At 70.0% G+C, this 57671-nt stretch carries 43 protein-coding genes and 2 tRNA genes (1 of these 45 running past the window's edge); 23 read left to right on the forward strand and 22 right to left on the reverse strand.

From position 1 onward, the window contains the following. Positions 1 to 133: 133 nt before the first annotated feature. Positions 134 to 1453, reverse strand: a complete 1320-nt coding sequence (locus tag KGA66_RS09270) for a ferredoxin reductase family protein (protein WP_211466741.1) — start codon at positions 1451 to 1453, stop codon at positions 134 to 136. A gap of 469 nt (positions 1454 to 1922) precedes the next feature. Between KGA66_RS09270 and KGA66_RS09275 the strand changes: the two genes are divergently transcribed. Beyond that, positions 1923 to 2576, forward strand: a complete 654-nt coding sequence (locus KGA66_RS09275) for a Rieske (2Fe-2S) protein (RefSeq protein WP_211466743.1) — start codon at positions 1923 to 1925, stop codon at positions 2574 to 2576. A gap of 154 nt (positions 2577 to 2730) precedes the next feature. After that, a complete protein-coding gene (locus KGA66_RS09280; protein ID WP_211466745.1) occupies positions 2731 to 4503 on the forward strand; it encodes a RyR domain-containing protein in 1773 nt (590 codons plus the stop codon). Here the strand turns inward: KGA66_RS09280 and KGA66_RS09285 are convergent. Next, a complete protein-coding gene (locus tag KGA66_RS09285; protein ID WP_211466747.1) occupies positions 4488 to 5063 on the reverse strand; it encodes a hypothetical protein in 576 nt (191 codons plus the stop codon). The two genes, KGA66_RS09280 and KGA66_RS09285, sit on opposite strands and share 16 nt — an antisense overlap. Before the next feature lie 681 nt (positions 5064 to 5744). Between KGA66_RS09285 and KGA66_RS09290 the strand changes: the two genes are divergently transcribed. The 4 genes from KGA66_RS09290 (at position 5745) to fxsT (ending at position 13920) form a co-directional block, all read left to right on the forward strand. Further along, positions 5745 to 5924, forward strand: a complete 180-nt coding sequence (locus KGA66_RS09290) for a hypothetical protein (protein ID WP_211466749.1) — start codon at positions 5745 to 5747, stop codon at positions 5922 to 5924. A gap of 19 nt (positions 5925 to 5943) precedes the next feature. Beyond that, positions 5944 to 8394 (forward strand): FxsB family cyclophane-forming radical SAM/SPASM peptide maturase, encoded by a 2451-nt coding sequence (locus KGA66_RS09295; RefSeq protein WP_211466751.1) that lies wholly within the window; start codon positions 5944 to 5946, stop codon positions 8392 to 8394. A 256-nt stretch (positions 8395 to 8650) separates the two neighbouring features. Further along, positions 8651 to 9976 carry a TIR-like protein FxsC gene (locus KGA66_RS09300; RefSeq protein ID WP_211466753.1) on the forward strand — a complete coding sequence of 442 codons (1326 nt, stop codon included), beginning with the start codon at positions 8651 to 8653 and terminating at the stop codon, positions 9974 to 9976. Further along, positions 9973 to 13920: an FxSxx-COOH system tetratricopeptide repeat protein gene (fxsT, locus tag KGA66_RS09305; protein WP_211466755.1), complete on the forward strand. Its 3948-nt coding sequence runs from the start codon at positions 9973 to 9975 to the stop codon at positions 13918 to 13920. Before KGA66_RS09300 ends, fxsT begins: the two co-directional genes overlap by 4 nt. Positions 13921 to 13968: 48 nt before the next feature. On the opposite strand, the gene KGA66_RS09310 is transcribed toward fxsT, so the two are convergent. After that, a complete protein-coding gene (locus KGA66_RS09310; RefSeq protein WP_211466757.1) occupies positions 13969 to 14880 on the reverse strand; it encodes an alpha/beta fold hydrolase in 912 nt (303 codons plus the stop codon). A 539-nt stretch (positions 14881 to 15419) separates the two neighbouring features. On the opposite strand from KGA66_RS09310, the gene KGA66_RS09315 reads away from it, so the two are divergent. The 5 genes from KGA66_RS09315 (at position 15420) to KGA66_RS09335 (ending at position 18666) form a co-directional block, all read left to right on the forward strand. Beyond that, on the forward strand, positions 15420 to 15722 hold the full coding sequence (locus KGA66_RS09315) for an SHOCT domain-containing protein (RefSeq protein WP_211466759.1): 303 nt from the start codon (positions 15420 to 15422) through the stop codon (positions 15720 to 15722). After that, the gene (locus KGA66_RS09320) at positions 15719 to 16309 is read left to right on the forward strand and encodes a hypothetical protein (RefSeq protein ID WP_211466761.1); all 591 of its coding nucleotides are present in this window, start codon (positions 15719 to 15721) and stop codon (positions 16307 to 16309) included. The genes KGA66_RS09315 and KGA66_RS09320 overlap by 4 nt, the downstream gene beginning before the upstream one ends. A gap of 194 nt (positions 16310 to 16503) precedes the next feature. Beyond that, on the forward strand, positions 16504 to 17730 hold the full coding sequence (gene argJ, locus KGA66_RS09325; RefSeq protein WP_211466763.1) for a bifunctional glutamate N-acetyltransferase/amino-acid acetyltransferase ArgJ: 1227 nt from the start codon (positions 16504 to 16506) through the stop codon (positions 17728 to 17730). A gap of 84 nt (positions 17731 to 17814) precedes the next feature. Continuing rightward, the gene (locus tag KGA66_RS09330; RefSeq protein WP_211466765.1) at positions 17815 to 18012 is read left to right on the forward strand and encodes a hypothetical protein; all 198 of its coding nucleotides are present in this window, start codon (positions 17815 to 17817) and stop codon (positions 18010 to 18012) included. A 66-nt stretch (positions 18013 to 18078) separates the two neighbouring features. After that, a complete protein-coding gene (locus KGA66_RS09335; protein WP_211466767.1) occupies positions 18079 to 18666 on the forward strand; it encodes a hypothetical protein in 588 nt (195 codons plus the stop codon). Between the two features lie 621 nt (positions 18667 to 19287). Here the strand turns inward: KGA66_RS09335 and KGA66_RS09340 are convergent. Both KGA66_RS09340 and KGA66_RS09345 read right to left on the reverse strand, forming a co-directional pair. Then, positions 19288 to 19641 carry a hypothetical protein gene (locus tag KGA66_RS09340; RefSeq protein WP_211466769.1) on the reverse strand — a complete coding sequence of 118 codons (354 nt, stop codon included), beginning with the start codon at positions 19639 to 19641 and terminating at the stop codon, positions 19288 to 19290. A 171-nt stretch (positions 19642 to 19812) separates the two neighbouring features. After that, positions 19813 to 19885: transfer RNA gene (locus KGA66_RS09345), tRNA-Arg, on the reverse strand. Between the two features lie 558 nt (positions 19886 to 20443). Between KGA66_RS09345 and KGA66_RS09350 the strand changes: the two genes are divergently transcribed. Further along, entirely contained in the window at positions 20444 to 21508 is a 1065-nt protein-coding gene (locus KGA66_RS09350) for a serine protein kinase RIO (RefSeq protein ID WP_438822027.1), read from the forward strand. A 91-nt stretch (positions 21509 to 21599) separates the two neighbouring features. On the opposite strand, the gene KGA66_RS09355 is transcribed toward KGA66_RS09350, so the two are convergent. Beyond that, entirely contained in the window at positions 21600 to 22808 is a 1209-nt protein-coding gene (locus KGA66_RS09355; RefSeq protein ID WP_211466771.1) for an ATP-binding protein, read from the reverse strand. Positions 22809 to 23063: 255 nt separating this feature from the next. Between KGA66_RS09355 and KGA66_RS09360 the strand changes: the two genes are divergently transcribed. After that, complete coding sequence (locus KGA66_RS09360) at positions 23064 to 23609, forward strand: NUDIX hydrolase (protein ID WP_211466773.1); 546 nt, start codon at positions 23064 to 23066, stop codon at positions 23607 to 23609. 97 nt (positions 23610 to 23706) lie between these two features. On the opposite strand, the gene KGA66_RS09365 is transcribed toward KGA66_RS09360, so the two are convergent. After that, positions 23707 to 23796: transfer RNA gene (locus tag KGA66_RS09365), tRNA-Ser, on the reverse strand. A 376-nt stretch (positions 23797 to 24172) separates the two neighbouring features. Between KGA66_RS09365 and KGA66_RS09370 the strand changes: the two genes are divergently transcribed. Continuing rightward, positions 24173 to 27439: a PAS domain-containing protein gene (locus KGA66_RS09370; RefSeq protein ID WP_211466775.1), complete on the forward strand. Its 3267-nt coding sequence runs from the start codon at positions 24173 to 24175 to the stop codon at positions 27437 to 27439. A gap of 44 nt (positions 27440 to 27483) precedes the next feature. Here KGA66_RS09370 and KGA66_RS09375 read toward each other — a convergent pair whose 3' ends face one another. After that, positions 27484 to 29118 (reverse strand): long-chain fatty acid--CoA ligase, encoded by a 1635-nt coding sequence (locus KGA66_RS09375; protein WP_211466777.1) that lies wholly within the window; start codon positions 29116 to 29118, stop codon positions 27484 to 27486. A 365-nt stretch (positions 29119 to 29483) separates the two neighbouring features. Here KGA66_RS09375 and KGA66_RS09380 point away from each other — a divergent pair, with 365 nt between their 5' ends. Next, positions 29484 to 30542 (forward strand): hypothetical protein, encoded by a 1059-nt coding sequence (locus tag KGA66_RS09380; protein WP_211466779.1) that lies wholly within the window; start codon positions 29484 to 29486, stop codon positions 30540 to 30542. 65 nt (positions 30543 to 30607) lie between these two features. On the opposite strand, the gene KGA66_RS09385 is transcribed toward KGA66_RS09380, so the two are convergent. Both KGA66_RS09385 and KGA66_RS09390 read right to left on the reverse strand, forming a co-directional pair. Continuing rightward, complete coding sequence (locus tag KGA66_RS09385) at positions 30608 to 31342, reverse strand: AMP-binding protein (protein ID WP_211466781.1); 735 nt, start codon at positions 31340 to 31342, stop codon at positions 30608 to 30610. A 164-nt stretch (positions 31343 to 31506) separates the two neighbouring features. Further along, positions 31507 to 31986, reverse strand: coding sequence for an SseB family protein (locus tag KGA66_RS09390; RefSeq protein ID WP_246507293.1), 480 nt, complete (start codon positions 31984 to 31986; stop codon positions 31507 to 31509). 68 nt (positions 31987 to 32054) lie between these two features. Here KGA66_RS09390 and KGA66_RS09395 point away from each other — a divergent pair, with 68 nt between their 5' ends. The 3 genes from KGA66_RS09395 (at position 32055) to KGA66_RS09405 (ending at position 37455) form a co-directional block, all read left to right on the forward strand. Next, a complete protein-coding gene (locus KGA66_RS09395; RefSeq protein ID WP_211466783.1) occupies positions 32055 to 33881 on the forward strand; it encodes an acyl-CoA dehydrogenase in 1827 nt (608 codons plus the stop codon). A gap of 297 nt (positions 33882 to 34178) precedes the next feature. Continuing rightward, complete coding sequence (locus KGA66_RS09400) at positions 34179 to 35996, forward strand: TIGR03767 family metallophosphoesterase (RefSeq protein ID WP_211466785.1); 1818 nt, start codon at positions 34179 to 34181, stop codon at positions 35994 to 35996. Positions 35997 to 36168: 172 nt separating this feature from the next. Next, positions 36169 to 37455 (forward strand): M18 family aminopeptidase, encoded by a 1287-nt coding sequence (locus KGA66_RS09405; RefSeq protein WP_211466786.1) that lies wholly within the window; start codon positions 36169 to 36171, stop codon positions 37453 to 37455. Positions 37456 to 37558: 103 nt separating this feature from the next. Here the strand turns inward: KGA66_RS09405 and KGA66_RS09410 are convergent, their stop codons facing one another. The 6 genes from KGA66_RS09410 to hisC all read right to left on the reverse strand — a co-directional run bounded on the left by KGA66_RS09410 (position 37559) and on the right by hisC (position 45430). Next, positions 37559 to 39412, reverse strand: coding sequence for an NHL domain-containing thioredoxin family protein (locus KGA66_RS09410; RefSeq protein WP_211466788.1), 1854 nt, complete (start codon positions 39410 to 39412; stop codon positions 37559 to 37561). Between the two features lie 65 nt (positions 39413 to 39477). Further along, positions 39478 to 40275 carry a carbon-nitrogen family hydrolase gene (locus KGA66_RS09415; protein ID WP_211466790.1) on the reverse strand — a complete coding sequence of 266 codons (798 nt, stop codon included), beginning with the start codon at positions 40273 to 40275 and terminating at the stop codon, positions 39478 to 39480. Then, positions 40272 to 41765, reverse strand: a complete 1494-nt coding sequence (locus KGA66_RS09420; RefSeq protein ID WP_246507294.1) for a dihydrolipoamide acetyltransferase family protein — start codon at positions 41763 to 41765, stop codon at positions 40272 to 40274. Before KGA66_RS09420 ends, KGA66_RS09415 begins: the two co-directional genes overlap by 4 nt. 18 nt (positions 41766 to 41783) lie before the next feature. Beyond that, positions 41784 to 42791, reverse strand: a complete 1008-nt coding sequence (locus KGA66_RS09425; protein WP_211466792.1) for an alpha-ketoacid dehydrogenase subunit beta — start codon at positions 42789 to 42791, stop codon at positions 41784 to 41786. Continuing rightward, positions 42788 to 43981, reverse strand: a complete 1194-nt coding sequence (gene pdhA, locus KGA66_RS09430; protein WP_438822026.1) for a pyruvate dehydrogenase (acetyl-transferring) E1 component subunit alpha — start codon at positions 43979 to 43981, stop codon at positions 42788 to 42790. Before pdhA ends, KGA66_RS09425 begins: the two co-directional genes overlap by 4 nt. Before the next feature lie 345 nt (positions 43982 to 44326). Further along, the gene (gene hisC, locus KGA66_RS09435; RefSeq protein ID WP_211466794.1) at positions 44327 to 45430 is read right to left on the reverse strand and encodes a histidinol-phosphate transaminase; all 1104 of its coding nucleotides are present in this window, start codon (positions 45428 to 45430) and stop codon (positions 44327 to 44329) included. A gap of 145 nt (positions 45431 to 45575) precedes the next feature. Here hisC and nicT point away from each other — a divergent pair, with 145 nt between their 5' ends. Then, on the forward strand, positions 45576 to 46703 hold the full coding sequence (nicT, locus tag KGA66_RS09440) for a Nickel transporter NicT (protein ID WP_211466796.1): 1128 nt from the start codon (positions 45576 to 45578) through the stop codon (positions 46701 to 46703). Between the two features lie 20 nt (positions 46704 to 46723). On the opposite strand, the gene KGA66_RS09445 is transcribed toward nicT, so the two are convergent. Next, positions 46724 to 47527, reverse strand: coding sequence for a nuclease-related domain-containing protein (locus tag KGA66_RS09445; RefSeq protein WP_211466798.1), 804 nt, complete (start codon positions 47525 to 47527; stop codon positions 46724 to 46726). A gap of 148 nt (positions 47528 to 47675) precedes the next feature. Between KGA66_RS09445 and KGA66_RS09450 the strand changes: the two genes are divergently transcribed. Next, positions 47676 to 48506, forward strand: a complete 831-nt coding sequence (locus KGA66_RS09450; RefSeq protein WP_211466800.1) for a metallophosphoesterase — start codon at positions 47676 to 47678, stop codon at positions 48504 to 48506. An 81-nt stretch (positions 48507 to 48587) separates the two neighbouring features. Here KGA66_RS09450 and KGA66_RS09455 read toward each other — a convergent pair whose 3' ends face one another. The 5 genes from KGA66_RS09455 to KGA66_RS09475 all read right to left on the reverse strand — a co-directional run bounded on the left by KGA66_RS09455 (position 48588) and on the right by KGA66_RS09475 (position 56344). Beyond that, the gene (locus KGA66_RS09455) at positions 48588 to 50558 is read right to left on the reverse strand and encodes a DUF262 domain-containing protein (protein ID WP_211466802.1); all 1971 of its coding nucleotides are present in this window, start codon (positions 50556 to 50558) and stop codon (positions 48588 to 48590) included. Between the two features lie 45 nt (positions 50559 to 50603). Then, the gene (locus tag KGA66_RS09460) at positions 50604 to 53261 is read right to left on the reverse strand and encodes an MGH1-like glycoside hydrolase domain-containing protein (RefSeq protein ID WP_211466804.1); all 2658 of its coding nucleotides are present in this window, start codon (positions 53259 to 53261) and stop codon (positions 50604 to 50606) included. A gap of 25 nt (positions 53262 to 53286) precedes the next feature. Continuing rightward, positions 53287 to 54816 carry a phosphomethylpyrimidine synthase ThiC gene (gene thiC, locus KGA66_RS09465; RefSeq protein WP_312886837.1) on the reverse strand — a complete coding sequence of 510 codons (1530 nt, stop codon included), beginning with the start codon at positions 54814 to 54816 and terminating at the stop codon, positions 53287 to 53289. Between the two features lie 229 nt (positions 54817 to 55045). Continuing rightward, positions 55046 to 55258 carry a hypothetical protein gene (locus KGA66_RS09470; RefSeq protein ID WP_211466806.1) on the reverse strand — a complete coding sequence of 71 codons (213 nt, stop codon included), beginning with the start codon at positions 55256 to 55258 and terminating at the stop codon, positions 55046 to 55048. A gap of 516 nt (positions 55259 to 55774) precedes the next feature. Next, complete coding sequence (locus tag KGA66_RS09475; RefSeq protein ID WP_211466808.1) at positions 55775 to 56344, reverse strand: MarR family winged helix-turn-helix transcriptional regulator; 570 nt, start codon at positions 56342 to 56344, stop codon at positions 55775 to 55777. A 161-nt stretch (positions 56345 to 56505) separates the two neighbouring features. On the opposite strand from KGA66_RS09475, the gene KGA66_RS09480 reads away from it, so the two are divergent. From KGA66_RS09480 to KGA66_RS09490, 3 genes are all read left to right on the forward strand, one after another. Beyond that, positions 56506 to 56889, forward strand: coding sequence for a phage holin family protein (locus KGA66_RS09480; RefSeq protein ID WP_211466810.1), 384 nt, complete (start codon positions 56506 to 56508; stop codon positions 56887 to 56889). A 150-nt stretch (positions 56890 to 57039) separates the two neighbouring features. After that, positions 57040 to 57543 carry a low molecular weight protein-tyrosine-phosphatase gene (locus KGA66_RS09485; protein ID WP_211466840.1) on the forward strand — a complete coding sequence of 168 codons (504 nt, stop codon included), beginning with the start codon at positions 57040 to 57042 and terminating at the stop codon, positions 57541 to 57543. Beyond that, positions 57540 to 57671 carry the beginning of a fructosamine kinase family protein gene (locus tag KGA66_RS09490; RefSeq protein WP_211466812.1) on the forward strand. 717 nt of this gene lie beyond the right edge of the window, so only the first 132 of its 849 coding nucleotides appear in the window; the start codon lies at positions 57540 to 57542; the stop codon falls past the right edge of the window. Before KGA66_RS09485 ends, KGA66_RS09490 begins: the two co-directional genes overlap by 4 nt.

Genomic DNA, 57671 nt, shown 5'->3' on the forward strand with positions numbered 1-57671 from the left:
ACCAGGACCCGAAGCCCTTCGTGTGGAAGAAATCCGCCGAGGAGATCCTCGAATCCCTGGCCCGGTACCTACGGCGCGTCACGGGCGAAGACGCACGAGACCAACTTAGTAAACGAAATTTAGAAGCGGGACACTAGAGGGTGAAGCGCTCCTGATGGATGTGGCGGCGCGGTACCCGGGCCTCCCGCAGCGCCTGCGCGGCGGCCTGGATCATGCCGGGTGACCCGCACACGAAGACGTCGCGGGACTGGATATCGGGCACGAGTGCGGTCAGCCGCGCGGCGCCGAGCGGAGCCGGCCGGGCGTCGCGGGGACCGAGCAGGTAATGCACCGTCAGCCGGCCGCCGGCGGCGAGCCATTCGAGTTCCCGGTGGAAGACGATGTCGCCGCGCCGCGAGGCCCGATACAGCAGCACCAGGTCCTCACCGGCCGCGGCCAGCGGATCGATCAGGGCGCGCAGCGGGGTGATGCCGATGCCGCCCGCGATGAGCACCACCTTGCGGCGGGTACGCAGCGCCGCGGTCATCGCCCCGTACGGCCCCTCGGCGAAGACCCGCACGCCCGGTTGCAGTTTCTGCAGCGCACGGGTGTGATCTCCCAGCGCGCCGACGGTGATCCGCAGCCATTCCCGGTTCGGAGCGGCGGACAGCGAGAAGGGATGGGCCTGCCACCAGCAGCCGGGGGTCAGGAAGCGCCAGCGGAAGTACTGCCCCGGCTCGGCCTGGAGGCGGCGCAGATTGCGGCCGGTCAGGTAGATCGACACCACGTCGTTCGACTCGCGCTGGACATCGGCCACCCGCAGGCGGTGCCGCAACGAGAACACCACCGGCTTGACCACGCGGAACGCCAGCACCGTCAACGCGACCGCCGCGTACAGACCGACCGCGAAAAGTCGCGCGCTGTAGTTGGTTTCGAAGGTGCTGCCGGCCGTGAACTCGTGCGTGAAGAACAGCACGATCGCGAGATACACCAGCAAATGCGTGTAATGCCACGTCTCGTAACGCACACGACGGCGTATCGCCCGCGCCGAGATGAAACCGATGCCGAGCAGCAGCCCGAGGCCGAGGGCGGCGTCGAACACGTAGGGCATGTCGAGGATCCTGAAGAACTCCGTCGGAGTCTTCCGCAACGAACCCGCATACCCGAGCGTGATGAGCGCCGCGTGTGCGAACAGAAGCAGCACCAGCGACTCGCCCGACGCCCGATGGGCGCCGGTCAGCCAGTCCGACCCGATCGCGCGCTCCAGCCACGGGATCCGCGCCATCAGCAGCACCTGGATCAGCACGAGATACGCGCCGAGCATGCCCGCCGCCTGCCCGGCCGCGGTGGCCTGCCCGCCGAGGTCTGCCAGCGACGTGCCCGGCGTGTCCATCCACCAGAACGCCAGCACCGCTACCGCGCCGACGCCCACCGCGCCCGCCAGCGCGGCCGCGATGTATTCGCGCGGCGGCAAGGTGCGGGTTGAGACGCGCGATCGGTGCAGCGGACGGGCGCGATACGCCATGGGCGCCGCGGACGCCATGCTGCGCAACGACTCGGCCGGCCGCCCCGGCCCGCGCGCGGACAGATGCGGCGCCGGTGGTACGGAAACGGCACGATCCACCCACTGCGCCATAGTCAGCTCCACTGCCTGAATCGGATGCGACGAGCGAGGCCCCGGCGGCGACCTCCTTGGCAGGCCTGCACGGCGCATGGACGCAAACGGTTCAGCGCGGCCGGCGTATACCCCGCGACCAGGGCGGCTGCGGCGCACGGCGCGATAGTCACGGAAAGTACAGAACCGAACACGGCCGTGATCCGTGCGGATCCTGCGACGGACGGCCGGTCCGGCCAGGGCCCGGTCGCGAAGGCACGACACGGCACATGCCGCGCATCACTCAGTACGACACCGAATATGGAACACCTGATCCGTGGAGCGCATCATGACCAGCACGCCTGACCCCACCGACCTGCCGACCACCGCCGCGCGGCGACCGGCCGCGGACTGCCGCACGAGCGCTCACGCGTGCCCGCGCTCCGGGTTCGATCGCCGCGGCCTCCTGCGCGGCGCCGCGGCCGCCGGCACCGCCGCCGTCGCCGGAGCCGGCCTGAGCGCCTGCGGCCACATCCTGTCCCCGAACGAGAACGTCGCGGACGGCGGCCACTCCGGCGCGAACACCACCGAGACCATGCCCGGAAGCCCGGCCGCGTCCGGCGCGGCCGCCAAGCCGATGAGCGGCAGCGGCGACACGATGGCCGCGAGCAAGCCCGCGCAGGCACACAGCGCCGCACCGGCCCGGCCCGCCGGTACGTACCTCGCCAAGGCCGGTCAGATCCCCGTCGGCGGCGGCATGGTCTTCGCCGACCACAACGTCGTGGTCACGCAGCCGAAAGCCGGCACGTACAAGGCGTTCAGCTCCGTGTGCACCCACGCCGGCTGCCAGTGCGACGCGGTGACCTCCGGCATGATCACCTGCCCTTGTCACGACGCCGCGTTCAGCATCAGCGACGGTTCAGTCCTGCAGGGCCCGGCCCCCACCGCGCTGCCCGCTCGCAGGATCACCGTGCAGGACGGCGAGGTCCGCCTGCAGGCGTGATCGGCCGCACGGCAGCCGCCCGCCCACCGAGTTCCGATCGCCCGCCGTCGCCGGGCGCCGCGCCGTTCCAAGCCCGCCCGCCCAGGGTAAGAAGCCTGAGATGTGGCCGGTCGGCGCTGCCGTCCGGCGGGGGCCAGACGCGGGGGGAGGCGCGGTGGCACAGACACGCCGCGAGCCGCTTTCGGCGCGCGCGATCACCACCGTCAGGCTGTTCTTCGTCGGTCTGGGGCTCAGTAGCCTGATACTCGGTTACCTCGGCCTTGGTCCCTACGTGCGCTCCCTTGAGGCGGCGAAACAGCTGCCCTCCGGCGACGACGGAACCAGCAACCTGGTCTACTTCGACGCCGAACTGTTCCTGCTCCAGTCCTATCCGCTGTCGGTGGGCGGTCCACCGCCGGGACCGCTGAACTTCGCCCGCTTCAGCGCTCCCTGCGTGGCCGCCTACACCCTCACCGAGATCGGCATCTCCGTGTCCGCGGCCCGGCTGCGGCGCTCACGCATCCGGCGGGCCAAGGGCCACGCCGTGGTCTGCGGCGCGACGAGGGCCGCCGAGGTCCTGGCCGCACGCCTGCGGGCGGAGGGAACCCGCGTGGTCACCATCGTTCCCGAGACCCTGGAACGCCCGGGCCGCGAGACACTGTGCGCGGACCCGCGCACGACGCACGCCCTGCTCGCGGCAGGTGCCCATCGCGCGGAGATGCTCTACGCCTGCCTCGACCGCGGCGAGGACAACGCGCAGGTCGCCGGGGCCGCCGAGGCCCTGCGCGCGGGCCGGGGGCGGCCGAAGCGCATCCATGTGCTGATTCCCGACCTGGAACTGTGCTCGGCGCTGCGGGCGCGGCGCTGGAGCCTGGCCGAGTCCCGCACCCGGCACCTCGGCTTCTTCAACCCGGACGAACTGGCGGCGCAGGCGACGGTTCGCGCCGACCGCGCGGCCTTCGACGGCATCACCCCGCAGATCGCGATCGTCGGCACCGGGGCCTTCGCGCGCAGCGTGCTGGTCGAGTTCGCGTGGCAGTGGGTCGCCAGAGGCGGAGCACAACGCGAACCCGCGCGGGTGATCCTCATCGGCGACGAGGCCGTCGAGACAGCCGCCGCGCTGTGCGGCCGCTACGCCTTCCTGCCCCGGGCATGCCGCATCGAGCCACGCACGGAACCGTTCGAACACGTACTCGCCGCGCGCTGGGGCGACCCGTCGCTGCGTCCGCTGCGCAGGCTCTACCTGTGCCAGGACGACGAGGGCGAAGCGCTGAAGGCCGCCCTGGACACCGCCGCCCAGCTACATGCGGCCTTCGCCGAGGTCGTCGTCCGGCTCGATCGGATGACCGCGATGGCCGCCGGCTTCCGCGGCGACCGCGGCGGCGGCGTGCTCTTCGACGCGCTCGGCGGCCAACTGCGCCTGGTGGACGTCACCGGCGAGGGCTGCGACCCCGCGCTCGTCGATGACGATCTCGCCGAGGGCTTGGCCCGCGCCTGCCATCAGCGCTATCTCACCGAACTGCTCGACGGCGGCGCGATCCCCGGCAGCACCCCGGCCCTCGTGCCCTGGGAACGTCTCGCGGAGGAGTACCGGACCGCGAACCGGGACCAGGCCGCGGACATCGGCCGCAAGCTGGCCGCGATCGGCTGCCTGCTCACCCCGCGGCGCAGCGGAAGACCCTGCTTCCGCTGGCGCGACGGCGAACTGGAACGGCTCGCCGAACTGGAACACGAGCGGTGGGCCGCCGAGCGGCTCAGCCACGGCTGGGTGTGGGGCGCTCAGCGCGACGACGCGGCGAAGCGGCATCCCGACCTGGTGCCCTGGGACCTGCTGGCGGACCGGCAGCGCGAGCGGGACCGGCGAGCCGTGCGGGACCTGCCCCGCATGCTCGCAGACGCCGGCCTGGCGATCGTGCGGATCGGCCCGGGCGACTACCCGGATCCGTGACCGCGGTGCTCCCGCCGCGCTCCGGGCGGCCAGATCACCGCGACGTGCATCCGGCGCGACCGCGCGATCTCGACGACGTGCGCCGTCCCTCCCGGCTTGGCTGAGCGGTGCCCGTCCCACACCGCGACGAGCGAGTCGACCGAGGCGAGCATCGCGTCGTTCGCCGCCACGTAGGTGTGCGGGGTCGCGGTCGGACCCTCGATCGCGCGCACCGAGTCCGCCTGCCGCAACAGCGCCGCGAACGAACTCGGCGCGCAGTCCTCGTCGGTCTGGTCGCGGTATCCGGCGGACGGCAGGATCACTTCGAGCCGGCCGCCGAGGTCGAGCAGCACCCGCGCGAAGATCCGGTCCGCGCCGGGCGCCAGGCAGCTGACTCCGACCAGGCCGGCGGCATCGGCCCCGAGCCCCCTGAGGTGGCCGCGCAGCGCCTCGGCCACCAGCCGCACCGTTTCCGGACCGAGATCCATGTGCCCGGTGACGCCGACGCGCACGGTGCGGCCCGTCGCGCGGGCCGGGCCCGCGGCCGCGGCCGGCGCCGACTTCGCCAAGGTGATACCCACAACCCCGCAGTCTGCCCGCTGAAACCACCCTCTTAACGCACTCAACACCCTGAAAAAGCCTTGAGAGGCACGGCGGCGCGACCACTCGGCCCGGTTCCCATAGTGTCCCGCGCCGGAAATCCGCCGTGAAAATCGGCCCCCGCATCCCGCCTGGCCGCGTTGCCGAAACGCCCACAGACGACCCACTGCGTTGATTGAGCACCGCGAGGGTGTTCCGGCGCCTTGCCAGCCGGGCGCGGATGACCGGACGCGCGCAGCCAGGTCGAGCAGAGTCATGCGACGGATTTCCGGCGCGGGACACCAGCGCCCGTGGCGCGAGCGGCGAGTTCCGGACCGCGCCGATTCGCCCGCTGCGCGGTCCCGCAAGTGCGGCGGATTCGTGATGTTCCGTTGGCCGCAACCGGTACTACAGGGCACTGCGTTGTGATTGAATTCACGTGTGCAAAAGCACAGGGGTGGGAAGCGCTCGGCGGTGATGCCCGCGACCGGCTTCGGCCGTGTCCGCGCAGCGAGGCCCGATTCAATCCCGTCCGGCGTCGCGACGCGCGGTCGCCCCGGTGCGCTCGAAGCCCGCCCTTCCGTCTGGCGCCAGGTAGCGCTTACTCACCCGCGTAGCCTAACCCGCGTGTCTTCGTGTTCATCCGGGCGTTGGACGGCCGTCAACCATTGACAAGCTGAAGGATGACCGTGCCCTCCACCCTGACTCAGTCCGGTCCGCAGACCCAGGTTCCGGACGTCCACAACCTCCCGCTCGGCGAACGGTCCGAGGAGAGGCTGTCGGCCACCGCCGCCATCCGCGAGCGGGTTCTGCGGAAAACCGGCTCGGGAGTCACGGCCGCCGCCTTCCAGTCCTCGATCTGATCCCGGCGGGCGGCTCGGCATGGTCGCCGGTCCCGCGGTGCTGCCGTTCCGGCACTACGTCCTGAAGCTGCACAGCAGGTGCGACCTGGCCTGCGACCACTGCTACGTCTACGAGCACGCCGACCAGTCCTGGCGCGGCCGCCCTCTCGCCCTGAGCGAGGAGGCGGCCGCGCGCATCGCCGACCGCATCGTCGAACACACCGTGCGGCACACTCTCGGGCGGATCACGGTCGTTCTGCACGGGGGCGAGCCGCTGCTCTACGGTGCCGAGCGCACTCGCGCGCTACTGTCCCTCTTCCGGGAGCGGATCACTCCTTACACGAAGCTTGATTTCAGGATCCATACCAACGCGGTGCGACTCGACCGCGATTTTCTCGACCTGTTCGCCGAGTTCGCCGTCAGCGTCGGGGTCTCGCTCGACGGTGACCGCTCCGCCAACGACCTGCACCGGCGCTACGCGAGCGGCCGCAGCAGCCATTCGCGGGTCCTGAGCGCGCTCTCGCTGTTGCGGGAACCGCGCTACCGGCATCTCTATGCCGGCATCCTGTGCACGATCGACATCAGGAACGATCCCGGCAGGGTGTACGAGGCGCTCGCCGCCGAACAGCCGCCGCGCGCTGATCTGCTCCTGCCGCATGCGACTTGGGACCATCCGCCGCTGCGCGGCGTGCGCCGGGACGAGCACGGGCCACCCGAGTACGCGGCGTGGCTGACCGCGGTCTACGACCGCTGGGCGAAGGACGGCCGGCCCTTCGCGATCCGCACCTTCGACTCCATATCCGGCATCCTGCGCGGCCGGCCGAGCCAGACCGAATCGCTGGGCCTGGCCCCCGCCGCCCTGGTCGTGATCGAGACGGACGGCAGCCTGGAACAGGCGGACTCGCTCAAGACCGCCTACGACGGCGCCGGCGCGACCGGCTTCAACGTCTTCGAGCACAGCTTCGACCAGGCCGCGGCGCACGCGGGCATCACCGCCCGGCAGGGCGGCGCCGAGTCCCTGTGCGCCACCTGCCGCGCCTGCCCCGTCGTCGAGATCTGCGGCGGCGGGCTGTACGCGCACCGGCACCGAGCCGGCAGCGGCTTCGCCAACCCCTCAGTCTACTGCGAAGATATCAAGGCAATGATCGAACATATTGAACGGGATGAAACCCGGCGCCACGCCGAAGCGGCGATCGCGCCCCACGTCGGTTCGCTGCGCGATTTCGACCTGCTGGCCTCCGGTCTCGGGGGCGAGGACGAGGTGGGCCGGCTCGGCGCACCGCAGCGCTCGATCACCAGAGAACTGGTGAAGTCCGTCGGCGAGCAGGTGCCGCCGCGATCGCCGTTCGCGGCGGCCTGGCAGGAACTGGTCCGGCTCGACCAGTCCAATCCCGCGCAACTCGGCGCGGTGCTCGCCGATCCGTATACGCGCGTGTGGGCGGTACGAGTCCTGCAACGCGAACACGAGGCGCCCGCCGACGACGAGCTCACCCGGCTCTCGGAGCTGGCCGCCGCTACCGCGCTGCTGTCCGGCGAGGCGGTCCGCCTCCCGCTGCACGTCGTCGACGGCATCGTGCACCTGCCCACGATCGGCGCGCTCGCGCTCGGCGGTCCGGCCCGTCCCGCGGCGATCGAGACCCGCAAGGACGGCACCGCGACGATCACGGCCGACCTGACCGACTACGAGATCTGCCTCGCCGAGGCCGCGGTGCGCGCCGACGCCCGCTGGCTGCCCACCCGCAGCCTGCGGGCAGGCTCCTGGTCTCTCGCCGTGCAGGACACCGACCCTTATCGCGACTGCCACCAGTGGCCCGCCGCCGGGCGCCTTTCCGACGACGAGGCCCGGCACTGGGAACAGTGCCTAGGCGAGGCGGCCGCGTTCCTGGAGGAGTCGATGCCGGCCTACCCGCCGGGGCTCCGCGCCGGTTTGAGTACCCTGATGCCATTGGCCCCCCCGCCCGCCGGTCGCGACCTGAGCGCCACGGCCCGCCACGCGTACGGGGCCGTGGGGCTGGCGATGCCCGGCGACGGTCCGACGCTCGCCCTGCTGCTGATCCACGAATTCCAGCACATCAAACTCAATGCGCTGCTGGATATGTATGACCTTTACGACACCAACGATGAGCGCAGGTACTACGCGCCGTGGCGGGACGATCCGCGGCCGCTCGAAGGGCTGCTTCAGGGTACTTATGCACATCTCGCGGTGACAGACTATTGGCGGGTACGCAGCCGCGAGAGCGCCGCCGCGCAGCGGGAAGCCGCCGAAATCCAGTTCGCCCGATGGCGGCTGCACACGGCCGAGGCGGTCGAGGAACTGCTGCGCTCCGGTTCGCTCACCGCGCTCGGCGAGCGTTTCGCCCGCGTCATGGGCGACGCGCTCGCGCCTTGGCTCGACGAACCGGTCGGGCACGGCGCGGCGGCCGCCGCGCAGCAGGCTGTGCAGGCCGACCGCGGTGCCTGGCAGGCCCGTCGGCAGGCGAACGCCGGCTGACAGTTCGCGCGGACAGCCGTGCCGCACAGGCGTCCGGTGAGGTACCCCTGTCCGCGCGCACCGTGAATTTCCCGTCCGGGCGCGAGTTACCGGGCGGCCTTCCCCAGCCTCTTCGAACCCCGGCCTCCTCGAAGGCGGCCGTGGCGTGCGCAGATCGATTCGCCACGGCCAAATTCGGAGAAACCCTTTCGCTGCCATCACAGACTTCTTACAGTGTTTGCCGGGGAGGCTAAGCGGTACGTGGGAGGGAGACCGCATGTCGGTCGGCTCGGCCGGGCCTGCCGACAGGCCTGCCCGTTTCTTCCTCAGCTACGCGCATCCACGCCGTCCCGGCCGCCGCGACGACCCGCCGGACAAGCCGGTGCGGGACTTCTACCGCGACCTTTCCGAGGAGGTCGCCGCGCTCGCCGGGCTGCCGCGCTCGGCGCCGGTCGGCTTCGCGGACTGGCAGATCCGCACCGGCCAGTACTGGCAGCGCGAACTGGGCCACGTGCTGGCGACCTGCTCGGTCTTCGTCGCGCTGTACTCCCCGGACTATTTCGGGCGCCCGATCTGCGGCCAGGAGTGGGCCGCGTTCCACCGCCGCGAGCAGACCCACCGCGCCAGCACCAGGGCGGACAAGGCCGCGATAGTCCCCGTGATGTGGCGGCCCGTGGACAGCGGCAGCATGCCGCCCGTCGCAAAACGCATCCATTACGCGCTGCCCGACGCCGGCGAACTCTACCGGCGCCGCGGCATGCGGGAACTGGTGATGCGAAGCAACCGCGAAGAGATCCGGTTCGCGTACCGCACCGCGCTGGAAGCGTTCGCCCAGCACATCGCCTGGGTCGCGGACACCGACCCGCTGCCGCCGATGGACGGCGGAATGGTGCACCTCGACCCGCACGAGAACGCCTTCGAGGGCGGTTGGAACCCGGACGATCCGCGCCCGCTGCGCTTCGTCGTCGTCGCGCCGGTGCGCGGGAAACTGCCCTCCGGGGCGAACCCGGAAATGTACGGCAACAGCCCGGAACAGTGGCGTCCCTACTGGCCCGCGAACCACACGCCGATCGCCGAGACCGCCACCCTGCTCGGCGAGGCGGACGGATTCCACCCCATCGTCGAATTCCTCGGCTCCTGCCACGATCTGCGCGACGGCGCCGAACCGAGCGCGCCCACGGTGCTGATCGTGGACCCGTGGGCCGCGCAGGACCCGGAACTGCGGCGGCAGCTCAGTGAGTTCGACCGGATCAGCCACGACAAGCCGTGGGTGCGTCTGGTGGTCCCCTGGGACAAGGAGCGATCGGGCGACGGCGACCTGGTCGACTTCCTCGAACGCGGCCTGCAGCGGGCACTGGACCGCACCCGCGCGCAATGCCGGCTGCACACTCCCGAGGCGGTCGCCGGCCTGCCCACGGTCGCGGCCTTCGGCGCCCGGCTGCCCGGGGTGATCGCCGCGGCCGAGCGCGGCTACTTCCGCAGCACCGCGACATACCCGCCCGGCAACGAAGCGCCGCCGCTGCCCCGGCTCAGCGGCGCGCCGCCCGCGGCCGGGCCGGCGGACGCGGACGCGCACGAAGCGACGGAAGGGGATGGCGAATGACCGACGAGACGCGCGGCAGGATCGTCACGTTCTACTCGTTCAAGGGCGGGACGGGGCGGACGATGGCGCTGGCGAACACCGCCTGGATCCTGGCCTCCGCCGGACTGAGGGTCCTGATGGTCGACTGGGACCTCGAGTCCCCGGGCCTGCACCGCTTCTTCGAGCCCTTCCTCGACGCCGAGACCGTCTCCGGCAACTCGGGCGTGATCGACCTGATCAAGGACTACCAGTGGGCGGTGACCCGGGCCAGCGACCGGCCGATGGACGAGCAGCGGCTGCGCGAACTGGCGCGGGTCGGCCCGCACGTGGTGCCGATGGACTGGGCCTTCCCGTCCGGGGGCTCGCTGGACCTGCTGTGCGCGGGGCGCCAGGACCGCAACTACTCCGCCGCGGTCGCCTCGCTGGACTGGGACAACTTCTACGACCGGCTCGGCGGCGGACAGTTCTTCGACGCGCTGCGCGAGGACATTCGCGCCGAGTACGACTACGCCCTCATCGACAGCCGCACCGGGCTGAGCGACGCGGCGGCGATCTGCACGGTGCACCTGCCGGACGTGCTGGTCACCTGCTTCACGCTGAGCAACCAGGGCATCGACGGCGCGGCGAGCGTGGTCAAGGAGATCACCACCGACTACGCGAACCACAACATCAGAATCCTGCCCGTACCCAGCCGCATCGACGAGGGCGAGAAGGAGAAGGCCGACACCGGGCGCCGGCTGGCCCGCTCCCGGTTCGCCTCGCTGCCCTCCGGGCTCTCACCGCAGCGGTCGGCGGAGTACTGGGGCTCGGTGGAGATCCCGTACCGGCCCTTCTACGCGTACGAGGAGATCCTGGCCACCTTCGGCGACGCGCCCGGCGTGGCCAACTCGATGCTTTCCGCCTTCGAACGGCTCACCGGGTATCTCACCGACGGCGCGGTCACCGCGTACAACCCGGTGCCCGAGGCCGAACGGCTGCGCGTCCTGGGCGCCTTCACGCGCAAACACGTCCCGGAGTCGGCCCGCCTGCTGCTCAGTTTCGTGCCGGAGAACCGGTTCTGGGCCGAGTGGATCGAGGCCGTGCTGACGAACGCCGGCGCCCAGGTGGAGCGCTTCGATCCAAACGGGGGCCCGCAGGAGCGCGCCACGGCGCTCACCTGTGACAGGATTCTGATCGTCGCGTCGGCCGCTTATATGCGTTCTGAGACTTACCGCGCGCTGAACGCCGACCTGATCGATCTCAACCGCGTCGGCGGCGCCGAGCGGGCCGTGATGCTGAACGTCGACAACGCGCGCATCGGCGAAGCCTTCGCGGCGGGCCGGATCTTCGACCTCGGTGGCCTGGGGCAGTCGCAGGCCGTGGACGCGTTGCTTCGCTCGGCGGGCCTCACCGCCGGCGCGGGCCCCGCGCCGCCGGACCGGACGAGCCCGCGCTTCCCCGGCAACACCCCGGGTGTGTTCAACGTGCCGCAACGCAACGCCAATTTCACCGGTCGCAACGCCGCCCTCGACAAGCTGCGCGAGCAACTGGTCTCGGGCAGTTCCTCGGTCCTGCTCCCGGTCGCGCTGCACGGCCTCGGCGGTGTCGGGAAGACACAGCTGGCGCTCGAGTACGCGTACCGCTTCCGAGCCGACTACGACCTGGTGTGGTGGGTCAACGCGGAGCAGGACGAGACAGTCGTCGAATCGCTCTCGCAGCTGGCCCGCCGCCTGGGTATCCCGGTCGGCGACAGCAGCGCCGCGGCCGCCGAGGACGCGGTGCAGGAACTGCGCCGGCGTGGGGCCGAGTTCCGGTGGCTGCTCGTGTTCGACAACGCGGACGAGCCCGAGCAGCTGATCCAGTTCCTGCCACGCGGCGCGAGCGGCCACACGCTGGTCACCTCGCGCAATCAGGGTTGGGCGGCGATCGCCAAGCCGCTTGAGGTCAACGTGTTCGACCGCGCCGAGAGCGTGGAATTGCTCACCCGCCGCGTCACCGGGCTCAGCGAGAGCGACGCGGACCGGGTCGCGCAGGCGCTCGGGGACCTGCCGCTGGCCGTCGAGGTCGCGGCCGCGTGGCTGAAGGTGACCGGGACACCGGTCGACGACTATCTCGACCTGCTCGACGCCCAGGCGTCCGTGGCCCTCTCGGTGACCAGGCCCGCGGATTACGCGCTGCCCGTGGAGGCCACCTGGAACATCTCCCTGGACCGGTTGCAGCAGCGTTCGCCCGCGGCGGTGCGCATGCTGCAACTGTGCGCGTTCATGGCGCCGTCGATCTCGCTCACGCTGATCCGCAGCCGGGAGATGGTGGACGCGCTGCGCGCGCACGATCCCTCGCTGCGCGAGCAGCTGGTCGTCGGCCAGGTGATCCAGGAGATCGGCCGGCTCGCGCTGGCGAAGGTCGACCGGCGCAGCAACACCATCCAGATCCACCGGCTGGTCCAGGCGGTGATCCGGGAGCAGATGCCGCCGCAGGTGCGGGAGGACACGCAGCACACGGTACACCGGATCCTCGCGGCGACCTGGCCGGACGAGCCGGACACCGACAACCCGGAGAACTGGTCCAGGTACGCGGTGATCTGGCCGCACCTGGAACCGTCCCGCGCCCTCGAATGCGTCGAGGAGCCGGTGCGCCAACTGCTCGTCGAACGAGTCAGGTACCTGTATCGCATCGGCAGCCTGGAGTCGGCGCTGGCGACCGCGAAGCCGCTGGAGGCGACCTGGCAGGCCGCCGTGGACACGCACGCTCTACCCGCCTCGGATCCCGAGCTGGAGACCGCGTTGCGACGCCAGTTGCTGAGCCTGCGCTACGAGATCGCGAACATCCAGCGCTCCCGGGGCGAGTACGTCGAGGCGCGCGAGATCGACCAGGCCGCGCTGGCGGAGCTGACCGCGGTCCTCGGCCCGGACAGTCCGCGTACCCTGATGACGGCGCGCAGCCTCGCCGCCGACCTTCGGGGCCTGAGCCGGTACGGCGATGCGCTCGCCATGGACCGGGAGACGTACAACAGCTTCCGCGAGGTGCTCGGCGAGGACGACCCGGGCACGCTGATGGCCGCGAACAATCTCGCGATCTCCTACCGCCTGGTCGGGGACTGCTTCACCGCGCTGCGGATCGACGAGGAGACCCACGCCAAGCGCAGCGAGATCCTCGGTCCCACGCACCCTCACACGCTGATCTCCGCCGGGCACCTGGCCCGTGACCTGCGCGAGGCCGGGCAGTTCGAGCGCTCGGTGACGCAACTGGAGGCGGCCCTGAGCTCCTTCCAGCGGCTCGGCCGGACCCTGCCGGAGACGCTGCGCACCGCCAAGTCGCTCGCCGTCTCGCTGCGGCGCGCCGGGCAGGTCACGCGGGCACGGGCACTGACCGAGGAGACGTACGCGCTGTACGTCAGCGAATCCGAGGCCGAGACGCCGGACGCTTTCGCGTGCCTTCTCAACCACGCCGCGGACCTGTCAGTGCACGAAGAAAAGCGCGACGCCGTGGACGAGACCCGCAGGGTGCACGAGGCGTACCGGTCCACGTACGGCGAGGAGCACCCGTACACGCTGATGTGTCTGACGAACCTTTCGATGTACGAGCGCGGCACCAGGCGGTTTGACAGCGCGGTGGTGCACGCGCGCCAGGCCCACGACGGACTGCTGCGCACGGTCGGCGAGCAGCATCCGTATACGCTGTGCGCCGCGCTGAACCTGGCGAACGCCCTGGCCGAACTGGCGCGGTTCACCGACGCGCTCGCGCTGGAGACCGGCGCGAGCGAGGGGCTGTCGGCGCGCCTCGGCGAAACCCACCCGGACGTGCTGATCGCGCAGGCGAACCTCGCGGTGACGCTGCGCCAGCTCGGCCGCTCCAGGGAGGCGGACGCGCTGCGGGAGCGCGCGGTGGCGGCCCTGGCCGAGAAACTGGGCGCCGAGCACCCGAACACCAAGGCCGTCCGCGGCGGCAAACGGGTCAGCCGGGACCTGGAACCGCAGCCGATCTGACCGGCGGCACCGCAGGTGCCACGGAACCCGGACCCGGTGCCCGCGCGATCACAGGCCGGTCCACCGGCCGCGCTCCGACTCGCCCGGCTGGAGCGCGCCCACCGCCAGCCAACTGAGCACACGCGGCAGTACGGCCACCGCGCCGAAGTGCGCCGCGCCGTGCGAGGCGATGAACGCGACGTGCCGGATCCGTTCGGCCAGCCAGCGGCTGTGGCCGATCGGCGCGAAGACGTCCTGGGTGCCGTGCCACAGCAGCACCGGGGCCTCGATCTGGCTCAGGTCGAAGCCCCACGGCGCGATGAAGGCGAGCGTGTCGTCGGTCCACCCGGCCGCCGACTCGCGGAACGCCTCCGCGAAATTCGACGCCAGCATGCTCTTGATGCCGAAGTCGGAGACCACCCGCCGGTCGGCCTCGGGCAGTTGCGGGTCGAGGAAGTCGAGCATCGAGGCCGGGTTCGCCCGGGCCGCGGCGGCCTTGACCTCGTACCATTCGGCCAGCCGGTCGGCTCCCGTGTCCGCGATGGCGTAGGCGTGCCGGTTCGCCGGGGTCATGCCCGCGTGCCACTCCAGGCCGGCCGCGTTGCGCGGCGCGATCCCGACGAGCACGGCGGCGCGGGTGACCCGGTGCGGCAGCAGGGCGGCGCACGCCAGCGCGTGCGGCCCGCCGCCGGAGCGCCCGACCACCGCGAAGCGCTCCACGCCCAGGGCGTCCGCGACCGCCTCGACGTCCGCCGCGGCGTCGGCGACTGCCCGGCCGGCATGCCGGTCGGAGCCGCCGTATCCGGGCCGGTCGTACGCCAGCAGCCTGATTCCGCGGCGGTAGAGCACCGCGCCGCGCGGGCGCGGGCCGACCCTGCTGCCGGGCGTTCCGTGCAGCAGGAACACCGGATGGCCGCGCGGATCCCCCCACTGTTCGACGGTCAGCCGCCGCCCGTCCTTCGTGATCAGAGCCTGCGTCATCGCTTCCTTATACGTCGTGACCACCCCCAGCGCCACGGCCCGCCCGCCTGGAGCGGGTTATCACACCCGCGGTTATTCCCAAAGGTCGCGGCGCATATCCCGATCTCGACCGCGCCGCCGGTACGCGCACGCATCCACCCTCGATGCCACTCCTCGACGGTACGCCGACAAACGTCACGGCGAGGCCTGACTCGACGGATACCACCGATTTCGCTTCTCCCACGCGGACCGGTCCTGCTTTCCTGTCGCATGCCGGCGGCCTGCCGCGCACTGCCGCGCTCATCTGCGCGCCGGCTGATTCGAACCCGAAAGCCCGGTTGAACACCGGCCGGGAGCACCGGGGGCAGATCGGCCCCGGGTCGGCGGGCCACTCGTCCCTATCGCCATGGGCTGTCCGCGACGATCGTGTAAATGAGCACAGGTTCCACAGCATGCGCGGCCGAACCGCCGGGCGCACGCACCGACGGTCACAGGCGCAGCAGGATGCCCGAGACGGCATGGCCGCACGCCGGATCCGGCGCCGAGAGAAGTGATTGACCATGATGTACTGGTACGGCGACCACGGTATGAGCGGCTGGGCCTGGGGCCTGGCCACGATCGGCATGATCGTCTTCTGGGGTGTGCTGATCGCCGCGGGCGTGGCCCTCTTCCGTTACCTGGCGCACGGTCCGCGGCAGCAGAACCACGCCGCACCCGGCGCCGGGATCACTGCGCACTCCGCGCCGCCTGCGCCGCCCGCCTCGCCTGAGGCGATCCTTGCCGAGCGCTTCGCCCGAGGTGAGATCGACGAAGAGGAGTACCACGCGCGCTTGGCCACGTTGCGCGGCACGGTCCGTACGTGAGAACGCACGGCACGACGGGATCGTCGCGGCGCCGGACCTTCTGGATCGGCGCCGCGGCCGCGGTCGTGCTCGGCCTCGGTTCGACGGCGCTGGCGGCCGCCGCGACCGGCGGTTTCGACCGCACGTCCGCGGCGGCCGGGTGCCGGCCGCCCGCGCTGACCGGGAGTGTCGTCCGCGTCACGGTGACCGACATGGGCTCGATGATGACGGACGGGACGATGATGGGCGGGGCGCGGTTCGGCGACGCTGGCCGCATGGCCGTCATCGACAACCCGCAGGCCGTGCCCGCGGGCGCGGTCTCGCTGTGGGTCGCCAACGTCGGGATGCGCGCCCACGAGATACTGGTCCTCCCTCTTGCCGCCGGCCGGGGCGCCGGAGAACGCGCCGTCGGAGCGGACGGACGCGTGGACGAATCCAGCAGCCTTGGCGAATCCTCGCGCTCCTGCGCCGAGGGCGCAGGCGACGGGATCGCCCCTGGCGCCACCGGCTGGGTCACCCTCACCCTGGCCACCGGACGCTACGAACTGCTGTGCAACATCCCCGGCCACTACGCGGCCGGGGCTTACACGGAACTCGACGTGAACTGACGATCCACGCGAGCCGGTGTGACAGCGGACACTGCGCCGGGCCGGGCGGCCGCCTGGTTTCGGTGTCGACCTGCGAGGCGGCGTGTTCGCTTACGAAGCGGGTTTCTGAAAACCTCTCAGGGTAAGTCCCGTGGCCCCCGCGCGCCCGCGCGGCGTCGTGGAACAACCCAGAACTCGAAGACGGAAAGCAGTCCATGGTGGAGATCTCACGGTTCGCGCCGGCCGCGTTCCCGCGGCTGGCCCGAGTGCCCGGAGTCAGCGCGGCGACCGCGTCCTGTGCTTTCAAGTCCGGCGACCAGCGCGACCTGTTGCTGGTCGCGCTGCGTCCCGGTACCGCGGTGGCAGGCGTCTTCACTCAGTCCACGGTCACGTCGGCCGCGGTGCAGAGTTCGAAGCGCAGCGTCCGCGGCGGGCGCGCACGCGCTCTCGTCGTGCATTCGGGCAACGCCAACGCGCTGACCGGCCGGCACGGAAAGGTCCTCGTCGAGCGTATGTGCCAGACCGTCGGCGACTCGCTCGGCTGCCCGCCGGACGAGGTGCTGATGGCGGCGACCGGCATCATCGGCCAGCGGGTCACCGACGAGCAGTTGCTCGGCCGCCTGCCGGACCTGGCCGGGGACCTCGGCGAGGTGGACTGGGAGCAGGCGGTAGAAGCCATCCGCACCACCGATACGTTTTCGAAGGGCAGCACGCGCGCCTTCACCGTGGGCGACCGGCAGGTCTCCGTCTCCGGGATCGCCAAAGGCGCCGGGATGATCGCGCCGGACATGGCCACCATGCTGTGCTTCCTGTTCACCGACGCGGCGGTCGAGCCGGACGAATTGCAGCGTCTGCTCACTTACGCGAACGCCCGCAGCTTCCGGCGCATCACCGTGGACGGCGACGAGTCGACCAGCGACACGATGCTCGCCTTCGCGACCGCGCACACCGATCTGGCTGCGGGAGGCGACCGGGACGCGGCCCTGGGCCAGCTGCGTGAGGCGCTGGCCGAGGTGGCGTTCGACCTGGCGATGCAGGTGGTGAAGGACGGCGAGGGCATCTCGAAGCTGATCGAGGTCACCGTGCGGGGCGCGCGCACCGAGGGCGACGCCTTTGCGATGTCCAAGGCGATCGCCGAGTCCCCGCTGGTGAAGACCGCGGTCGCGGGCGGGCACGCGAACTGGGGGCGCATCGCGATGGCGATCGGCAAGACGCACCGGCCGGTCGACCAGGACCGGCTGTCCGTGTGGCTGGGCCCGCACCAGGTGGTCGTCGACGGCGATCAGAACGACGAACTCGACCTGGACGCATTGGCCGCCTACATGAAGTCCGACTCGATCGCGATCGCCGCCGACGTCGCCATGGGCCACGAGAGCAGCACCGTGTGGACCTGCGACCTGACGCATCAGTATATCGACATCAATGCCTACTACATGACCTGACGGGTACCGGCGACGCCGGGTGCGGCGACGCCTCGCCGTCGAAGTAGCCCGCGCCCGGGCCGGACCCAGTCTGGCGACACCACGATGCCGCTGTACTCGGGCAGTGGCATCCCCACGGGCACACTCAATGTGATCGAGAAGGACCTGGAACGGGCGTGCGCGAAGGGAGGGCCGACGTGCTCGGCCTATCCCGCCGGTGATGTCGCGGACGACGTCGACGCGCTCGAGCATCGCTTGGTTACCGCACAGGGGCCCGCCTCGATGTCGATGGACGAGAAGTAGTAGCCGCGCGGCCCGACATTCAGGCTCGACCTGGCGCAATCGCGGCTCGGCATGACGCCGTTGTGGGTGCTCGCGCCGCGCCACGGCTGTCACGTCGTGGTGTGGATCAACGGCGAGCGGCTGCACGATCCGTACGAGCACCACGAGACTGCACACCCGTTCTGGCACGCTCAGGCGCGCGTGTCCGTCGCTATGGAGGGGCTCGATGAACGACTGTGGTTGTTCGGGGCTCACTTCTCGCCGTTCGTGCCGCGTATCCGGGTAGATGAGGCGTACGCCACCAGTGATCTGGCGGACGGGCGGCTGGTGATCGGCGGCGGGGACTTCAACGATGACGCGCTGTTGGATCCGATGCCGGATCGAAGCTGGATGCCCGCGTACAAGCGGATGCGGCACATGCGACCGGGCGGGGAGAGCGCGGCGAGTGTGCTGAACGCTGCGCAGTTCTTGGATGTGGCTGCGGCGCTGTTCCCGGACGTGCCTCGCGAGCCCACGGCCGGGTTCGAGCATGAAGCGCCGTTGCGCTGCGATCGGCAGTACGTGTGCCACCGGCTGCGCGAGACCCCTCGTGCCTACGCGCGCCTGCCCTATGACCCGGCGCTGTCGGACCACTGCGGCATTCACGCCCGGTACGACCTATCGGCAGTCCTCTAGCACGTAACAGTGCCCGTAGACCTGGCGCGCGGCGTCAACGTCACCCGCCGGGCTGCTCATCACGGGCGTTCGCGGGAATCCATGGTGGCCGGGTGCCCGGGTGCCCGTCCGAGGGGCGCGCCAAGCCTCGGCAAGTTCACCAACGCGTGCATACTCCACTTCATTGACATTCGCGAACTCAATCGCGCCTACAGACTGATCGCGGCTTGGTTCGGGCACGCGGACGCATCGTTCACGCACCGCGACCATGTGCGCGGGCGGAAGACCTTATAGATGCGCGTGACACTGAGACGCTCGCGTTCAGCCCGAAAGAAGATCCAAAAAGCAGTTGTGACGTTTTGTGACTTCACTGGTGTCACAGGGTCTTGCTATATCATCAGCTTGAGAAGTTCTTAGACTTCCCACCTGCGGTAACACTGTGATCGAAGGGCGCACCCGGAGGGATTCGAACCCCCTTAGATCCGTAGAGCTCGAAAATCCGTGCACTAACTTTGCAGTACGCGCGCCACCTGCTCAAGCGCGGCGCACGCGACGCCAGCTGAGACCGTGAGTCGGGCTGAACTGAGACCCAGACTGAGACCGAACGTCCGCTCGCGATGCCAGCTCACAGCCACCGCAGGCTCAGTCGATGTCGCCCCACAGCTCATCAGCGTCGTCCAGCTGCTCGTAGCCCTCCAGTGGATCGTCAGCCCCGGGTACGATTCCGATAATCTCTGCGCCCTTGTGGTTACCGATGACCAAATTGAACCGGTGGCCTGCGGAGCATGACAGGTCGATCCGCACAAACCCGCCGCGCGTACCGACGGGACTCACGTACTCATCCCTGTCCGGCTCCATCACGATCGCGTCGTGATCTCCGCCATCCCCTCTGAAGCGATCGACAACGTCGCTTCCGCACCGCGGGCAATGCAGTTGCCACGCCAAGTCGGCCCGCCAGCCAGTCTGGGGTTGGAGTACGTCGGGGTGATCAAGCATCTATGTATTCTGCGACAGTCATGCGGTCACGCGGTAGCCGACACGCCGATCAGACGACCAACATCCACCTAAACCCGCTCATTCCGTGCGACTCTGAGGACACACCTAACCCCAACTGAGACCAGAAAGGCCCCGCTATTTTCGGCGGGGCCTTCTTTCCTGGTCAGACTGCGCGCTCGGAGGGATTCGAACCCCCAACCTTTTGATCCGTAGTCAAATGCTCTATCCGTTGAGCTACGAGCGCTGGGCGCCAACGACGGAACCTTCCCGCCACTTGCCGACCCGTCGAGTGTACATGGTCCGGGGGGTGGGTCAGCAAACCGTTAGTCCGGAGCAGGGAACCGGACGCTGCGGCGAACCGGAGCTGCTGCCAGCCGACTGCGGCAGACGGGCTGGTGCCGGACATCGCCGGGTTGCGCTGCTGAGGCGGACCGGCGGCCGCAGGGCCGGGCGGGGCCAACTCGTCGCAGCGCGCACGGCGACCGAGCGCGACGCGCCCGGGCCCGAACTCGGAAAAGCATTTGCGGGGCGCACGGTAGCGCGGCAGACTCTGCCGAAAGTGCAAGCCGACGAGCGCAGGAGGTGCCCGATGGCCAACGTCGTTGTCATGGGCTCGGCCCAGCCACTCCTCACCGCTTCGCCTCGGTTCTGAACCAAGCAGCACTTCCGGCACGCGCACGGCGCGGCCCACCCCCTTCCGGCGAAGCGGAATCCACTCGCTTCTTTGGGAGATATTCCGGTGCGCAAGCACTCATTTGATGACGAAACCGACACCTCCGGTTACAGCGATGACGACGCCGCGCTGGCCGACGACTACAAGGGGCGCGGTGGTCGCCGGTCCCGGCCCCGCAGAGCACGGCGCTTGGATGACGAGAACGAGACTCCTTCGCAACTGCGGACACGGCGGGGACGGCTCACCGACCTGGAACGGGCGCGGCTGGCGACCGCACAGCGGGACTCCGAGGACGAACTCGCGCTGCCGGAGGGCGCCGACCGCTGGTCCACCTGGGGCCAAGGCGAAGTCGGCCCGCAACCGCACCCGTCGTGGCTGATCACCGCGCAAGCAGCCGTCGACACCCAACTCGGCGTCGTGAAGACCGGCAAGGAAGCCGAAGTACACCTGATCGAGCGGTGGCTGCCAGAAGGCGCGACGGCGACCGCTTACCCGAGCGAGGTCGGTGGCGCGGATGAGCAGCGACCGACTCCGCAGCCACAACCACAACCACAACCACAACCACGACGTCTGTTGCTCGCCGAGAAGCGGTACCGCAGCGCTGAACACCGCCTCTTCCACCGCGACGCCGGTTACCTCGAAGGCCGCCGGACGCGGGAATCCCGGATAGATCGGGCGATGGCGAACCGGACGACATTCGGACGCAAGCTCATCGCGGAGCAGTGGGCAGCCGCCGAATTCACCGCCCTGTGCGAGCTGTGGCAGGCCGGGGCGCCGGTCCCATATCCCGTCTCCCGGCTGGGGACCGACTTGGTACTGGAGTTCATCGGAGACACGGACGGCGGCGCCGCGCCGCGCCTCGCACAGGTGCGGCCGGACATTGAGCAGCTTGTCGACCTGTGGGAACAGCTCATCGACGCGCTGACCTGCGTGGCACACGCGGGCTTCACGCACGGCGACCTGTCGGCGTACAACCTGCTGGTCCACGAGGGTTGCCTCGTGCTGATCGACCTGCCGCAGGTCGTGGACCTCGTCAAGAATCCGCGCGGCGGCGAACTGCTCGCACGCGACGTGCACAACATCGCCGACTGGTTCATGGCGCGCGGACTGCCGGACGCGGCGTATCGCACCGATCAGTTGCTGCTCTTGTTACGCGATGAGGCAGGGATAAGCAGTCCCGGAGGAGCAGGCTAGCGGCCGCCCGCGCGCGGCTACCTTCGTCTAGGCGAATATAGAGCAAAGCGAAGACTCGGCTAGAGAGCCTTAGCGGCGAGCGTTAGGACGATCAGACCGGCTGCGAGCGCAGGAAGTGGCCGAAGTGCGGGACGGTGAACGCCACCGAACCGCGCTCGGCCGCGTAGACCAGACCCTTCTTGATCAAACTGTCACGAGCCGGAGAGAGCGAAGAAGGGCGGCGGCCGAGAGACATGGCGACGTCGGCCGTCGGGACCGGACCGTCGCCGAGAGCGGCCATCGCGCGCATGTACTCACGCTCCGCCGGGGTGGCCCGCTCGTAGCGGGAACCGAAGAACCCGACCGCCAGTTCAGCCTCCGCCTCGGGCGCGGCGACCTTGACGTCCTCCGCCGTGATCGGTGATGTCAGGGCCGCGTCCCAGGCGACCTTGCCGTACGCCTGGATGAAATAGGGGTAGCCGTCGGCCGCGTCGTAGAGCGAGTCGAGGGCGTCTACGGCGAAACTCACGCCCTCCCGCTGCGCCGGCGCGGTCAGCGCCTGATCGGCGGCCTGGCGTTCGAGCCGGTCGATCCGGTGATAGCGGAAAAGCCGCTCCGAGTATGACTTCGAACTCGACAGCAGCACCGGCAGTTGGGGCAGCCCCGCGCCGACGATGATGAGCGGCGCCCCCGTCTGCGAGAGCTCGTGGCAGGCGGCGCAGAGCGCTGACAGGTCCGGGGCGGGCACGTCCTGCATCTCGTCGACGAACAGCGCGATTCCGACGCCGAGGTCGGTGCCGATCGAGGCCGCGTCGGTGAACAGTTCGGTCAGGTCGATCTCGATGTCGCCGGAGTCGGCGCGGCCACGCGCCGCGGGCACGTCGATGCCAGGCTGCCAGCGGTGCGCAGGCTTGGCCGCGGCCTTCGACTGCCCGGTCCGGCCGACATCGCCGTCGCGCAGGGCGAAAGCCTTGATGACCGACAGCACGTAGTCGACCCGCTCCGGGTCGCGATGCCGCGCGGCCAGTTCACGCACGGCCATGTGCAAGGCCGCCGCCACGGGGCGCCGCAGCGTCTGCTCCGGTCGCGCCTCGATCTTGCCGGTCCCCCACAACCGCCCGATCGCCTGCGACCGCAGCGCGTTGAGCAGCACGGTCTTGCCGACCCCGCGCAGACCGGTGAGCACGAGCGAGCGCTCCGGACGACCCTTGGCGATGCGCTCGAGCACCACGTCGAACTGGTCCAGCTCGCGATCCCGCCCGGCCAGTTCGGGTGGACGCTGCCCGGCGCCCGGCGCATAGGGATTCCTGATCGGATCCACGAAAACGACTCTATGACGGCGTCTCAGCTCTACGCTAGACACTCATATACTCCGCAATGAGCGCTCGTCGCGCTTGACCGGTCGACAGCGAGGCGAAGGGTTGGCCGGTGGGAGGCGTCCACGCCGAGCAGCGGGACGCCTGTGGGCACCGGGCCGGGCCGGTTGAGCGACGATGTGGGCGCTTCGGGCATCATCACGCGTTCCAGTACGTTGTCATGACTATCGCGCACACCCCGCAGCAGGACGGACCGCTCTATGGCCATCCACTTGGAGAAGATCACCGCTACTGTTGACGCCTACCTGTCGGCGTACCCCGAGGAACGCGAGGCGCTGGCCCCGTTGATCCAGGCGCTGGGCAAAGGCTTCGACTTCACCTCGCGCCGCCGTTATCCGGCACACATCACCGCCGGCGTCATCCTGCTCGACGACCAGGAACGGGTCCTGCAGATCCATCACCGCGGCCTGGGCCGCTGGTTGAACCCGGGCGGGCACTGCGAGCCGCACGACAAGTCGCTGACCGGGACCGCGCTGCGCGAACTGGCCGAGGAGTGCGGGATCAGGCCCGAGGACATCGAGCAGGTCGGCGGGGAGGACGCGCTGCCGATCCAGATCGACGTGCACCCGATCCCGGCCAGCGACGTACGCGCCGAGCCGGCACACCGGCACTTCGACTTCCGCTTCGCGTTCCGCACCGGGGCGAACGTCGTGGCGCTGGGCGAGGATCGCCAGGCGGTGGCGCACCGATGGCACCCGCTGCGGGCTCTGGGAGACGCGGTCCTGGCCGCGCGGCTGACCGCGTAACGACCCGCCCGGCCGGCGCGCGGCCCACGCGCGCCGCGGATGAGAACAGCAAGGCGAAGACTGAAGCGGCCCCCGTCCTGAGACGGGGGCCGTGCAGCGGAGGCTGAGGGATTTGAACCCTCGATGGGTTTTAGACCCAAACCGCATTAGCAGTGCGGCGCCATAGACCGGACTAGGCGAAGCCTCCTGGAACAGTTCGCCCCCATGCGGGAACGCGGACAGCACTTTCCGGGACACCGTGGGTGACCGGCTTGGTACGATCCCGGACAGCATACCCGGATCGGCGACGGTGCGACAAAACAAATCCGGGTTCTTGCAGCGCGGCGTTCGCGCGGCGGGCGCCGGGCGGCAACCCCCCGGCGTTCCGGGACGTCTACCGGGAAAGTGGTCCCTCCCGCCACAGCGCAGCGTGTGGAATAGTCGGACGCACAATCCGCTTCGGGCCGCGCCGACCGTGGCGGTCCCGAGGTGTGGTCGGGGCGCCAAATGTGGGCGCCGACCAGGCGTGTCGACCGATCCGTCGCGACGGGTCGGCCTGGAAAGCGAGTGGAGGGCAGTACCCGTTGAGCCGTACGTCCGGCCGTTCTGCCTCTCGACTCGCGGCGATACTCGACGCGTTACCGGACGCGCTCCTGCTCGCCGACACCTCGGGAACGGTGGTCAACGCCAACGCCGTCGCCCTTGAACTGTTCGAAGGCGAGAGCGCCGAGCGGCTGCTCGGCAAACCCGTCGTGCTGCTGTTGCCGGGTCTCGGCCGGGCGATGGCGCACATGGGACCGGGACCGGCCGCGCTGCCCGCGGGCTCCGCGCCGGCCGGCGCGGTCCCATCGGGTGCGGGGCGGTCGCGCGGCCCGGCCGAGCGGCTGGCCGCGCGGCGCACGGACGGCACCGTCTTCCCCGCCGAGGTGAACACCGCGAGGCTGCCCGACGACGGCGACGAGCTGACGTTGTACGTGGTCCGGGACCTGACCGGCGTGCTCGACGTCGAGGCGGAACTGCGCCGGCAGCAGCGGCAGATCGAGCTGATCCTGCGGGCCGCGTCCGAGGGCATCATCGGCATCGACAACGAGTCCCGCATCGTCCTGGTGAACCCGGCGGGCGCGCGGATCCTGCGGCACCGGGCCAGCGACTTGGGCGGGCAGGACGTGCACGAGTTGATCGCGCACTCGGCCGCGGACGGTACGCCGATGGCCGCGGACCAGGTTCTGATCGTCGACAGCCTGCGCACCGGCGCCAAACACCGCTCCCAGGACGAGGTGCTGTGGCGCAGCGACGGCAGCGCGGTGACTGTGGACGTGACCACCGCGCCGGTATACGAGGGCGATGTGATCATCGGCGCGGTGATGACCTTCGCCGACAACGGCGAGGCCCGGGCGGCGACCCGGCGGGCGCGCGAACTGGCCGAGGTGCTGGAGGACGAACTGCACGGGCCGCTGGCCGCCGTGCTCACCGAACTGCGCAACGTGGCGGAGTACGGGATAGGCGAGCTGGGCCCGAACGTGCGCCAGGCCCTGAGCTCGGCGACCTCGGACCTGGCCGAACTTGCCCGACTGGTGGACGACATCGTGGACTACCAGCACATGGTGGTCGGCGACACGCCCTGCGATCCGCGCAAGATCGCGCTGTCCACGGTGGTGGACGCGGCGGTACAGGCGACGGACTCCGACGCTGCGGCCCTGGGTGTGGATCTGGTCGCACATACCGCGGACGTCGAGGTCATGGTCGATCCGCAACTCTTCGCGACGATGCTGGCCCATCTGCTGGCCGACATGATCAACGCCTCACCGGTCGGCGGCAAGGTCGTGGTCACCGCCGCGCGGCGCGGCCCGGTGGCGCGCATCGAGATACGAGGACCGCACACCGGCGGCGGCCCGCTGCACCTGCCGATCGCCCGGGCGATCGTCGCGCAGCACGGCGGCACGGTGACGACGCACCGCATCGCGGGCAAGGGCAACACGCACGTGGTCGAGATCCCGCTGGAGGGTCCGGCGGGTGGCGGCGGCAAGAGCGCGCAGCGCGCGCTGGCGAAGGGCAGCGGCGCGACGGGCCCCGCCGCGGGCTCGTCGGTGGCCGCGGCCAATTCGCGGGCCGTGACGGTGGCGCGGATCGCTCCGGTATCGCGGGTGCGCGTTCCGAGCGCGGACCACCCGCAGCCCGGCGGTGCTGCGGCGAAAGTGGCCGTGACGTCGCCGGATGCGGATCCGGGCGCGGCGGCCGCCGGTCAGGTAAAGCAGATCGAGAAGACCAACGGCCACCACACCAGCCACGGAGCGGATGCGCGGCGGCCGGTCGCCGCCGCCGCGCCCGGGCAGAACGGCCAGGCGCGCATTCCGGTCCAGTCGCGTTCCTCCGGTTCGTTCCCGCTGGACCTCAAACCGAGCAAACCTCTGCCGACCAGCGACGTGTGGTCGCGCCCGCCGCGCAATCCGGCGGACCCGCCGACGCAGGAGTTTCGGGCGATCGGATCCGCCACCGCCGCGGCCCACTCGGACCAGGTCGCCGCCGCGAACGGCGGCACACAGGTGACCGAACCGCAGGAGCAGCGCCCGTGGCAGCCTCAAGCCGAGGCCGCGCCGGAGGAACAGCCCGTGCAACAGCCGGGGTCGCAGAACGACGACCAGACGATGCACGGTCAGACAACGCCCGGTCAGCAGGGCCAGGCGACCCAAGGCCAGGCGACGCACGACCAGGCGGCGGCGCACCCCGTCGAGGAGACCGGGCAGCCGCGCGGCCGCAGGCGAGCGGCTCATTCCCCGGACTCGCCGGCATCCGCCGCGCCGGTACCGCCTCAAGCCGACGCGCGTGCGGCGCGGTTCGACGTCACGGACGACGCGCCGACACAGCGGATGCCGCCGGTGGTGATCGGCGACGCCCGGCCGGCTGAGCGGACCGGCGGACCGGCGGCGCTGCGTCCGGTCACCGCGCAGGTCGTCTCGCCCCAGCCGGTCCGCGGCCGGCCCGCGGCGATCGAGCCCGGATCCACCGAAGCCGTGGCGGCGCGGCCAGGGACCTCGATTTCGAGAGCCGTCGATCAGAGGACTGCCGATTCCGGTGCCGTCCCGGGGGCGACGGCGTCCGGGACGAGCGCGGTCAACCAGGAGCCGACGGACTACCCGACGTTGTTGCTCTGGCCCGAACCGGACGAATCCACCCTCGAACTGCTCGACGAGCGCGGATACGAGGCCGTGCCGCTGGACAACTTCGACGCGCTCGCGCGCACGCTCGACGAACTCGCGTCGCAGCAGGCGAAGCGGCCCAGCGCGGTGCTGGTGGACCCGATCGCGGCCCCGATCACCCGGCGCGGCCTGAGAATACTGCGCGGCGCGGCGGTCAACGCGAGCCTGCCGATCATGGTGACCGCGGGCATCGGCGGCGGCCCGGCCGAGTCGCCGCAGGGTCCTGATCCCGCGCTGCTGCTCCAGGCGCTCACCCCGCCGGCGGTCTCGCTGCCCCGGGTGCTGCTGATCGAGGCGCGTGACGGCCTGGCCGAGGCGATGACGGACGCCCTGGAGCGTCAGGGCATGCAGGTCCTGCACGCGGCGACCGACGCGGAAAGCATCGACCGCGCGTCCGATGGTGTACCCGACGTCGTCCTCATGGATCTGATGCAGCTACGGCGGCGCCGGGCCGGAATCGTCGAGTGGCTGCGCGACCACGAACGGCTGACCACCACGCCGATCGTCGTCTACACGGCCCTCGACACCGATTCGGCGCAGTTCGCGACCGGGCTGCGCAGCGGGACCGACGCGCTGTTCCTGGCGGAGCGATCCACCGACGCGGAGGCCGGCAACCGCATCGCCGACCTGCTCGCGAAGATCTGCCCGGCCTGACGCGCAAGGCGCCGGCGCGGCTACCGCGGCACGGAAGGCGCCGCTCAGTCGAGCTGGGTCACCTCGTAGTCGCCCTTCGCGTAGCGACGCCGGACCTCCTTCTTGTCGAACTTGCCGACCGAGGTCTTCGGCACCGCGTCCAGGGCGGTCCAGCGCTCCGGCAACTGCCACTTGGCGATCCGGCCGGAGAGGAAGGCGCACAGCTGCTCGAACGGCACCGGATCCTCGCGCCAGACCACGGCCGCGAGCGGGCGTTCCGACCAGCGCTCGTCCGGCACGCCGACGACCGTGGCCTCGGCGATCGCGGGATGGGCCATCAGGTGGTTCTCCAACTCGACCGACGAGATCCACTCGCCGCCGGACTTGATGACGTCCTTCTCCCGGTCGGTGAGGTTCAGATACCCGTCCGGGGTGATCGTGCCGACGTCGCCGGTGCGCAGCCAGCCGTCGCGGAACTTCTCAGGGTCGTCGTCCCGGTAGTAGGAAGCGGTGACCCAGGGTCCACGCACTTCGAGTTCGCCCACCGCTTCGCCGTCGTGCGGCAACTGCTCGCCGTCCGCGCCGATCAGCCGCGCCTGCACGAGCGCCGGGAAACGTCCCTGGCTGCACCGGTACCGGAAGCGCTGCTCGCCCTCGGATCCGGCCGGCGGGTGCGCCACCGAGCCGAGCGGGGAGAGCTCCGTCATGCCCCAGGCGTGGATGATCTGCACGCCGTAGCGCTCGTCGAAGGCCGCGATCATGGCGGGCGGACAGGCCGAGCCGCCGACGACGGCCCGCCGCAACGTGGGCACCACGCCGCCGGTGCGGTCCAACTGCGCGAGCACGTCCGCCCAGATCGTCGGAACCGCGCCGGCGAAGGTCACCCCCGCCTCGCGGATCATCGTGATCAGCGGCGCGGCCTGCAGGAAGCGGCCCGGCATCACCATGGCGGCGCCGGACAGGAAACAACCGTAGGGCAGGCCCCACGCCATGGCGTGGAACATCGGCACGATCTCCAGTGTCCGCTCGGCGGCGTCCAAGGTGAACCCGGTCGGCGAGCAGACCTCCAGCGAATGCAGGTAGACGGATCGGTGGCTGTAAGCGACGCCCTTCGGGTTTCCGGTGGTGCCGGATGTGTAACACATCGCCGCCGCGTCACGTTCGTCCACCTCCGGCCAGTCGAACGTCGTCGGCTGCCCGGCCAGCAGTTCCTCATAGCCGAGGACGGATTTGCCGGCGGCCGCGAACGCGCCGGTGTCCGCGGCGGCCAGGTCGCCGACCACGACGACGTGCTCGACCGTGGGCAACCGGTCCGCCAGCTTGGACAACAGCGGTACGAGCGTGTCGTCCACGATGACGACGCGGTCGTCTGCGTGCTCGATGATGTAGGCGACCTGGTCGGGGAACAGCCTGATGTTGATCGTGTGCACGACGGCGCCCATGGACGGGATCGCCAGGTATGCCTCGACATGTTCCTGCGTGTTCCACATGAAGGTGCCGACGCGCTGGTCACCCGTGACACCGAGGAGTTCGCGAAGCCCGTGGGCCAACTGTGCGGCGCGACCCGCCACTTCGGCGAAGGTCGCGCGGCGGAAACCGGAACCGGTGTATGTCAACACCTCGGAACGCGCGTGTGCCATGGACCCGTAGCGCAAGATGGAGGAAATCGACAGCTGAACATCCTGCATCGTAGAGCGCACGCCGCACCACCTGTCCGTTTGGGTTCGTCGCCGCGACGCACGTCATCGGCTCCGGCGTTTTGGAGCGTAGAGCCGATCGGCTTTCGAAACCAGCCTCCGTGTGGGCTGATCACGGCGCACCGCGGCGCACCGTGACTCTCACCCCGAATTTACCCGCCATCTGTCCGGCTTTGTAGGATTGTGCTCCGTGAGCGGTGCAAGAAGCACGACAAGGTCGTACCCTGTGGGACTGTTGGAATCGGCACTTGTTCAGTACCTTCGGTTCATGTTCGGCGCGCTGCACTCCGAGCACCACCTTCCCTACCGCTGCGACGCCTAGGCGGATCCATGATGCTGTGCGTGAGCCGTGTTACCGGAGCGGCCCGATGAGCCTGCCCCCCTACGACCAGTCGGTCCGCGACTTCGAGCGGTACTTCCAAGTCGTGCTGCCGGATTCCGTGGGGCAGGCCACAATCGGGTTCCGCGACGGCGTCTGGTATCGGCTGAACAGCGGCTCTCCGCACCCGGTGCCGATCCGCTCGGCGATCATCCTGTGCCCGCATGCGGCCGGGTCGATCGTGCAGATCGCCTGCTGGTGGATGCGTGAGAACACGCGCGCCCCGCGTGCCCTCGATCTGGCGACGGAGCTGGCGCTGACGGTGGGCGAGCTGGCCCGCAAAGCCATCGAGGACGACCCGCTGGGCATGTCGCTGACCACGCTGCCCCAGGCGCCCTCGCAGAGTTCGTCGACACCGCTGGGTGCGTCCTCGCTGGGCAGCGCGAGCCTCGGTTCTTCGTCCTCGTCACTCGCGGGCGGCTCATACGACAGCAGCTCGTACAGCGGCTCGTACAGTGGCTCGTACGGCAACTCATACGGCGGCGGATCCTACGACAGCGGTTCGTACAACTCCGCTCCATACGCGGCCGAGCCGTACCCGGCTGCGCCGCCGCCCGCGCCGTCTCCGTACGAGCCCGCGTATTCCGCGGCGACCACGCTGCTGCCGCAGATCACTCCGAACATGCCCGCGCCCGACATGACGAGCACGGGACGCTCGTTCGGCGGGGCGCAGCGCCCCTCGGGCCCGATGCCGGGGCTGCCCGCGCTGCCGCCGCCGGCCCCGGGCCGTCCCGCGCAGGCGCCGCCGGGGTTCGGCCCCGCGCGCGGCCAAGGCGGTGCGATGCCCGGCGGACGCCCGCCGATGGGCCCGCCGCCGGGGCAGTCGGGCGCTTGGGACCGGCCGGGCGGTTTCGAGCCGGGCCGCGGCAGGCCCTCGGGCGGCCCGCCGCCGCGCCAGCCGGGAAATGAGAACATCGACCCACGCGGGGAGTTGCGCGGTGGACCGCCCGCACCCCGGCGCCCGGAGCGCGACGAGTACAACGGCAACGGCCGGCCCGCACAGGGACGACCCGGCGGCGGCCGACCGGATCCGGGTCGCGCCTGGTAGCCGTTCCGGCCTGCGCGGCCCCCTGGTCGCGCCCCCGGTCGCGCGCTCCGGTCGCACCCGCCCGATCAGGTGCGCACCAGTACGGTTCGCGCACCGTGCCGGATGCCGTGTAGTGCGTTGAGCATGCCGCGGGCCAGGAAGAGTGGGTCCGCGACGACCTTCGTCTCGCCGGGCTCCGGTGTCACGCCGGCGACGCCGAGGTGCAGCGCCCGGTGGGTGAACGCCACGTGCTCGTGGTCGTCCCCACTGTGCACCTGGAGCACCGGGTCGTCGACATGCGGCCGGTGCTTGGCGGCCTCGTACATGCCCTCGCCGGTTTCGTGCAGTTCGAGCCAGAGTTCGTAGTCGTCGGTGCCGTGCGGGTTGTCGCTCGGCGGCCCCACCATGACCACGGTGTCCAGTTCGTCGAGCTCGGGCCGTATGCGCTCCAGCAGCTGCGCGAAATCCGAGCCGACGAACAGCAGCTTCACCTGCTCCCGGCGCAGGATGCCGACGATCACGTGGTCCGGCAGCCGCCAGTTGAGGATGACCGCGGTGGTTCCGGTCAACGCCGCCGCGAAGAGCGCTTCAAGGCAGGCCGGATGGTTGTGCGAAAGCACCGCGAAGCGTTCCCCGGGCCGCATCAGACAGGCGCGCAGCCCGCAGGCCACGTGCCGGATGCGCTGGTCCAGTTCGCGCCAGGTGAGCCGGTGCTCGCCGCACTCGACGGCGGTGGCGCGCGGGCTGTGGCCGAGGTGGCGCTTGACCAGTTCGGTGATGAGCGCGGGTTCGTCGAGCAGAGAGCCGGAGCCGAGCGGCATGTGCGTTCCCCCAGTACTGCCGATGCTGTGTCAGATAAGATATGCGCCTGTGTCAGCGCTGAGCGAGACGAGTCGCATGTGATGCCAGGGACATTAACGCGGCGCGTGCATGGTCGCCAGGGGTGTCACAAGGCGCCGGGCAAAGGATCAGTTCGCTGATCGGATCAGCCGTACATCCGCTTCATCGTGTAGTCGATCATCTGGTCGATGGCCTGCGCGTCGAAGACGACGCGGTGCTCGCCCTCCAGGTCGAGCACTATGCCGTATCCGGTCGGCAGAAGGTCGAGCACCTCCGCGCCCGTGACCGTGAAGTACCGGGACTGCTCCCCGGAGTAGCGGCGCAACTCGACCAGCGAGGAGAACATCGGGATGACCGGTTGCGGAGTGTCGTGCAGCGCGAGGAAGCCGGGCCGCTCCCCGCGCGGGCAGTAGACCTTGCATGTGGTGAAGACGGCGTGGAAGTCCTCGGGGCTTATCGCGCCGGAGGCGAAGGCGCGCACCGCGTCCGCGAGCGACGGCTGGAGCACCTGGCCGCCGCCGGAGTCGTCACCGTTGTAGCCGTACACAACTGACGAGCGTAGCGGGCCGCGAAGTCCTGCGGGCACCATCGAAGTCCCGCCGGTGGCTTGCGGGATGTTACCCATGAGTAGCATCATGAAGTTACCGACTAGTTCTACTCGCAGGTAGCCGAGGACGCAAAGGACCACCCCCTATGGGCCACTACAAGTCCAACCTCCGTGACATCGAGTTCAACCTCTTCGAGGTGTTCGACTCCGGGACCCACTACGGCTCCGCCGCGTACCCCGAGATAGATGTCGAGACGGCGCGCACGATCCTGGGCGAACTGGAGCGTCTGGCCGTCACGGAACTGGCCGAGTCCTTCGCCGACGCCGACCGCAACCCGCCGGACTTCGACCCGTCCACGCATTCGGCGACGCTGCCGGAATCCTTCAAGCGCTCGTACAAGGCGTACATGGACACCGAGTACTGGCGCCTGGGGCTGCCCGAGGAGATGGGCGGCACGCTCTGCCCGGCCTCGCTGCGGTGGGCCGCGGGTGAACTGGTGCTCGGCGCCAACCCGGCCATCTGGATCTACGCGGCCGGCACCGACTTCGGCAGGGTCCTGTGGGAGCTGGGCACCGACGAGCAGCGCAAGATCGCGAAGCTGATGGCCGAGCACCTGTGGGGCGCGACCATGGTGCTCACCGAGCCGGACGCCGGCTCCGACGTGGGCGCCGGCCGCACCAAGGCGGTCGAGCAGCCCGACGGCTCCTGGCACATCGAGGGCGTCAAGCGGTTCATCACCAGCGGCGACCACGACCTGTCCGAGAACATCATCCACCTGGTGCTGGCGCGGCCGGAGGGCCACGGCCCCGGCACCAAAGGCCTGTCGCTGTTCGTCGTGCCGAAGTTCCTGTTCGACTGGGACACCGGCGAACTGGGCGAGCGCAACGGGGTGTTCGTCACCAACGTCGAGCACAAGATGGGCCTGAAGGTCTCCACCACCTGCGAGCTGACCTTCGGCGCGGACCGCCCGGCCAAGGGCTGGCTGGTCGGCGAGGTGCACAACGGCATAGCCCAGATGTTCAACATCATCGAGATGGCCCGGATGATGGTCGGCACGAAGGCCATCGCCACCCTCTCCACCGGCTACCTCAACGCCCTCGAATACGCGAAGACCCGGGTCCAGGGCGCCGACCTGCCGGAGGCGACGAACAAGAACGCGCCACGGGTCACCATCACGCATCACGCGGACGTGCGCCGGCTGCTGATGCAGCAGAAGGCTTACGCCGAGGGCATGCGGGCGCTGGTGTTCTACACCGCCAGCTGGCAGGACCGGGTGTACGCCGCGCGGCTGACCGGCGGCGAGGACGAGCTGGCCGAGCGGATCAACGACTTCCTGCTGCCGATCGTCAAGGGCTACGGCTCGGAGAAGTCCTACGAACAGCTGGCGCACTCGCTGCAGATTCTCGGCGGCTCCGGCTACCTGCAGGACTACCCGATCGAGCAGTACATCCGCGACGCGAAGATCGACACCCTCTACGAGGGCACCACCGCGATCCAGGGTATGGACCTGTTCTTCCGCAAGATCGTCAAGGACCAGGGCCGGGCGCTGACCCACCTGAAGTCCGAGATCCAGGCGTTCCTCGACGCCGGGGTCGGCGGCGAGAGGCTGGCCGTGGAACGGGACCTGCTGGCCGGGGCGCTCGGCGAGGTCGAGGCGATGGCCAACGCGATGTTCGCGCAGGCGGCCAAGGCGCTGGAGAACGCGCGGGAGATCTACGTGGTCGGGCAGTCGACCACCGATTTCCTGTACTCGGTCGGCGATCTGGTGATCGGCTGGCTGCTGCTGCGGCAGGCCGCCGTCGCGCTGGACAAGAGCGCCGCGGCGTCCGCGAGGGACGTGCCGTTCTACACTGGGAAGGTCGCCGCGGCGAGCTGGTTCGCCCGCAATGTGCTGCCGCTGCTCACCGCCCGGCGCGCAGTCGTCGAGGCCACGGACAACGCGCTGATGGACGTGCCGGAGGAGGCGTTTTAGAGTGCGCGCGGATAGGGGTGCCGTGCTGGGCGGTTCAGGACCGAGCATGGCAAGACGTGGGCGAAGGCTCATCCTGGTTGGCTGTGCCTTTGACCACGACGCAGCCAGGCGATGTGTCATCAACCGTCCAGCGCGGTACCCCTATCCGCGCGCGCTCTTAAGCCGCCGCGCTCCCGCACCGGTCCGAGCGGCGCGTGTGAACGCCCGGTCGGATTGGTGATCGGGCTGTGCGGGCCGGGTCCCCGGAAGGGATGAGCTCCTTCCGCGGGACCTGGTTCTCCGCGTATCGTGCCCGCCGTGGTGGGACTGCTGCGACGCATCTTCGCGATACCTGTCGGCCGGCTTTTCGCCAGGGCCCCGGCCGAGCCGCCCGTGCCCGTGGACGCCGCAGCGGACACCGGCTTCGCCCCGGCCGCGCCCCGGGACACCACCCTCGCCGAGACGCTGCTGGCTGGTCCGGCGGGGCCCGGCGGCTATCGGCCGATCGTGGCGGCGCCGGGCGAGCCCTATCTGCTGCGCGAGGAGCTTGCCGGCCGCCCGGCGCCCGGTGGCGCGGGGGGCCGCCGCTCGCCGATTCTCGCCTTCGCGCATCTGACGGACATTCACCTCGTCGACGATCAGTCCCCTGCCCGCGTCGAGTTCCTCGACCGGTACAACGACCCTGGTTCGCGTTTCACCGGGCTGGCCAACCTGACCGGGGCCTACCGCCCCAACGAGATGCTGACGGTGCAGGTGGCCGACGCGATGGTGCGGCGGATCAACCGGATCGGCGTCGGGCCGGCCTTCGGCGCGCCGCTGGCCTTCGCCGTGGCGACCGGCGACAACGCGGACAACGCGCAGTACAACGAGACCCGCTGGTTCGTCGACGTGCTCGACGGCGGCTCGATCCGCCCGGACTCCGGGGACCCGGACAAGTACGAGGGTGTCGCGGACTGGTCCAAGTACGACGCGCGCTACTGGCACCCGGACGGAACGCCAGAGGGCGCCGTAGACGATCTGCCGAGGGCGTTGCACGGCTACCCGGTCGCACCCGGCCTGCTCGATGCGTCACGCAAGCCGTTCGACGCGCAGGGCTTGCGTACCGCGGACGGCGAAGCGTTGCCGTGGTACTCCGCGTATGGAAACCACGACGCACTGATTCAGGGCAACCTGCCGCGCTTTCCGGAGAGCTCTGAGTACGCCACCAGCACACACAAGGCCGTGGAACTGCCTACGGGCACCGACCTGATGCACTTGGCCATCGACATCGCGCGCATCTCGCCGCATGCCGTCGAGCAGTTGATCTCCGGGGATTTCCGGGTGGTGTCGGCGGATCCGGACCGGCGGCTGCTCGATCGCGCCGGCATGGTGCGTGAACACTTCGAGACCACAGGGCTTCCGGTCGGCCACGGGTTCACCCAGGAGAACCTGAGCGAGAACACCGCGTACTACGGTTTCGACGCCGGCCCGGTGCGCTGCTTGGTGCTGGACACGGTCAACCCGCATGGCGGCGCGGACGGTTCGCTGGACGAGAAGCAGTTTCTGTGGCTGGAGAGCGAACTCTTCGCGGCGGCGACGCGGTATCTGTCGGAGACCGGCGAATTGGTGCACGGTGCGGGTACGGACCGGCTTGTCGTCGTCTTCAGTCACCACACAGCCGAGACGATGGGCAACTGGATGACGGAACCGGGTCAGCACCGGGTGCTTGGGCCCGCGGTGCGCGACCTTCTCCTCCGCTTCCCGAACGTGGTGTTGTGGGTCAACGGCCATACACACATCAACGCCGTCGTACCGCATCGTCGTCACCCTGATTCACCGGTTACGGGCGGATTCTGGGAACTGAACACCGCGTCGCATGTGGACTGGCCGCAGCAGGCGCGGCTGGTCGAGCTGGTGGACAACGGCGACCGGACGCTGTCGATCTTCGGGACCGTGATCGACCACGCGGCTGCGGCGGCACCGCCGCGCACCGACTCGGGATACGAACTCGGCTCACCCCTCGCGCTGGCCGCGCTGTCCCGGGAACTGGGCCTCAACGACTGGCAGTCGCGGACGCGTTCGGTGCCAGGAGCGGACGGCCGCCGCGGCACACTCGCGGACCGCAACGTGGAACTGCTGCTGCCCGCGCCGTTCTGACGGGCTGCCCGGCCGGGCTGACCAGAGCCGACCATCGCCGACCATCGCTGACCAGGCAAGAAAAGCTCTGCGGGAACGCGGTGGCTGCCACGCGGCCCTGAGCTTGCGGCGGCCGGACGCGGATGCGAGCGGTCCCTGCGCCGCTGCCGACGCGACCCGTAAGCTGGGCCGCATGGCACAGTTCGACCGCACGCACACGGACAATCTGCTGACGTATCTGGCCGCTTCACCCACTCCGTACCACGCGGTGGCGGAAGCGGCGGCGCTGCTGGACAAGGGCGGTTTCCGGCAGCTGTCCGAAACCGAGGCGTGGGATGGGCAGCCCGGCGGGCAGTACGTCATCCGCGGCGGCGCGCTGGTGGCCTGGTATCTGCCGACGGATGCGGAGCCCTCGCGGCCTTTCCGGATCATCGGCACCCACACCGACTCGCCGAACCTGCGGGTGAAGCCGGTCCCTGACACCGGGGCGCTGGGCTGGCGGCAGGTCGCGGTCGAGGTGTACGGCGGCGCGCTGTTCAACAGCTGGCTGGACCGGGACCTCGGCCTGGCCGGGCGGCTGGCTCTGCGCGACGGGTCGCAGCGCCTGGTCCGCGTCGACCGGCCACTGCTGCGCGTACCGCAGCTGGCGATCCACCTGGACCGCGGCGTGAACGAGGGCCTGAAGCTGAACCCGCAGGCGCACCTGACGCCGGTGTGGGGTCTGGGTGAGCCGGTCGAGGGCGACCTGATCGAGTTCCTGGCGCAGGAGCACGACCTGGCGCCCGAGGAGGTGCTCGGCTGGGACCTGATGGTGCACGACGTGCTCGCGCCGGCCTATCTCGGCCGCGACGCGGAACTGGTCGCGGCGGCGCGGCTGGACAACCTGCTGTCGGTGCACGCCGGCGTGGGCGCGCTGTTGGCGGCCGCGCGGTCCGGGATCGGCGCGGGCCCCATCCCGATGCTGGCCGCGATGGATCACGAGGAGAACGGCTCGGTCTCCACCACCGGCGCGGCCGGCCCGTTCCTGGAATCCGTCCTCGAACGGCTCGTCGAAGTCCGCGGCGGCGGCGTCGACGCCCGCGCCCGGGCCTACGCCGGCTCGGTGATGGCCTCGGCGGACCTGGCCCACGCGGTGCACCCGAACTACCCGGAGAGGCACGATTCCGGCCACCGGCCGCTGGCGAACGGCGGCCCGGTGCTCAAGGTGAACGCGAATCAGCGGTATGCGACGGACGGGGCCACCCGCGCGGTCTGGGCACGGGCCTGCGAGGCGGCCGAGGTGCCGTGGCAGACCTTCGTCTCCCGCAACGACCAGCCGTGCGGCAGCACCATCGGCCCGATCGCCTCATCCCGGCTGGGCATCGCGACATTCGACATCGGGGTCGCCGCGCTGTCCATGCACTCGGTCCGGGAGTTGTGCGGCGCCGACGACCCGTGGCGTCTCGCCGCCGCGCTGGCCGCGTTTCTGCGACTGAGCTGAAGCTCTCCCGCCGTGGGTCCGGGCGAGCCCGGCACTCGCCGACAGTCAGTCGTTGACCGTCACTCGTTCACAGCGGCCTGAGACGTGGGACGGACGGACGCAGTCAGGACTCTGTTCCGCGCAGGATGAGGGAAAGCCGGTTCGGCGCGTCGCGGACGAGCCGGACCGGGATTCCCCAGTCCTGCTGGTGGACGTGGCAGGCGGGGAAGAAGCCCTCGTCGTCCTCTTGCGCGCCCGGTGGCGGTTCGTCACAGGACGCTGCCCTGACCGAAACGTGCAAGACGCCTGATTCCAGGTCGCCGTCGAGTACGAGCGTGCGGCGCAGTGGCGTGTTCCGTCCGGCGCCCTCGCTGAGCAGCTGCGGCGGGGAGGCGGACACGACGAGTTGGGTGGAGGGACCGTAGCGCTCGTCGAGCTTCTGGCCCGCCGGGGGTTCGAAGACCACTGACAGCTCCAGCTCACCGGGTGACAGGTCGGTCGCGGGACGCTGGGTGCGGTAGGCCGCCGACTCGACGCGTAGGGCCTCCTCGGGCAGGCGCACGCGGGTCAGGCGGTGCGCTGCCGACTCGACGACGAGCAGGTCGCCGTCGGCGAGGACCGCGTCGGAGGGTTCCCTCAGGCCGGTGATCAGGGTACTGACCTGGTCGGTAGCCGGGTCGAAGCGGCGGATGGCGCCGTTGTACGTGTCGCTGATCGCGATGGATCCGTCCGGCAGGGCCGTGACGCCGAGCGGGTGCTGGAGCAGCGCCTGCCGCGCGGCGCCGTCGCGCAGGCCGAAGTCGAACAGCCCGTGGCCGACCACGGTGGTCACGCTCGCCGCCGCGAGATCGAGGCGGCGCAGCGCGGAGGACTCGGAATCGGCGACCCAGACGACCCCGTCCGCGTCCACGGTCAGGCCGGACGGCTGGGAGAACCACGCCTCGGCCGCGGCGCCGTCGACGAGCCCTTCGTTTGTTGTGCCGGCGAGTACGGACACCGTCCGACTGGCCGGGTCGTACGCCCACAGTTGATGGATCCCGGCCATGGCGATGACGGTTCGGCCGTCCGCCGCCACCACCAGGTCCCAGGGCGAGGAGAGGTCCACCTCGCGGGCCGGGCCGCTTGTCGCGCGACCCTGAGACCACTGCCGGCCGGTACCGGCGAGCGTGGTGACCTCTCCGGTGCGCAGGTCGATGGCGCGCAGCGCGTGGTTCACCGAGTCGGCGACCACGGCGGTGTGCTCGTCGAGCAGGCACAACCCCTGCGGTTCGCTGAACCAGGCCTCGTGCGCCTCTCCGTCCAGCAGACCGCGTTCGCCCGATCCGAACCGGCGCAGCACGCTCTCGCCGTCGGCCGCGAGTTCGACCACCGAATGATGCGCGGTATCAGAGACCAGGTACGTGCCGCCGGGCAGTGCGATCACCTTGCCGGGAAAGCTCAGCGCGGTGGGCTCGGGCTCCGGCGGCACGTAGGGACTGTCGCCGCGTCGCAACGTACCCTTGGCTTCGTGCTCTGTGACGAGTTCGGATAGCAGGGTACGCAGACCGTGCGCGTGGCCCTCACCGGACATCTGCGCGACGACGTACCCTTCGGGATCGATGACGCTGAGCGTGGGCCAGGCGCGCACCGCGTAGGCCTTCCACGTGGTCAGCCCGGGGTCGTCGAGCACCGGGTGCCGCACGTCGTACCGCGCGCAGGCGGCGACGAGCGCGTCATGGTCGGCTTCGTGTACGAACTTCGGCGAGTGCACGCCGACAACGACCAGCACGTCGGCGAACTGCTCCTCCAACTCGCGCAGTTCGTCGAGCACGTGCAGGCAGTTCGCGCAGCAGAAGGTCCAGAAGTCCAGCAACACGCACCGGCCGCGCAGATCCGCGAGTGTCAGGCCCTTGCCGCCGGTGTTGATCCATCCGCCCGCGCCGACCAGCTCAGGGGCGCGGACGCGGGGCTGCCTGAGGTTGCCGTCACCGTTGCGCATCGTTCGATTCTAATCGGACTTCAGCGGGTGATCGTCACGCCTTCGGTCGTCACAGCCTTCGATCGTCACAGCCTTCGGTCCTTGAGCACGGGAAAGCTCTCGCGGGTGCGCTCGACCAAGCCGGGGTCGATCTCGGCGTAGACGATCTGCTCACCCTCGCCACCCTCGGCCACGATCTCGCCCCACGGATCGATGACCAGCGAGTGGCCGGCCATCTCGATCCCGGCCTGAGTGCCGGCCGCGCCGCACGCCAGCACGAACACCTGATCCTCGATGGCGCGGGCACGCGAGAGGGTCCGCCAGTGCTCGACCCGGCGCGCCGGCCAGGCCGCGACCTGCAGAACCGTCTGCACACCGGCGTCGAGCAGGCCGCGGTACAGCTCGGGGAAGCGTAAGTCGTAGCAGGTGGCCAGCCCGATCTTGGTCAGGACGGTGTCGTCGAGGTCCAGCAGGTCGAAGCTGACCAACTGCTCGCCGGGCGACATGACCGCCGCCTCGCCCTGGTCGAAGCCGAAGCGGTGGATCTTGCGGTATCCGGCCAGCAGCTCGCCCTCGGCGTCGAAGACCAGTGAGGTGTTGTACAGCTTGCCGTCCGGGGTCCGCTCCACGATGGACCCGGCGTGCAGCACCACACCGCAGTCCATCGCCGCCTCACGCATTACCTGTGCGGTCTCGCCGTGCAGCGGCTCGGCGCCCTCCCGCCACGGCTCGGGATCGAACGCCCCGTGCAGCCACAGCTCCGGCAGCGCGACGAGATCCGCGCCGTCCTCGGCGGCCTCGTGGACCTTGGCCACGGCCAGCTCGCGGCTCTTCTCGGGCGCGCGGCCAAGGTCCACGTCGAATTGGATCAGTGCAGCCTTCACACCAAGGAAGCTACCGGGTCCTCCAGCACACGGCCAACGTCGCGCAGGAACTTCGACCCCAGTTCCCCGTCGATCATGCGGTGGTCGAAGGACAGGCCGAGCGTGGTCACCCAGCGCGGCTTGATCTTCGCCTTGCCGTGCTTGTCGGTCACCACCCACGGCTGCTGCCGGATCGCGCCGAAGGCCAGGATCGCGGCCTCGCCGGGATTGATGATCGGGGTGCCGGTGTCCACGCCGAACACGCCCACGTTGGTGATCGTGATGGTGCCGCCGGTGAGGTCTTCGAGCGCTGTCCGGCCTTCGCGCGCGGTCGCGGCGAGCCCACCGAGCGCGAGCGCGAGTTCGCGCAGCGGCAACCGCTCGGCGGCCTTGATGTTGGGCACGATCAGTCCACGCGGGGTGGCCGCGGCGATGCCGAGGTTCACCGATCCGTGGATCACGATCTCCTGCGCGGCTTCGTCCCAGGAGGCGTTGACCTCCGGGTGCTTGGCCACCGCGAGCAGCAGCGCCTTGGCGACGAGGAGCAGCGGCGAGACCTTCACGTCCGCGAACTCGGGCAGCGCCTTGAGCCGCGCGACCAGCTTCATGGTGCGTGTCACGTCGAGGGTGAGGAACTCGGTCACGTGCGGCGCGGTGAACGCCGAGGACACCATCGCCGCGGCTGTCGCCTTACGCACACCCTTCACCGGTACGCGCCTGGTCTCGCCCACGGGAACGATCATCGGGTGCGACCCGACAGGCGGGGCCTCCCGGTGTGTCGCCGCCCGCTCGACCTCGTCGCGCGTGATGACGCCGTCCTCACGCTCGGGCGTGATCGTCGCCAGATCCACGCCGAGGTCCCTGGCCAGCTTGCGAACCAGAGGCTTGGCGAGGACATAGCCCGGGCGGGCGGTGGCCCGATCGGGTGCTTGCGGCTGCTCGGGTCGGATCGGAGCGGCGAGAGCGCCGGCAACCGCGGGACGGGCCGGAGCAGTGACCGCGGCCGCCTGCTGTGCCGGCCGCTGCTCAATGGTCTGAGTTTGCGCCGCCTGAGTCTGCGCCGCCTGGGCCTGCACTGCCCGGGCCTGCGGAGCCTGGGCCTGCGGAGCCTCACTCATCGGCTTGCGCGCGCGGCGCTTGGTGGCTCCGTGCGTTACGCCGTACCCGACGAGCACGGGCTCGCGCTTGGCTTCGCCCTGGCCGTCTGCCCGCGGCGCGCTGTCGGCTCGGCCGGATCCGGTCGCCGGCGCCGAACCGCCCGGCTCGGCGCTCGCGGTCTCGATCGCGATGATCGGCGTGCCGACGTCCACCGTGCTGCCCTGCTCGACCAGCAACTCGCGCACCACGCCCGCGAACGGCGAGGGCAACTCGACCGCCGCCTTCGCCGTCTCGATCTCCACCAGAGTCTGGTTGACCTTCACCTCGTCGCCGACGGCGACGACCCACTGCAGGATCTCCGCCTCGGTCAGGCCCTCGCCCACGTCGGGCAGCCGGAACTGCTTGATCGCCATTGCTTCGGCTCCCCTCTCTCAGTGCTCGAAGGCGCGGTCGACGGCGTCGAGCACGCGGTCCAGGTCGGGCAGGTAGGTCTCCTCGATCCGCGAGGGCGGATACGGGGTGTGGAATCCGCCGACCCGGCCGACGGGGGCCTCAAGCCGGTAGAAACAGCGCTCGGTGATCTGCGCGGCCAGTTCGCCGCCGAGCCCGAAGAAGACCGGGGCCTCGTGCACGACGACCAGCCGGCCGGTTCGGCCGACCGAATCGGCGACCGTGTCCACGTCGAGCGGCGAGATGGTGCGCAGGTCCACGACCTCGATCGAGCGTCCCTCGTCCTCGGCGGCGCGGGCCGCGTCAAGACAGGTGCGCACCATCGGGCCGTGGGCGGCGAGCGTCAGATCGGTTCCCGGGCGCACCACGACCGCCTGGTCCAGCCGGTACGCCGGGCCGGCCGTCTCGTCGAGCTGAGCCTTGTCCCAGTACCGGCGCTTCGGCTCGAAGAAGATGACCGGATCATCGGACTCGATCGCCTGCTGGATCATCCAGTAGCCGTCCACCGGGTTCGAGCAGGCCACGACGCGCAGACCGGCGGTGTGCGCGAACAGCGCCTCGGGCGACTCGGAGTGGTGCTCGACCGCGCCGATGCCGCCGCCGTAGGGGATGCGGATGACGATCGGAACGCGCATCTTGCCGAGCGAACGCGCATAGAGCTTGGCGACCTGCGTGGTGATCTGGTCGAAGGCCGGGAAGACGAAGCCGTCGAACTGGATCTCGCACACCGGCCGGTAGCCGCGCAGCGCCAGGCCGATGGCGGCGCCGATGATGCCGGACTCGGCCAGCGGGGTATCGATGACCCGGGCGTCACCGAAGTCCTTCTGCAGGCCGTCGGTGACCCGGAACACCCCGCCGAGCTTGCCGATGTCCTCGCCCATCAGCAAGACCTTCGGGTCGCGCTCCATCGCGCGGCGCAGGCCCTTGTTCAGCGCCTTGGCGAGGGTGACCGGGGCCGCGGCGGCGGCGGAGTCGGGAGCCGCGCTCATCGAGCCGCCTCCTCGTCGTGGAAGCCGTCGAGGTACGCGGACAACTGTGCGCGCTCGGCCGTGACCTGAGCGTGCGGTCCGGTGTACACGTAATCGAACATGCTCATCGGATGCGGGTCCGGCAGCGCCAGGCAACCCGCTCGGATCTCGGCGGCCAAGGCGTCGGCCTCGGCGTCCACGTCGGCGAAGAAGGCATCGTCCGCCTGAGCCTCGCGCACGAGGTACGCACGCAGCCGGGCGATCGGGTCTCGGGTACGCCAAAGTTCGACTTCGTCATTGCCGCGGTAACGGGTCGGGTCGTCCGAGGTGGTGTGCGCCCCCATGCGGTACGTGTAAGCCTCGATCAGCGTCGGGCCGTTGCCGCTGCGGGCGCGGTCGAGCGCGGCGCGCGTCACCGCGAGGCACGCGAAGACGTCGTTGCCGTCAACGCGCACTCCGGGAAACCCGAACCCGGAAGCGCGCCGGAAGAGGGGGACGCGGCTCTGCCGCTCGGTCGGCTCGGAGATCGCCCACTGGTTGTTCTGGCAGAAGAAGACCACCGGGGCGTTGTAGGAGGCGGCGAACACGAAGGACTCGTTCACGTCGCCCTGGGAGGAGGCGCCGTCGCCGAAGTAGGCGATCACCGCGTCGTCCGAGCCGTCCCGCTGGATGCCCATCGCGTAGCCGACCGCGTGCAACGTCTGCGATCCGATCACGATGGTGTACAGCATGAAGTTCTTCTCGTTCGGGTCCCATCCGCCGTTGTTGACCCCGCGGAACATGCCCAGCAGGTTGATCGGCGGGACGCCCCGGGTCCACGCGACGCCGTGTTCCCGGTAGGTCGGGAAGGCGAAGTCGCCCGGCCGCATCGCCCGGCCCGAGCCGACCTGCGCGGCCTCCTGGCCGAGCAGCGAGGCCCACAGACCCAGCTCGCCCTGGCGTTGCAGCGCGGTGCCCTCGGTGTCGACCCGCCGCACCAGGACCAGGTCCCGGTAGAGCGCGCGGGCCTGCTCGGCGTCCACTTCGAGCGGATAGTCCGGGTGGCTGCGTCGTTCACCCTCAGGGGTGAGCAGCTGAACCAGGGGGAGCTGTTCGGCTTCCCCGTTCTCGTCGGCGGGGTGGGCGGCATCCGGCGGGGAGAGCGGTTCAGGCGCCGGTGCCTGCGCGGACCGGCGGGAGCGCGCCGGGGTCCGTGTCGTCACGTTCTTCACTCCTCATCGTCGGCGAGGACCACGGAGGTCGTCCGCGGTTACGTCCTCAAGGCGGCCGGCACGGCGAGGTGAGGCGCGGGTGGGCTCAGTCACCCTCCGCGTCCGGACCGTCGCCGGTCGGTCGCTCCGTGTTCCCGGGATCGCCGGGCGCGGTTGGATCGTTGCCGGGTCGCCGCGCCGCCGCCTCGGATGTCGGCGGGCGAACGCGTTGACGAGGGTCACGTTACCGACCGGTTGCATCTGTCGAACAGTGCCTACCGGCTTAACCACGGACTGAAAACTTGTACCTCGGCTCAGGTGCTTAATCATTGCGTATGCTCAAAGGCCGGCAAGCGAGGCAGCACCTCACGCGAAACGCGCGGCCACCGCGATCACCAGATCGTTGGCCGCGGGCTCGCCGATGGTGACGCGCACCCCCTCGCCGGCGAACGGCCGCACCGTCACGCCCGCCTCCTCACAGGCCGCGGCGAACTTCTCGGTCCGCTCGCCCAGCCGCAGCCAGTAGAAGTTGGCCTCGGTGGCCGGTACCGCCAGGCCGTGGGCGCGCAACGCGTCCAGCACCCGGCCGCGCTCCGCGACCAGCGCGGCGACCCGTTCCCGCAGAGCGTCGCCGGCGCGCAGCGAGGCCACCGCGGCGGCCTGGGCCACCACGTTGACGCCGAACGGCACGGCGCACGCACGCAGCGCGGCCGCGACCGGAGGATGCGCGACCGCGAAGCCGATCCGGAGCCCGGCCAGACCGTAGGCCTTCGAGAAGGTACGCAGAACGCAGACGTTCGCTCGATCGCGGTACACATCGATGCCGTCCGCGACCGCTGGGTCGCGGTTGAACTCGCGGTACGCCTCGTCGATGACCACGAGCACGTCGGAGGGCACGCGGTCCAGGAAGCGCTCCAGTTCGTCGCGGTGCACCACCGTGCCGGTCGGGTTGTTGGGCGTGCAGACGAAGATCAGGCGGGTGCGTTCGGTGACCGCATCGGCCATCGCGCCGAGGTCGTGCCTCTCGTCGCGCAACGGCACCTGCACGCAGGTCGCCCCCGCGATCCGGGCCAGGATCGGGTACGCCTCGAAGGACCGCCACGCGTACACCACCTCGTCCCCAGGACCGGTGGTGATCTGCAGCAGTTGCTGGGCGACGCCGACCGAACCGGTACCCACGGCCAAGTGCTCGACGGGCACGTCGTAGTACGCGGCGAGCACGCCGAGCAGTTCGCCCGAGCCGAAGTCCGGGTAGCGGTTGACCGATGCCGCGGCCACGGTCGCGGCTTCGAGCACGCCCGGCAGCGGCGGGTACGGGTTCTCGTTTGAAGCGAGCTTGTACGACGGCCCCGCGCCGGGCGTGGGCGCCTTGCCCGCCTTGTAGGCCGGCAGCCCGGCCACAGCCTCGCGCAGCTTCGGACGAGCGGACGACCCGGTGCCGGCGGCCGGTTCGCCCGCCGAGTTCGCCATCGCAGAATTGGTCACCGCTGCCCGCTTTCTCCGCTCCGCGGCGGCAAGCCCGCCACCGCGCTCAGCGTACGTCTTCGGCCAGGCGACTTTCATCCGTGCAGTTGCTTTATAGCCGCAGATGCGAACTCTTTGCAATAGTAGCCACATGAGCCGATCCGCCATCGCCGAACAGGCGCCCGCGCCAGCCCCCGAAGCCGGCCTGATCGGACGGTTGCGCGGCGCGCTGACCCGGGCGGAGTGGTACCGGCTGGCCGGCATGGGCGGGTTCATCCTGCTGCTGCATCTCGTCGGCTGGGGCATCGTCCTCACCCTCGCTTCGAGGCACTACCCGCTCGGCGCGGCGGCCTTCGGCGTCGGCACCGGACTGACCGCGTACACCCTGGGGATGCGGCACGCCTTCGACGCGGACCACATCGCCGCGATCGACAACACGACGCGCAAACTCATGGGCGAGGGCGAGCGGCCGCTGTCCGTGGGCTTCTGGTTCTCGCTCGGCCACTCCTCCGTCGTCTTCGGGCTCGCGCTGCTGCTCTCACTCGGAGTCAAAGCACTGGTCGGGCCGGTGAGGAACGACGGCTCGCGGCTTCACCACTACACCGGTCTGATCGGCACCACGCTCTCCGGTGCCTTCCTCTACCTGATCGCGGCGGTCAACGTGGCGATCCTCTGGGGCATCCTGAAGGTCTTCCGCGCGATGCGCCGCGGCGCGTTCGACGAGGCCGCGCTCGAAGCGCACCTGGCCAACCGCGGCCTGCTCAACCGGCTGCTCGGACGTGTCACGCGGGCGATCAGCAGGCCCTGGCAGATGTACCCGGTCGGGCTGCTGTTCGGCCTGGGCTTCGACACCGCCTCCGAGGTCGCCTTCCTGGTGCTGGCTTCCACCAGCGCTCTGGCCGGGCTGCCCTGGTACGCGATCCTCTCGCTGCCGGTGCTCTTCGCGGCCGGGATGAGCCTGCTGGACACGATCGACGGCTCGTTCATGAACTTCGCCTACGGCTGGGCCTTCGCCAGCCCGGTGCGCAAGGTGTACTACAACCTGACCATCACAGGGCTCTCGGTGGCCGTCGCGCTGATCGTCGGGACCGTGGAGCTGCTGAGCCTGGTCGCGCAGCAGTTGAACTACACCAGCGGATTCTGGTCGTGGATCGGCGGGATGAGCCTGAACACGGTCGGGTTCTTCATCGTCGGGCTCTTCGTCGCGACCTGGGTGGTCGCGCTCGCGGTGTGGAAATACGGCCGGATCGAGGAACGGTGGCGGCACGGCGGGGGCTGACACGCCGGCGCCGCGCGTCATCATCCGGCTCTGGCCGGGTCCTTGCTCAGCAGCAGCCGGTCGGCGGCGTCGGCCAGGCTCCGCACGGCGGGGGCCGACCAGCGCACGTCGGGGCTGCGCAGCATCGGGGCGAGCTGCGGGGGGGTGACCACGGTGACTCCGAGCATGTTGCGCGGTGTGCCCGGCAGATTCTCCATGTGCACCGCCAGTACCGGCTGCACGGTGACTATGCCGACCTCCTCGTCGTGCGCCGCCGCCTCGGTCAGCGCCTCGCCGAGTGCGCGCGCCTGCTCGACCAGGCGCTTGAACATCGGCGCCCGGTCTTCGTGGTCGACGTAGATCTTCGTGCCGAACATCCGCACGTCACGGTTCTGCCACTGCTTGGAGTCGATCAGGAAGGCGCCGCGCGGCGAGAGCACGAGGTGTTCGACCTCGAACGGCTCGGTGACCCGTGTGAGCATCCGGTCGTGCAGCACGATCGCCCGGCCCCGGATCTCCACCGCCCGCAGCGCCTTGCCCGTCTCGGACTCCGCCGCCGCCCGCGCCCGCACCCGCACCAGCGCGTCCGGTTTGCGGAACAGCACGTCGAGCACGACCGCGAAGGCGAGCACGAAGTAGAGGGCGCCGAAGAACGGGAAATGCGTCGAATAGCCCGCGACGATCGAAACGCCCACGATCGCCGGACCCCACCACAGCGCGGAGAGCGCCGCGGACCGGCGACGGTTGGAGATCCAGGCGCTGTAGCGCTGCGAATAAGCAATCTGCAGGCTCTGGCCCGCGCGCGGCGGACCCTCCCGACGTGCCGCCCGGCCGATCGTGGCCATCGGCAACCTCCTAGAAGCCACGGGTGCTCGACACGGCCGCGCGTTTCTCCGCGCGCAGCGCCGAAAACCCTTCCCAGCACGTTACGGCATACGGACACACTCGGCAGGGATACCGTAATACGGCTTTCTCCCACTACCCTCACATCTCATGGTTGACCTGTCCGAGTCGGTGGCCGCGGTGGGCGATGTGCACGGCTGCCTGGCCCCGCTGCGCGAGGCGCTGTACCGCGCCGGCTTCATCGACGAGCGGGAACGCTGGATCGGCGAGGACGCCCGGCTGTGGCTCCTGGGCGATCTGACCGACCGCGGACCGGACGGCGTCGGCGTGCTCGACCTGGTGATGTCCCTGCAGCGACAGGCAGCGGACCACGGCGGCGAGGTGGGCTGCCTGCTGGGCAACCACGAGCTGATGTTGCTGGCCGCGCACCTGCCCGGAGGGCGCCGGCTGCGGCTGATGCACAGCGGCGAGGACGACGCGCACGCGCTGTTCCGCGAGCGCTGGGTCGGCAACGGCGGCCAGGACGCCGACTCCAGCCGCCTGACGGACGCGCACCTGGAATGGATCTCCAGGCTGCCCGCCATGGCGCTGCTCGGCGACCACCTGCTCGTGCACGCGGACACGGTCGGGTACCAGGAGTTCGGCGACACCGTCGCGGCGGTCAACGAGGGCGTGACAGCCCTGCTGAGCGACCCCGTGGACGTCGAGGAGATCGACCGTCTCACCCACCTGATGACCAAGCGCTTCGCCTTCGCTTCCGATGACGGGATGGCTGCCCGCGAGTTCCTGCGCACCTTCGGCGGCAGGCAGCTCGTGCACGGCCACTCCCCGATCCCGCTGCTGCTCGGTATCGAGCCGCAGGCGGTGACCGGGCCGCTGGTGTACGCCGGGGGCTACGCGATCAACCTCGACACGGGCCTTTTCCTCGGCGGCCCCTGCCTGGTGTGCGGCCTTCCCTCCGTGCCCAGCGAGCTTCCCTGATACCCGCTTCGCGCGCGAATACACCTGAACGGATGAGTACACGAACGACGTATCAAGGCAGCGCTACATCAATGTTCTACGTCAAGCGGTCCGGACCTCGGACGCGTCGGCTGCCGCGGGTGCGGGTGCGGCCAGGCCGAGCCTGGCCGGGTCCCAGATCCGTTCGCACAGCGCGCGATACAGCCGCTGCCGCTCGGTGATCGACGTGATCCCGAAGGTGTGCGGGTAGGCCCGGAAGTGGTCGGCGAACCCGTTACGCACCACGAAGCGGCGAAACGAGGGATTGCGCTCGTAGCACAGCGGGTGCAGCGAACGGGCCAGCAGGTTCTGGGCACGGTAGTGCTCTGCCTTGAGCGAGTACGGGTCGTCCCGGAAGGCGGCGTTGATCTCCTTCGGTAGCAGAAGCAGCGCGCCGAGACGGTTGCGTACGACCCGGAAGCGCTCGGGCGTTCCTGCCTCGTCGGCGTAGGGTCCGAAGTGGTCGGCCCAGATGTGTTCGATCTCGTATGGCCGCCCGGACGGCCCGTAGCCGAGATAGTCGGCGATCAAGTCCGGCTGCCCGCACTGGGTCTCCAGCCACGCGGTCATCCGCGCCAGCAGGTAGCGCACCTGCTTGCGGTTGTCCGAGCGCAGCCCGAAGGTGTCCAGGCCGCCGAAGTCGTGTTCGAGCCCGCACACCTCCGCGGCCAGCAGCGCGCGCACCGCCTCCACGCTCTGCGCGGCACGCAGCGGCTCGACCAGGGCGCCGACCTGCCGGGCCAGGTCACCGGACTGGAGCGAGGCGTAGTTGACCATGCGACGGGCCAGCAACAGGTCGCAGAAGGCGGCGACGAGGCGGGTCTTCTCCCGGAACGCGGTGTCCGAGTCGTTCGGACCGATCGCCGCCATGATCAGGGTGAGCTGGTGGGTGAAGCCGTTGGCGGCGTTGTAGAACACCGGTTCCAGACCCTTGACCGGCGCCGAGCACGCCTCGACGAGAGCGCGGTACCGGTCCGCCAGGGGCCTGACGGTGTCCCGGATGAACACGCGGTAGTCGCGCGGGCGAACGAGGCCGACCAGGTTCGTGTTCTGTCGAACCCACTCGTGGAACGCTGTGGCGATGCGCTCCCCGGTGGCCGGGTCCGCGGCGGCGTAGCGGGCCAGCAGCATGGTCTTGACGAAGTCGCCGGGCGCCTGGTCGTCGGTGACCGCGAGCTGCGACATCGTGCGCCGCCAGATCGCGTTCAGCGCGCTGTGGTCCTTGTCCGCGCGGGAGAGCAGGAACGACTTGAGCAGGTCCAGCGGGGTCAGCCGGGCGCCGCGGTCGTTCATCGACTCGAAGATCTCCCAGCCGTGGTCGCGGTCGCGTGCCGTGATCTCGACCAGGAACACCCGCTCCAGCAGCCAGTCCACGAAGAACGGCAGCGCCTCCTCGCGCAGCGCCGCCGGGAAGTCCTCGACCAGTTCCCGGTACCGCTGGCACATCGTGCGCACCGCGAGCGGGGTCAGTTCGGTGACCGGGAAGTCACGCCCGGCGCGCAGTGCGCGCAGCGCCGGCTCGCGCTCGTCCACGTGCACGGTGAACGTCGGCACACCGTACTGGACGGTGCAGATCATGTTGTCCAGCACCGCCGCGCCCGCGTGATCCTCCTGGTCGGTCAGCCGGTGCCGCAGATGGATCAGCAAGAGCAGCAGGGTCGTGAAACGCTGCTGGCCGTCGACGAGAAAGGACACGCCGGGCGCCGGATAGGTGACGAACGGGCCGAGGAAGTAAGGACGGTAGACGGCGACGTCCTCCCGATCGTGGTCGGCCCGCCACTGCTCCAGGAAGCGGGTGGACAGATCCTGCAGGAGATCGCCGACGTGCGTCCGGCTCCAGTCGTACTCGCGCTGATAGTGTTCGAGCCCGTACCTGCGACCGGTGAACAGCTCCCTGACGGTGTGTCCCCGGCCGTCGATCCGGTCTTGCCTGTCCCTGGTCAACATCGCGCCTTGGTCGTAATCGCGCGCTCCCGCGAGCACGGGACGCGACGGCACGGGCCCGCTGAGCGCGCTCTCGAGCGCCGCTGCCACCCCAGTGCGCCTCTTGCCTACCCTGCCTCGGGAAAGATGCCCTGGTCAGCGGACGGGAAAACCAGACGGAGGGTTACGAATGAGTGAAGCGATCAAGGCGGTCCACCCCGTCTGATGCGACGCGCCGAGACCCTTGCCGGTGTCGCCGTGGAAGTACTCGAAGAACCACGGACGATCCCGCCAACGCGGGTCGCGCTGCAAGAGCGCTGACTCGCCCAGCGCGCAGCCGCCCGGATCGGCTCCGGGCGCGCTCGCGCCGAGCACCGGCCGGGTGCCGTCGGGGTCGAGCCGGAAGATCCCGGCCAGCCGCTGGCGCAACTGCCCGACGAACCGCTCGCGGTCGATTCCGGGTACGCCGGGCACCGGGTGCGCGGTGACCGCGAGGACCGGGCCGACCCGGCAGACCACCTCGTACACCAGGTAGTTCAGCGGCATCCAGACCGGCCCGCGCCAGTTGGAGTTGCCGCCGAACATGCCGGAGTGGGATTCGCCCGGCTCGTAGTCCACGCTCGCGGTGCAGCCGTCGACCTGCACCGCGAACGGGTGGTCGCGATGGTAGCGGGAGAGCGAGCGCAGACCGTGCGGGGAGAAGAACTCCTCGGGATCGCCGAGCCGTTCCAGCAGGCGGCCCGCCTGCACGTCGTCCGCGAGGGAGAAGACTATGCCGCCGGCCGCGTGCGGCCGGGTGATGGCGCGGGCGTACTCGGGACGCCGCGTGGTGAACTCCGCCAGGTGCGCGGTGAAACGGGGCAGGCGCTTGAGGGTGTCCGCCTCGACGGCGATGGCGGCCAGCAGCGGCACGGCGCCGACCATCGAGCGCACCCTGATCACCACCGGCTCGTTCCCGGCGCGGCGCAGCCGGTCGTAGTAGAAACCGTCCTGTTCGTCCCAGAGCCCGTGGTCGTTGATCGCCTTGGCGATGTAGGCGTAGTGCTCGGCGAACTTGCAGGCCATCTCTTCGTAGATCGGCTCCGCGCCGGCCAGCTCGATGGAGATCTCCAGCATGTGCAGGCAGAAGAAGGCCATCCACCCGGTGCCGTCGGACTGTTCCAGCACGCCGTCGACCGGCAGCCTGGAGCGGTCGAAGACCCCGATGTTGTCCAGGCCGAGGAAGCCGCCCTCGAAGATGTTGTCCTGGCCCTCGTCCTTGCGGTTGACCCAGAAGGTGAAGTTCAGCAGCAGCTTGTGGAAGCAGGCCTTGAGGAACTCCAGGTCGCCGCCGACCGCGCGGTGCACCCGCAGCGCGGCCCAAGCCAGCACCGGGGGGTTCACATCGTCGAAGTTCCACTCGTAGGCCGGGACCTGGCCGTTCGGGTGCTGATAACGTCCCGACAGGAACGTGTAGAGCTGCTGCTTGGCGCGGCCGGGGTCGATCTCCGCCATGACCGCGCAGTGGAAGGCGAGGTCCCAGGCCGCGAACCAGGGGTACTCCCAGGGGTCGGGCATCAGCAGCACGTCGCGCGCCCAGAAATGGTCCCAGCCGGCGTTGCGGTCGTCGGCGCGGTGGTCCGGGGGCAGCGGCTGGTCCGGATCGCCGTTGAGCCAGCGGTGCACGTCGTAGTGGTAGAACTGCTGGGACCAGACCAGGCCGGCGAACGCCTGACGCATGGTCCACGCGTCCTCGGCGGGCAGATCCGCGGGGGCGAGGGCCGCGTAGAACTCGTCGGCCTCCGCCTGCCGGGCCGCGAGCACGCCGGCGTGGTCGGCCGGCCCGAGGCCGGAGGCGGCCAGCCAGAGCCGGATCTCGCGCCGCTCGCCGGGCGCGAGATCCAGTACGTAGTGCAGCGCGCCCTTCGTGCCCACGTTCTCGGGGTTGACCGTCGCGGCGCCGCGCACCACGTGGTCGCCGATGCCGTCCTTCGGGTACTGCGTCCGGTTCTGCGCGCCGAACAGCAGAGCCGCGTTCGTCTCGTTGTCGCACAACAGCGCCGGGGGCCTCTCGCCGTCGGCGTCCGCCAGCACGAGCGGCGCGGCCAGGTGCGGGTGCGTCGCGGTCAGCCGGCCCGGCTCGCCGCGGATGAGCAGCGCCTCTGTGTCCACCGCGTCCTCGATGTCGGGCGCTCGTCCCCACGACCACATGTCGCGGAACCACAGGTGCGGCAGCACGTGCAGCGTCGCGCGCTCGGGACCGGCGTTCTCGGCCGTGATGACCAGAGCGTATGCGTCGGGCGCGGCCTTCGCGTAGTCGGCGGTGACGACGAAGTACCGGTCTTCGGCGAAGATCCCGGTATCGATGAGTTCGTACTCCGGGTCGTCCTTACCGCGCACCGCGTTCTGGTCGCGCAAAGCCTGATACGGGAACTCGCCCTGCGGATAGTGGTAGCGCCAGCGCAGCCAGGAACCGGTCGGCGTGGCGTCCTCGTACCACCAGTAGTCCTTGGCGTCCTCACCGTGGTTGCCCTCGTCGTTGCCGAGGCCGAAGGCGCGCTCCTTGAGGATCGGGTCGCGCCCGTTCCACAGGCCCAGCGCGAAGCACCAGTCCTGGTTGAGGTTGCACAGCCCGGCCAGGCCGTCCTCGCTCCACCGGTAGGCGCGCGAGCGCGCGTGGTCGAACGGGAAGTAGCGCCAGGCGTTGCCGTCCGCGCTGTAATCCTCCCGCACGGTTCCCCACGCGCGCTCGGACAGGTACGGGCCCCACTCGCGCCAGGGCTGCGTCCCCTCGTCCGCAGCCTTCAGCCGCCGCCTCTCCACACCTTCATGCATCCGACCAGTCTTACCCCACGCCGATTCAGCCGACCACCCCGGCGGCGTCTTCCGCGTCGTTCATCCGGCGCAGTTCGTGGGTGATGCGCATCGAGCAGAAGTGCGGTCCGCACATGGAACAGAAGTGGGCCTGCTTGGCGGGCTCGGCCGGCAGCGTCTCGTCGTGGAAGGAGCGAGCGGTCTGCGGGTCGAGCGCCAGGTTGAACTGATCCTCCCAGCGGAACTCGAAGCGGGCGTCGGACAGGGCGTCGTCCCAGGCCTGTGCGCCGGGGTGCCCCTTGGCCAGGTCGGCGGCGTGCGCCGCGATCTTGTAGGCGATCATGCCCTGCTTGACGTCTTCCAGGTCGGGCAGTCCCAGGTGTTCCTTGGGGGTCACGTAGCAGAGCATCGCGGTGCCGTACCAGCCGATCATCGCCGCGCCGATGGCGGAGGTGATGTGGTCGTATCCGGGGGCGATGTCGGTGGTCAGCGGGCCGAGGGTGTAGAAGGGCGCGTCGTCGCACAGCTGCTTCTGCAGCTCGACGTTCTCCCGGATCTTGTGCATCGGCACGTGTCCGGGCCCTTCGATCATCACCTGCACGTCCTGCTCGCGCGCGATCCGGCCCAGTTCGCCGAGGGTCTTGAGCTCGGCCAGCTGTGCCTCGTCGTTGGCGTCGTAGATGGAACCGGGACGCAGCCCGTCGCCGAGCGAGTAGGTGACGTCGTACTCGCGCAGGATGGCGGTCAGCTCGCCGAAGTGGTCGTAGAGGAAGTTCTCCCTGCCGTGCGCGATCATCCAGGCGGCCAGGATGGAACCGCCGCGCGAGACGATGCCGGTCTTGCGGCGCGCGGTGAGCGGCACGTAGTCACGCCGGACGCCGGCGTGCACGGTCATGTAGTCGACACCTTGCTCGCACTGTTCGAGCACTGTGTCGCGGTAAACCTCCCAGGACAGGTCCTGCACCTTGCCGCCGACCTTCTCCAGGGCCTGGTAGATGGGCACGGTGCCGACCGGGACCGGGCTGTTGCGCAGGATCCACTCGCGGGTCTGGTGGATGTCGCGGCCGGTGGACAAGTCCATGATGGTGTCCGCGCCCCAGCGGGTGGCCCACACCATCTTCTCCACCTCCTGCTCGATCGAGGAGGTGACGGCCGAGTTGCCGATGTTGGCGTTGACCTTCACCAGGAAGGCCTCGCCGATCACCATCGGCTCGATCTCCGGGTGCCGGACGTTGGCCGGGATCACCGCGCGGCCGGCGGCGACCTCGTCGCGCACCTTCTCGACGGGCACGCCCTCACGCAGCGCGATGAACTCCATCTCGGCGGTGATCTCGCCGCGGCGGGCGAAGGACAGTTGTGTGTCCTGTGATCCTGTCCGCCGCGGCCGCGCGGCGATCCACGGCTCGCGCAGCTTTGCGATGCCCGCCCGCACGTCGGTCTCGACCTCGGGGTCGGTGTAAGGGCCCGAGGTGTCGTACAACACGACGCGGTCTCCGGTGGACAGCAGCACTTCGCGCATCGGAACGCGGATCTCGCCGGAGTCGTTGCTCAGATACGTCTTGCGACTAGCGGACACGCTCGCCCCACTCTCCCTACGCCGGCATTACCCGGACAGGTTCATGCGGTCGGCGACAACGGCTCGCCATGGCGTGCAGCCGTGCCAGTCGCCCTCTCAGCCCGGTCGGTTCCGAGCTCCCGCGGTTTTGAGTTTTCCCGGGTCACCCTAGCGCGGGTGCGCGAGCGCGCAAGTGCGCACGAGCGTCAGCCCGGCGGCCGCTGCGGGCCGCCGGACACGCGCGATCGGTTCAGAAGTCCCGGCGGTTGCGGATCTGCCGCCGGCGGTAGGCCGGCAGCGAGTTCATGAACCGGTGGTATCCGTACCAGAGGACGCCCACCGCCCCGACGGCGAGCGCGACGAAGAAAAGCGTGCTGAACACCGCGCTGACCAGCGCGATGACGATCTTGGCGGCGATCACCACACCGGCGACCGCGAGCACAGCCTTAAGCCAGGTTGGCATCTGCCTTCCCCAACCCCTTCAGGAGCGTCAGGACACCGCGTGATACGGCGTCTGTAGTGAGAACGTTCGGGCTGTCGCCCCCGTTCCCAATCCACGATATATCGCGTCCGGCGGGTGCGCCAGTGTGCCGCGCGGCGGAAGAGGACGGGCCGTGATCGGCAGCCGGAGGGAAGGCGAGAGGAGATGTGGGGACGAGCGTGCGTGCGTGCGTAGCAGGTGTCGCGGCCCCGGCGATACTTCTCAAACGCAGCACTTCTCGAACGCAGCCCAAGCCCGCCGGGACCTAATGCGCCCCGGCGGGCTGTTGGGCGCCTCGCCGCACCGCGCCTATCTTGCGCGCTGTGGGCTCGGCCAGTGCCGCGAAGGCAGCTGTTGCGAATACAGCTGTTGCTCTTGTCAGCTCCTGATACCAGTGAGTCGCACTGAAACCACTGATACGACGGCGAAGCCGACCGTTGCGTATCGCAGCGTTCGGTTGTGACGGCCGTGATGTACACCGGCTGTCGGTTCGGCGGATCAGGCCTTCTTGGCGCGCGTGGAAGCGCGCTTCGTCGCGGCCTTCTTCGCGGGCCTCTTGGCGGCGGCAGGTGCCTTCTTCGCGGGCGCCTTGCGTGCCGGACGCGCGGGCGGAGCGGGTTCCTCCGCCTCGACCTGCTCGGTCACGATGGCGAACGCGCTGCGGCACTTCTCCAGCAGCTTGCGCAGCGACTGCTGGTCCGCCTTGCTGAGCTGCCCGTTGAGCAGCTCCTCGACCTCGAGGATCTTCTTGTCGGCGCGGCCGAGCAATCTCTTGCCCGCCGCGGTGATGGTCGTCTCCATCGCGCGACCCTGACCCGGTACGGTGCGCCGCTCGATGAGCCCCTTGACGGTCAGGTTGCCCAGGACCGTGGTCATCGTCTGCGGAGTCACAAGGCACCGGCGGGCCAGTTCAGCCCCGCTGATACCCGGCGTGTCAGCGATCACCAACAGCGCCGAGTACTGCGGGACGGTAAGGCCCATCGGGCGCAGTGCCGCGTCCTTCGCTCCGGAGAGCTCTTGCTCAAGGCTCTTGACCATGTGGCCGAGCCGGTCATCCACTGCTGTCATGGCGTCGATCATATCCTGTGTCGCACAAAATGCCCGTTTTTGCGGCGGGCTCTGACGCGGATGGGTGATACACAACGCTCTGCGAGCGCCACCCGTACCCTTCTACAACAGCTTGCCACACCTTCTTGGCCGAAGCGCACCACTTGCGGGAACATGCGGCCATGAAGAAATTCGTGATCAAGATCCTGGTGAACGCGGTCGGCCTGTACGTGGCCTCAATCGTGGTCAAGTCAGGCATCGCGTTCCAGGGCACGGGCTTGCAACTAGTGTGGACCGTCCTGCTGGTCGCGCTCATCTTCGGGCTGGTGAATACGTTCATCAGGCCCATCGTCAAGCTCTTCAGCGTAGGGATCCGGCTGTTAACCCTAGGGCTGTTCACCTTCGTCATCAACGCTCTCATGCTGTGGCTGACCTCGAAGATCTCCGAACACTTCGCCGTGGCCTTCCACGTGCGCAACTTCTGGTACGCACTGCTCGGCTCGCTGATCATCACCGCGGTGTCGCTGGTCCTGCACGCCGCGCTGCCCGACGACAAGCGGAGGTAGCGGCCGAAGGTCAAGGCCCGCGCACTCGATCATGACCGAAGAACAAGGCCAGTGAACAACAACACGGACATCCGTACCGGTGCGGACCAGCATGCCCGGCGGCCGTACCGGGTCTGCTTCGTCTGCACCGGCAACATCTGCCGCTCGCCGATGGCCGAGTGGGTCCTGCGCGCGCGGGTCGCCGAGGCCGGGCTGACGCGGCTGATCGAGGTGGACAGCGCCGGTACCGGCGGCTGGCACGTCGGCGAAGGCGCGGACCCGCGCACAGTGCAGACGCTCGCACGCAACGGGTTTCCATCGCGGCACGTCGCGCGCCGCTTCCAGCGGGCCGACCTGCTGCGCCGCGACCTGGTGATCGCGCTGGACTCCAGCCATCTGCGCACCCTGCGACAATGGGCGGCGGCGTTGCCCGGCACCGGCGCCGGCCGCGGCGACGGCGACGGCGACGGCGACGGCGACGACCGGACCTCCCGCGTGGCCGAACTGCGGTTACTGCGTGAGTTCGACCCCGAGGCGGAACCCGGCCGATGGGACGTGCCGGATCCGTACTACGGTTCTCTGGCAGGCTTCGAAGAGTGCCTGGCGATGGTGCAGGACGCGATGCCGGGCCTGCTGTCGTACCTCGGGAAGGCTTTGGAGACGAGGGCAGGGTGATCGGCGACCAGGTGGCCGCGGTGCTCGGGGGCGCCGTGGCGGGGGTGACGGCGCTGGGTACCGGCGCCGGGGGCGCGGGTACCTACCGCGTGGCGCTGCTCGCCGGCGGCAACGTGTTCGTCAAGGCG

Origin of the sequence: Actinocrinis puniceicyclus (assembly GCF_018283645.1) — a bacterium.
Classification (GTDB): Bacteria; Actinomycetota; Actinomycetes; order Streptomycetales; family Catenulisporaceae; genus Actinocrinis; species Actinocrinis puniceicyclus.

Coding starts and splice junctions, on each gene's coding strand:
- KGA66_RS09395 (WP_211466783.1), top strand. CDS start 32,055: ATGGGCCACTACAAGTCCAACCTCCGTGACATCGAGTTCAACCTCTTC.
- KGA66_RS09290 (WP_211466749.1), top strand. CDS start 5,745: ATGACCGTGCCCTCCACCCTGACTCAGTCCGGTCCGCAGACCCAGGTT.
- KGA66_RS09380 (WP_211466779.1), top strand. CDS start 29,484: ATGAGCCTGCCCCCCTACGACCAGTCGGTCCGCGACTTCGAGCGGTAC.
- KGA66_RS09445 (WP_211466798.1), bottom strand. CDS start 47,527: ATGGCCACGATCGGCCGGGCGGCACGTCGGGAGGGTCCGCCGCGCGCG.
- KGA66_RS09450 (WP_211466800.1), top strand. CDS start 47,676: ATGGTTGACCTGTCCGAGTCGGTGGCCGCGGTGGGCGATGTGCACGGC.
- KGA66_RS09480 (WP_211466810.1), top strand. CDS start 56,506: ATGAAGAAATTCGTGATCAAGATCCTGGTGAACGCGGTCGGCCTGTAC.
- hisC (WP_211466794.1), bottom strand. CDS start 45,430: ATGGCGAACTCGGCGGGCGAACCGGCCGCCGGCACCGGGTCGTCCGCT.
- KGA66_RS09295 (WP_211466751.1), top strand. CDS start 5,944: ATGGTCGCCGGTCCCGCGGTGCTGCCGTTCCGGCACTACGTCCTGAAG.
- KGA66_RS09475 (WP_211466808.1), bottom strand. CDS start 56,344: ATGACAGCAGTGGATGACCGGCTCGGCCACATGGTCAAGAGCCTTGAG.
- KGA66_RS09330 (WP_211466765.1), top strand. CDS start 17,815: ATGCCGCTGTACTCGGGCAGTGGCATCCCCACGGGCACACTCAATGTG.
- KGA66_RS09410 (WP_211466788.1), bottom strand. CDS start 39,412: ATGCGCAACGGTGACGGCAACCTCAGGCAGCCCCGCGTCCGCGCCCCT.
- nicT (WP_211466796.1), top strand. CDS start 45,576: ATGAGCCGATCCGCCATCGCCGAACAGGCGCCCGCGCCAGCCCCCGAA.
- KGA66_RS09405 (WP_211466786.1), top strand. CDS start 36,169: ATGGCACAGTTCGACCGCACGCACACGGACAATCTGCTGACGTATCTG.
- KGA66_RS09360 (WP_211466773.1), top strand. CDS start 23,064: ATGGCCATCCACTTGGAGAAGATCACCGCTACTGTTGACGCCTACCTG.
- KGA66_RS09390 (WP_246507293.1), bottom strand. CDS start 31,986: ATGGGTAACATCCCGCAAGCCACCGGCGGGACTTCGATGGTGCCCGCA.
- KGA66_RS09470 (WP_211466806.1), bottom strand. CDS start 55,258: ATGCCAACCTGGCTTAAGGCTGTGCTCGCGGTCGCCGGTGTGGTGATC.
- KGA66_RS09315 (WP_211466759.1), top strand. CDS start 15,420: ATGATGTACTGGTACGGCGACCACGGTATGAGCGGCTGGGCCTGGGGC.
- KGA66_RS09425 (WP_211466792.1), bottom strand. CDS start 42,791: ATGAGCGCGGCTCCCGACTCCGCCGCCGCCGCGGCCCCGGTCACCCTC.
- KGA66_RS09385 (WP_211466781.1), bottom strand. CDS start 31,342: ATGCCGCTCGGCTCCGGCTCTCTGCTCGACGAACCCGCGCTCATCACC.
- KGA66_RS09275 (WP_211466743.1), top strand. CDS start 1,923: ATGACCAGCACGCCTGACCCCACCGACCTGCCGACCACCGCCGCGCGG.
- KGA66_RS09340 (WP_211466769.1), bottom strand. CDS start 19,641: ATGCTTGATCACCCCGACGTACTCCAACCCCAGACTGGCTGGCGGGCC.
- KGA66_RS09485 (WP_211466840.1), top strand. CDS start 57,040: ATGGCCGAGTGGGTCCTGCGCGCGCGGGTCGCCGAGGCCGGGCTGACG.
- KGA66_RS09310 (WP_211466757.1), bottom strand. CDS start 14,880: ATGACGCAGGCTCTGATCACGAAGGACGGGCGGCGGCTGACCGTCGAA.
- KGA66_RS09420 (WP_246507294.1), bottom strand. CDS start 41,765: ATGGCGATCAAGCAGTTCCGGCTGCCCGACGTGGGCGAGGGCCTGACC.
- argJ (WP_211466763.1), top strand. CDS start 16,504: ATGGTGGAGATCTCACGGTTCGCGCCGGCCGCGTTCCCGCGGCTGGCC.
- KGA66_RS09460 (WP_211466804.1), bottom strand. CDS start 53,261: ATGCATGAAGGTGTGGAGAGGCGGCGGCTGAAGGCTGCGGACGAGGGG.
- fxsT (WP_211466755.1), top strand. CDS start 9,973: ATGACCGACGAGACGCGCGGCAGGATCGTCACGTTCTACTCGTTCAAG.
- KGA66_RS09300 (WP_211466753.1), top strand. CDS start 8,651: ATGTCGGTCGGCTCGGCCGGGCCTGCCGACAGGCCTGCCCGTTTCTTC.